The sequence below is a fragment of the Pseudomonas sp. KH_050 genome, from assembly GCF_057838875.1.
Genome location: NZ_CM174478.1, coordinates 5,929,846 through 5,986,505 on the forward strand (window position 1 = coordinate 5,929,846; position 56,660 = coordinate 5,986,505).

Annotated in this window: 51 protein-coding genes (2 of these 51 only partly in view); 23 read left to right on the plus strand and 28 right to left on the minus strand. The window is 59.9% G+C overall.

Annotated elements, in window-relative coordinates; all coding sequences use genetic code 11:
• Window positions 1-191: the final stretch of a TetR family transcriptional regulator gene (locus tag AC3IUA_RS27285; RefSeq protein WP_489357911.1), read on the plus strand. Its footprint begins 442 nt before the window's first position; the window shows 191 of its 633 coding nt (coding positions 443-633); the start codon falls outside the window, past its left edge; its stop codon occupies window positions 189-191.
• Window positions 192-235: 44 nt separating this feature from the next.
• On the opposite strand, the gene AC3IUA_RS27290 is transcribed toward AC3IUA_RS27285, so the two are convergent.
• The 4 genes from AC3IUA_RS27290 to AC3IUA_RS27305 form a co-directional block, all read right to left on the minus strand.
• Window positions 236-394, minus strand: a complete 159-nt coding sequence (locus AC3IUA_RS27290; protein WP_003228885.1) for a YqaE/Pmp3 family membrane protein — start codon at window positions 392-394, stop codon at window positions 236-238.
• Between the two features lie 141 nt (window positions 395-535).
• A complete protein-coding gene (locus tag AC3IUA_RS27295; protein WP_489357912.1) occupies window positions 536-856 on the minus strand; it encodes a helix-turn-helix domain-containing protein in 321 nt (106 codons plus the stop codon).
• Window positions 853-1,206, minus strand: coding sequence for a type II toxin-antitoxin system RelE/ParE family toxin (locus tag AC3IUA_RS27300; protein WP_489357913.1), 354 nt, complete (start codon window positions 1,204-1,206; stop codon window positions 853-855). Before AC3IUA_RS27300 ends, AC3IUA_RS27295 begins: the two co-directional genes overlap by 4 nt.
• 226 nt (window positions 1,207-1,432) lie before the next feature.
• Entirely contained in the window at window positions 1,433-2,716 is a 1,284-nt protein-coding gene (locus AC3IUA_RS27305) for an aspartate aminotransferase family protein (protein ID WP_489357914.1), read from the minus strand.
• 234 nt (window positions 2,717-2,950) lie between these two features.
• On the opposite strand from AC3IUA_RS27305, the gene AC3IUA_RS27310 reads away from it, so the two are divergent.
• Window positions 2,951-3,880, plus strand: coding sequence for a LysR family transcriptional regulator (locus tag AC3IUA_RS27310; protein ID WP_489357915.1), 930 nt, complete (start codon window positions 2,951-2,953; stop codon window positions 3,878-3,880).
• A gap of 231 nt (window positions 3,881-4,111) precedes the next feature.
• On the opposite strand, the gene AC3IUA_RS27315 is transcribed toward AC3IUA_RS27310, so the two are convergent.
• The 9 genes from AC3IUA_RS27315 to bioB all read right to left on the minus strand — a co-directional run bounded on the left by AC3IUA_RS27315 (window position 4,112) and on the right by bioB (window position 15,361).
• Entirely contained in the window at window positions 4,112-5,890 is a 1,779-nt protein-coding gene (locus AC3IUA_RS27315) for an acyl-CoA dehydrogenase C-terminal domain-containing protein (RefSeq protein ID WP_489357916.1), read from the minus strand.
• 191 nt (window positions 5,891-6,081) lie between these two features.
• Complete coding sequence (locus tag AC3IUA_RS27320) at window positions 6,082-7,878, minus strand: acyl-CoA dehydrogenase C-terminal domain-containing protein (RefSeq protein ID WP_489357917.1); 1,797 nt, start codon at window positions 7,876-7,878, stop codon at window positions 6,082-6,084.
• 323 nt (window positions 7,879-8,201) lie between these two features.
• Window positions 8,202-10,007, minus strand: a complete 1,806-nt coding sequence (locus AC3IUA_RS27325) for a phenylacyl-CoA dehydrogenase (protein ID WP_489357918.1) — start codon at window positions 10,005-10,007, stop codon at window positions 8,202-8,204.
• A gap of 369 nt (window positions 10,008-10,376) precedes the next feature.
• Window positions 10,377-10,673 carry a pyrroloquinoline quinone biosynthesis protein PqqE gene (locus AC3IUA_RS27330; protein WP_489357919.1) on the minus strand — a complete coding sequence of 99 codons (297 nt, stop codon included), beginning with the start codon at window positions 10,671-10,673 and terminating at the stop codon, window positions 10,377-10,379.
• A 107-nt stretch (window positions 10,674-10,780) separates the two neighbouring features.
• Window positions 10,781-11,461: a dethiobiotin synthase gene (gene bioD / locus AC3IUA_RS27335; protein ID WP_489357920.1), complete on the minus strand. Its 681-nt coding sequence runs from the start codon at window positions 11,459-11,461 to the stop codon at window positions 10,781-10,783.
• Window positions 11,458-12,270, minus strand: a complete 813-nt coding sequence (gene bioC / locus AC3IUA_RS27340) for a malonyl-ACP O-methyltransferase BioC (protein ID WP_489357921.1) — start codon at window positions 12,268-12,270, stop codon at window positions 11,458-11,460. Before bioC ends, bioD begins: the two co-directional genes overlap by 4 nt.
• Window positions 12,263-12,994: an alpha/beta fold hydrolase gene (locus AC3IUA_RS27345; RefSeq protein ID WP_489357922.1), complete on the minus strand. Its 732-nt coding sequence runs from the start codon at window positions 12,992-12,994 to the stop codon at window positions 12,263-12,265. Before AC3IUA_RS27345 ends, bioC begins: the two co-directional genes overlap by 8 nt.
• On the minus strand, window positions 12,987-14,165 hold the full coding sequence (gene bioF / locus AC3IUA_RS27350) for an 8-amino-7-oxononanoate synthase (protein WP_489357923.1): 1,179 nt from the start codon (window positions 14,163-14,165) through the stop codon (window positions 12,987-12,989). Before bioF ends, AC3IUA_RS27345 begins: the two co-directional genes overlap by 8 nt.
• Window positions 14,166-14,305: 140 nt before the next feature.
• Window positions 14,306-15,361 carry a biotin synthase BioB gene (gene bioB, locus AC3IUA_RS27355; protein WP_489357924.1) on the minus strand — a complete coding sequence of 352 codons (1,056 nt, stop codon included), beginning with the start codon at window positions 15,359-15,361 and terminating at the stop codon, window positions 14,306-14,308.
• A gap of 93 nt (window positions 15,362-15,454) precedes the next feature.
• Here bioB and AC3IUA_RS27360 point away from each other — a divergent pair, with 93 nt between their 5' ends.
• The 5 genes from AC3IUA_RS27360 to rarD all read left to right on the plus strand — a co-directional run bounded on the left by AC3IUA_RS27360 (window position 15,455) and on the right by rarD (window position 21,660).
• Window positions 15,455-16,195, plus strand: a complete 741-nt coding sequence (locus tag AC3IUA_RS27360; protein WP_489357925.1) for a double zinc ribbon domain-containing protein — start codon at window positions 15,455-15,457, stop codon at window positions 16,193-16,195.
• A gap of 64 nt (window positions 16,196-16,259) precedes the next feature.
• Window positions 16,260-17,024: a TOBE domain-containing protein gene (locus AC3IUA_RS27365; protein WP_489357926.1), complete on the plus strand. Its 765-nt coding sequence runs from the start codon at window positions 16,260-16,262 to the stop codon at window positions 17,022-17,024.
• A gap of 218 nt (window positions 17,025-17,242) precedes the next feature.
• The gene (locus AC3IUA_RS27370) at window positions 17,243-19,144 is read left to right on the plus strand and encodes a PhoX family protein (RefSeq protein WP_489357927.1); all 1,902 of its coding nucleotides are present in this window, start codon (window positions 17,243-17,245) and stop codon (window positions 19,142-19,144) included.
• 128 nt (window positions 19,145-19,272) lie between these two features.
• The gene (locus AC3IUA_RS27375) at window positions 19,273-20,247 is read left to right on the plus strand and encodes a serine/threonine protein kinase (protein WP_489357928.1); all 975 of its coding nucleotides are present in this window, start codon (window positions 19,273-19,275) and stop codon (window positions 20,245-20,247) included.
• Window positions 20,248-20,772: 525 nt separating this feature from the next.
• The gene (gene rarD / locus AC3IUA_RS27380) at window positions 20,773-21,660 is read left to right on the plus strand and encodes an EamA family transporter RarD (protein WP_489357929.1); all 888 of its coding nucleotides are present in this window, start codon (window positions 20,773-20,775) and stop codon (window positions 21,658-21,660) included.
• A gap of 224 nt (window positions 21,661-21,884) precedes the next feature.
• Here rarD and AC3IUA_RS27385 read toward each other — a convergent pair whose 3' ends face one another.
• Window positions 21,885-22,403, minus strand: a complete 519-nt coding sequence (locus AC3IUA_RS27385; RefSeq protein ID WP_489357930.1) for a glycine cleavage system transcriptional repressor — start codon at window positions 22,401-22,403, stop codon at window positions 21,885-21,887.
• A gap of 499 nt (window positions 22,404-22,902) precedes the next feature.
• Between AC3IUA_RS27385 and AC3IUA_RS27390 the strand changes: the two genes are divergently transcribed.
• Entirely contained in the window at window positions 22,903-25,080 is a 2,178-nt protein-coding gene (locus AC3IUA_RS27390) for a malate synthase G (protein WP_489357931.1), read from the plus strand.
• A 183-nt stretch (window positions 25,081-25,263) separates the two neighbouring features.
• Here the strand turns inward: AC3IUA_RS27390 and AC3IUA_RS27395 are convergent, their stop codons facing one another.
• Complete coding sequence (locus AC3IUA_RS27395; RefSeq protein ID WP_489357932.1) at window positions 25,264-25,710, minus strand: response regulator; 447 nt, start codon at window positions 25,708-25,710, stop codon at window positions 25,264-25,266.
• Window positions 25,711-25,965: 255 nt separating this feature from the next.
• Between AC3IUA_RS27395 and AC3IUA_RS27400 the strand changes: the two genes are divergently transcribed.
• From AC3IUA_RS27400 to AC3IUA_RS27435, 8 genes are all read left to right on the plus strand, one after another.
• Entirely contained in the window at window positions 25,966-27,900 is a 1,935-nt protein-coding gene (locus tag AC3IUA_RS27400; protein ID WP_489357933.1) for a putative nucleotidyltransferase substrate binding domain-containing protein, read from the plus strand.
• Window positions 27,897-28,604 (plus strand): 3'-5' exonuclease, encoded by a 708-nt coding sequence (locus tag AC3IUA_RS27405; RefSeq protein WP_489357934.1) that lies wholly within the window; start codon window positions 27,897-27,899, stop codon window positions 28,602-28,604. The genes AC3IUA_RS27400 and AC3IUA_RS27405 overlap by 4 nt, the downstream gene beginning before the upstream one ends.
• 266 nt (window positions 28,605-28,870) lie before the next feature.
• Window positions 28,871-29,389, plus strand: a complete 519-nt coding sequence (locus tag AC3IUA_RS27410) for an RNA polymerase sigma factor (protein WP_489357935.1) — start codon at window positions 28,871-28,873, stop codon at window positions 29,387-29,389.
• The gene (locus tag AC3IUA_RS27415) at window positions 29,386-30,366 is read left to right on the plus strand and encodes a FecR domain-containing protein (RefSeq protein ID WP_489357936.1); all 981 of its coding nucleotides are present in this window, start codon (window positions 29,386-29,388) and stop codon (window positions 30,364-30,366) included. The genes AC3IUA_RS27410 and AC3IUA_RS27415 overlap by 4 nt, the downstream gene beginning before the upstream one ends.
• 147 nt (window positions 30,367-30,513) lie before the next feature.
• On the plus strand, window positions 30,514-32,922 hold the full coding sequence (locus AC3IUA_RS27420) for a TonB-dependent siderophore receptor (protein ID WP_489357937.1): 2,409 nt from the start codon (window positions 30,514-30,516) through the stop codon (window positions 32,920-32,922).
• A gap of 69 nt (window positions 32,923-32,991) precedes the next feature.
• Window positions 32,992-34,122 (plus strand): PepSY-associated TM helix domain-containing protein, encoded by a 1,131-nt coding sequence (locus AC3IUA_RS27425; RefSeq protein WP_489357938.1) that lies wholly within the window; start codon window positions 32,992-32,994, stop codon window positions 34,120-34,122.
• Window positions 34,119-34,307 (plus strand): hypothetical protein, encoded by a 189-nt coding sequence (locus tag AC3IUA_RS27430; RefSeq protein ID WP_489357939.1) that lies wholly within the window; start codon window positions 34,119-34,121, stop codon window positions 34,305-34,307. The genes AC3IUA_RS27425 and AC3IUA_RS27430 overlap by 4 nt, the downstream gene beginning before the upstream one ends.
• 105 nt (window positions 34,308-34,412) lie before the next feature.
• A complete protein-coding gene (locus tag AC3IUA_RS27435; protein WP_489357940.1) occupies window positions 34,413-35,042 on the plus strand; it encodes a glutathione S-transferase in 630 nt (209 codons plus the stop codon).
• Window positions 35,043-35,324: 282 nt separating this feature from the next.
• Here AC3IUA_RS27435 and creD read toward each other — a convergent pair whose 3' ends face one another.
• From creD to AC3IUA_RS27460, 5 genes are all read right to left on the minus strand, one after another.
• Window positions 35,325-36,695 carry a cell envelope integrity protein CreD gene (gene creD / locus AC3IUA_RS27440; protein WP_489357941.1) on the minus strand — a complete coding sequence of 457 codons (1,371 nt, stop codon included), beginning with the start codon at window positions 36,693-36,695 and terminating at the stop codon, window positions 35,325-35,327.
• 108 nt (window positions 36,696-36,803) lie between these two features.
• Entirely contained in the window at window positions 36,804-38,222 is a 1,419-nt protein-coding gene (gene creC, locus AC3IUA_RS27445) for a two-component system sensor histidine kinase CreC (RefSeq protein WP_489357942.1), read from the minus strand.
• A complete protein-coding gene (gene creB / locus AC3IUA_RS27450) occupies window positions 38,222-38,902 on the minus strand; it encodes a two-component system response regulator CreB (RefSeq protein ID WP_489357943.1) in 681 nt (226 codons plus the stop codon). The genes creC and creB overlap by 1 nt, the downstream gene beginning before the upstream one ends.
• 59 nt (window positions 38,903-38,961) lie before the next feature.
• A complete protein-coding gene (gene rloA2 / locus AC3IUA_RS27455) occupies window positions 38,962-39,468 on the minus strand; it encodes a retropepsin-like aspartic peptidase RloA2 (protein ID WP_489357944.1) in 507 nt (168 codons plus the stop codon).
• Window positions 39,469-39,686: 218 nt separating this feature from the next.
• Window positions 39,687-40,265: a DUF2780 domain-containing protein gene (locus AC3IUA_RS27460; RefSeq protein WP_489357945.1), complete on the minus strand. Its 579-nt coding sequence runs from the start codon at window positions 40,263-40,265 to the stop codon at window positions 39,687-39,689.
• A 217-nt stretch (window positions 40,266-40,482) separates the two neighbouring features.
• On the opposite strand from AC3IUA_RS27460, the gene AC3IUA_RS27465 reads away from it, so the two are divergent.
• The 3 genes from AC3IUA_RS27465 (at window position 40,483) to AC3IUA_RS27475 (ending at window position 42,202) form a co-directional block, all read left to right on the plus strand.
• On the plus strand, window positions 40,483-41,211 hold the full coding sequence (locus AC3IUA_RS27465; protein ID WP_489357946.1) for a fasciclin domain-containing protein: 729 nt from the start codon (window positions 40,483-40,485) through the stop codon (window positions 41,209-41,211).
• 202 nt (window positions 41,212-41,413) lie between these two features.
• Window positions 41,414-41,626, plus strand: coding sequence for a hypothetical protein (locus AC3IUA_RS27470; protein ID WP_489357947.1), 213 nt, complete (start codon window positions 41,414-41,416; stop codon window positions 41,624-41,626).
• An 87-nt stretch (window positions 41,627-41,713) separates the two neighbouring features.
• Window positions 41,714-42,202: a DUF3757 domain-containing protein gene (locus tag AC3IUA_RS27475; protein ID WP_489357948.1), complete on the plus strand. Its 489-nt coding sequence runs from the start codon at window positions 41,714-41,716 to the stop codon at window positions 42,200-42,202.
• Window positions 42,203-42,287: 85 nt separating this feature from the next.
• Here the strand turns inward: AC3IUA_RS27475 and fdhA are convergent, their stop codons facing one another.
• From fdhA to AC3IUA_RS27515, 8 genes are all read right to left on the minus strand, one after another.
• Window positions 42,288-43,487 carry a formaldehyde dehydrogenase, glutathione-independent gene (gene fdhA / locus AC3IUA_RS27480; RefSeq protein WP_489357949.1) on the minus strand — a complete coding sequence of 400 codons (1,200 nt, stop codon included), beginning with the start codon at window positions 43,485-43,487 and terminating at the stop codon, window positions 42,288-42,290.
• 124 nt (window positions 43,488-43,611) lie between these two features.
• Window positions 43,612-44,469 (minus strand): formyltetrahydrofolate deformylase, encoded by an 858-nt coding sequence (purU, locus tag AC3IUA_RS27485; RefSeq protein ID WP_419119901.1) that lies wholly within the window; start codon window positions 44,467-44,469, stop codon window positions 43,612-43,614.
• A 149-nt stretch (window positions 44,470-44,618) separates the two neighbouring features.
• Complete coding sequence (locus AC3IUA_RS27490; protein WP_489357950.1) at window positions 44,619-45,251, minus strand: sarcosine oxidase subunit gamma; 633 nt, start codon at window positions 45,249-45,251, stop codon at window positions 44,619-44,621.
• Between the two features lie 140 nt (window positions 45,252-45,391).
• Window positions 45,392-48,409 (minus strand): sarcosine oxidase subunit alpha, encoded by a 3,018-nt coding sequence (locus AC3IUA_RS27495; protein ID WP_489357951.1) that lies wholly within the window; start codon window positions 48,407-48,409, stop codon window positions 45,392-45,394.
• Window positions 48,406-48,732 carry a sarcosine oxidase subunit delta gene (locus tag AC3IUA_RS27500; protein ID WP_489357952.1) on the minus strand — a complete coding sequence of 109 codons (327 nt, stop codon included), beginning with the start codon at window positions 48,730-48,732 and terminating at the stop codon, window positions 48,406-48,408. The genes AC3IUA_RS27495 and AC3IUA_RS27500 overlap by 4 nt, the downstream gene beginning before the upstream one ends.
• 14 nt (window positions 48,733-48,746) lie before the next feature.
• Window positions 48,747-49,997: a sarcosine oxidase subunit beta gene (locus AC3IUA_RS27505; RefSeq protein WP_489362507.1), complete on the minus strand. Its 1,251-nt coding sequence runs from the start codon at window positions 49,995-49,997 to the stop codon at window positions 48,747-48,749.
• A 23-nt stretch (window positions 49,998-50,020) separates the two neighbouring features.
• Window positions 50,021-51,274, minus strand: coding sequence for a serine hydroxymethyltransferase (glyA, locus tag AC3IUA_RS27510; protein WP_489357953.1), 1,254 nt, complete (start codon window positions 51,272-51,274; stop codon window positions 50,021-50,023).
• 234 nt (window positions 51,275-51,508) lie between these two features.
• Window positions 51,509-52,246, minus strand: coding sequence for a TraX family protein (locus AC3IUA_RS27515; protein WP_489357954.1), 738 nt, complete (start codon window positions 52,244-52,246; stop codon window positions 51,509-51,511).
• Window positions 52,247-52,362: 116 nt separating this feature from the next.
• On the opposite strand from AC3IUA_RS27515, the gene AC3IUA_RS27520 reads away from it, so the two are divergent.
• The 4 genes from AC3IUA_RS27520 to AC3IUA_RS27535 form a co-directional block, all read left to right on the plus strand.
• Entirely contained in the window at window positions 52,363-53,403 is a 1,041-nt protein-coding gene (locus tag AC3IUA_RS27520) for a threonine aldolase family protein (protein WP_489357955.1), read from the plus strand.
• Window positions 53,404-53,560: 157 nt separating this feature from the next.
• Window positions 53,561-54,772, plus strand: coding sequence for an MFS transporter (locus AC3IUA_RS27525; RefSeq protein ID WP_489357956.1), 1,212 nt, complete (start codon window positions 53,561-53,563; stop codon window positions 54,770-54,772).
• Between the two features lie 265 nt (window positions 54,773-55,037).
• Entirely contained in the window at window positions 55,038-55,964 is a 927-nt protein-coding gene (locus tag AC3IUA_RS27530; protein ID WP_489357957.1) for a DUF72 domain-containing protein, read from the plus strand.
• Window positions 55,961-56,660 carry the 5' portion of an endonuclease/exonuclease/phosphatase family protein gene (locus AC3IUA_RS27535; RefSeq protein ID WP_489357958.1) on the plus strand. The gene runs 98 nt beyond the window's last position, so only the first 700 of its 798 coding nucleotides appear in the window; its start codon is at window positions 55,961-55,963; the stop codon falls past the right edge of the window. Before AC3IUA_RS27530 ends, AC3IUA_RS27535 begins: the two co-directional genes overlap by 4 nt.

Consider the following 56,660-nt stretch of genomic DNA (forward strand, 5'->3'; position numbering starts at 1 on the left):
TGGATGTCGCGGGCCTGACCGTCATGGCCGACTTGATCGTCAAAAGCGTGTTCGCCACGTTGCCGGACATCATCGACCCACCGACCGCCGCGCTCCCCGAACACCTCACGCCCCAGGCAAAAATCACCCAGCAACTGCGGTTTATCTTTATCGGGCTCAAGCACTGGCAAGGGCTGGGCAGTACCGAGTAAGTGCTTATGGCCTGCTCCAGGCAAATTGGCAGAGCCGACGCACCTCAACGCTTGGCGATGATGTACACCGCATGCACGATTCCCGGGATGTAGCCGCACAAGGTCAGCAGGATATTCAGCCAGAACGCGCCGCCGAAACCCACCTGCAGGAACACCCCCAGCGGCGGCAACAGGATAGCGATGATGATGCGGATAAAGTCCATGGGTCAGCTCCTGATAAAAATCGGCCCGTGTGAGCCATACAGCTAATCGACCCGCAACCAACAGCAGGGTTCATTCGGCGGCCAGCGAGTTTGCCACTCATCTAAAATGCCTCAGTCAGAACGAGGCGGGTTGCTGCAGCTTCAAGCCAGTATTTCGATACCATGCTTCTGCACGATGCTCAGCAACTTGAGCGCCATGCCGCTCGGATGTTTGTCACCCGACTCCCACTGTTTGACGGTGGAGGCGCTGGTATTCAGATAACGCGCGAATACTGGCTGGCTGACATTGCTGCGCTCGCGCAATTGCTTGATTTGCTCCGCCGGAATATCGACAGGTACCGGTGCCAGGCACGACTCATCAAACTTGCGCATGGTGGTCTTGCTGATGGCTCCCACCGAAAACAGAGCACTGGCCGAATCATGGATCGATTCCAGCGCCTCACTCTTGAATTTCTTACTCATGGCGTTATCTCCACAAACTCCTTCATATCCAACAACTGTTGGACTTGCCTGTCACTCAGGCCCTCGTAGGCCTTGGCCAACTCCCGAAAAGCCGCCAGCTCTGCCTGACTGATGCTGCTTTGGCCCTGCTTGGCAAACAAAAACTGATAAATCCAGTAACGGCCACCCCTGGCCAATACAATCGAACGATGGCGATTTTCGTTCAAACGCTTCTTCCACACGCCACCGCCGAGGTTATCGGCCTGCCCCGCGAGCATTTCGCTGAATGCAGCAACCAAGGCGGCATCACCAATCAACGCTTTGCTGGCTTGCGTCGTAAAGCGCTTGGTCTTGAACAATCTGAACGTCATGGACATCCCTTCCCATTAACATACCACCTAGTGGTATATATTTCCAATATCATTGGCAATCCATGCCAGCCCCCGTTAAAAAGCCATTGTTCTGACAATCGCTCAAGCACGCGTTGGCGTTTCGCAAAAAGCGCAAACAAAAAAACGCCCCATGCCAAAAGAATCAGGCATGGGGCGACGCGTTATACCGCGAGACGGTTCGGGGATTAGAGAGGCTGCGGCTCGCTTACACTGCCACCCCTTTGCGGCAGTGCAGTTGCGCGGTGCGCACCCGGGAAAAAGCTCGAGCCAGTCGCAGGAGCATTTCGTCAATATTGGCTTTGCTGACGGTCAGGGCCGGGGTAAAGCGCAGGCAATCGGTTTGTGGCGCATTCACCAGCAAACCTTCGTAAAGTGCTGCCTTGACCACTGCGTCGGCCGAATCATCAGCCAGGGTCAAGCCCCAGAGCAGGCCCTGGCCGCGCAACTCACCCTGCCCATAGCGGTGAGCCAGACGAGCCAGTCCCTCGCGCAAGTATTGGCCCGTGTCCCGGACATGCTCGAGAAAGCCGTTTTCCAACAAGGTATCGAGTACCGCGATCCCGGCTGCCGTCATCAAAGCGTTACCGTGATGAGTACCCTCCAGCTCGCCAAGTTCGAAGCAACAGGCCTTGCCGCGTGCCAACAGCGCCGCCAAGGGGACGCCGCCGCCAAGGCCCTTGCCGAGGATAACGATGTCGGCGCGCACTCCGTAAAGCTGTTCGGCGAGCAGGGTGCCGCAGCGGCCGATACCGGTTTGCACTTCATCGAAGATCAGCAGTATCCCCAGCTCACGGCACAAACGTTCGACGCCCTTGAGGTAATGCTCGGTGGCGGGAATCACCCCGGCTTCGCCCTGGATCGGTTCCAGCATGATCGCTACAGTCCGGGCATCCACGGCAGCATGCAGCGCGGGCAAATCATTGAACGGAACGTGGCTGAAGCCTGGCAGTAGTGGATCGAAGCGGTTCTCGACATTCACCCCGTCGGATGCAGACATCGCCGCGAAACTGCGGCCATGGCAACCGTGGCTGGCAGTGATGATCCGGTAGGCTGCGCCGCGGTGCAGCTGACCCCACTTGCGGGCCAGTTTGATCGCCGCTTCGCAGGCTTCGCTGCCGCTGTTGAGCAAATACGCCTGATCGCTGCCAGTGCTCCGGCACAAACGCTCGGCCAAATTGAGCTGACCGCGATGATGCAGGCGATTGCCTGGATTGATCAGCGCCTGGGCCTGAGCGGCGATGGCTTTGACCAGTACCGATGGGCTGTGGCCGAGGCTATTGGCCGCACCGCCTTGATTGAAGTCCAGATACGCACGGTCTTCACTGTCCCACAGCCAAGAGCCCTGACCGCGAACAAAAATCTGTTGGGGCCGCTCGACACTGGGCATCAGGTACTCGCTGGAGAGGTTGTCGGGGCTGGAGGGCTGACGCAGCTCTGCCGTCAGGTCATCAAGGCTTAGGGAGTTTCGACGCAAGTTAAACAAGTTCATGCACGCTGCCCCTCAAGCGGCAGCCACAACCAGAACCTGTTTGCAACAGGTGCTTATCGGTATCACTGCTCAAACCCTGCCCGAGATTTTTTGCCTTACCTATGTAAACGCCATCCACGCAAACGGTATTCATCGCACTCTCTGGCCCTGTAAGCCTTGTGAATGCGGTTAGACTAGGCCTCTGAGCGGCCACGGGCCATTTCGATTTTCCAGCTTTTTCGATAAGAATTACTTATGGATTTCAAACAACTGCGTTATTTCGTCGCGGTGTATGAAGAAGGCCATGTGGGACGAGCCGCAGAGCGCCTGTCGATCTCCCAGCCGGCGCTCTCGCAACAGATTCGCCATCTGGAACAGAACCTCGATGTCAGCCTGTTCGAGCGCAGCAGCAAACGCCTGTTACCGACCCTGGCCGCCCACACGCTTTACAACCACGCCCTGCCCTTGCTCGACGGCATGCAACGGGCCCGCGAGGCGCTGGGTAACTTCAAGGGGCAGGCGCTGCGCACCTTGGCCATCGGCGTGCTGCAGACCGTCCACACCAGCCTGGTGCCACAGATGCTGGAACGGGTACGTAAGGCCCAGCCGCACCTGGTGGTACAGATCTATGAACTGACCGGGCTGGAAATCGAAAAGCGCCTGCTCAATGGTTCGCTGGACATTGGCATCAGCTATTTGCCTGCGCGTCAGCCGGGACTGCATGGGCTGCTGCTGTATGAAGATGAACTGACCCTGGTGATTCCGGCCGAGCATCCACTGCGCGAATTCAAGAAGGTTTCCATGAGCCAGGCCGCGGAGTTGCCGATGTTGTTGCTTGGCGAGGAATTCCAGGTACGACAGATCTGGCAAGCGCAACTGGCCAATCTCGGGCGACGCCCGCAGGTACAGGCGGAGTTGAACAATATGGCCGGGATCCTCGACAGCCTGCCTCACACAAAACTGGCAACCGTATTGCCCGGCCGCTCGCAGCGCGAACATGGCAACAAGGCACTGCTCTGGAAACCCTTGAGTGAACCGCGGGTGCCACTGAAAGTCGGCCTGGTGTGTCGCGATGTGCAGCGTCAACAAGCCACGCTGGAGTTACTGCGCAATCTGCTGGAAGACGTGATGAATGGCCCGCAGGGGCGATTGGCGAACCCGGCAACACTGGATATGCCGGGCTGAACAGAAACACTCGCCACAAAAAAGAAAACCCCGCCGAAGCGGGGCTTTGCAGACTGTTTCCCTGACATCCATTTCACTCCGCCGTCCTGGCAGAATCCTACGTGTCCGTGTTGTTGCTTTGCGCTTCCTGCGCGACATCCATGTGAAGTAGATTAGCTCTGGATCCAATCCTGGGCTATGGGAGAATAGCAGTACGTCACGTAAGAGAATGCTTACACGATGTTACTAGAGTCAGAACTGCTCCGCGCTCAACAGGAACAGCGATTCACTCCCGGCCTTGACCGACGCGCTCAACGAGTGAATCCGCGGCAACAGACGGGCAAAGTAGAAACGCGCAGTGCCCATTTTGCTGGCGTAGAAATCGTCCTGCGCCTCTTTACCGAAGGCCGCTTTAGCCATCAATGCCCACATGTAGGCATAAGCCACGTAGCCGAATGCGTGCAGGTACTCGACCGACGCCGCGCCGATTTCGTCGGGATTGTTTTTCGCGCGATCCAGTAACCAGGAGGTTAGCTCGTCGAGGGTATCGACGGCATCATTCAGCGGCTTGGTGAACTCGGCCAGATCAGCACTGGCGGTCGCAATGAAATGGCGAATTTCGTCGGTGAACAGTGAGTAGTAAGCACCGCCGTTACCGACGATCTTGCGACCCACCAGGTCCAGCGCCTGAATACCGTTGGTGCCTTCGTAAATCTGGGTAATACGCACGTCACGGACCAATTGCTCCTGGCCCCACTCGCGAATATAGCCGTGGCCGCCGAACACTTGCTGGCCATGAATGGTGGTTTCCAGGCCCAGATCGGTGAGGAATGCCTTGGCCACCGGGGTCAGCAAGGCAACCAGGTCTTCACCGCGTTTGCGGGTGAGCGGATCTTCGCTGAACTTGGCGGCGTCCAGCTGCATGGCCACGTAGGTGGAAAATGCCCGACCGCCTTCGTTCGAAGCTTTCATGGTCAGCAACATGCGGCGCACGTCAGGGTGAACGATGATCGGATCGGCGACTTTGTCCTTGGCTTGCGGGCCGGTTGGCGAACGGCTTTGCAGGCGGTCGCGGGCGTATTCGACGGCGTTCTGATAAGACCGCTCGCCAGACGCCAGGCCTTGAATACCGACACCCAGACGCTCGTAGTTCATCATGGTGAACATGGCCGCCAGGCCTTTGTTCGGCTCACCGACGATGTAACCGACGGCTTCGTCGAAGTTCATCACGCAAGTAGAGGACGCCTGGATCCCCATCTTGTGCTCGATCGAACCACAGTTCACCGGGTTGCGCGCGCCCAGGCTGCCGTCGGCATTGACCATGAATTTCGGCACCAGGAACAGCGAAATGCCTTTAGGTCCGGCCGGTGCGTCCGGCAATTTGGCCAACACCAGGTGGATGATGTTCTCGGTCAGGTCGTGCTCACCGCCGGTGATGAAGATCTTGGTCCCGCTGACCTTGTAGGATCCGTCCGCTTGCGGCTCGGCCTTGGTGCGAATAATCCCCAGGTCGGTCCCGGCATGGGGCTCAGTCAGGCACATGGAGCCAGCCCAGATACCGGCGTACAGGTTTGGCAGGTAAGCCGCCTTGAGCGCTTCACTGGCGTGAGCGTTGATCGACAGGCACGCCCCGGCGGTCAACATCGGGTACAGGCCAAACGACAGGCTGGAGGAGTTGACCATCTCTTCGACCTGAGCCGAAACAGCCTTGGGCATGCCCATGCCGCCATACGCCGGATCACCGCCAACGCCCACCCAGCCGCCTTCAGCGTAGGTCTGGTAAGCCTGAGGGAAACCTTGCGGCGTGGTGACGGCGCCATCGTGCCAATGGCAACCTTCTTCGTCGGCGCTACGGCTCAGCGGCGCAATGCTTTTGCTGGTGACTTTACCGGCTTCCTCGAGGATCGCCTCGACGGTTTCAGCATCGACTGTGTCAGCCAGGGCAGGCAGCTCGGCCCAGAGTTTGGCGACCTCGAAAACTTCATTGAGGACGAAGCGCATATCGCGCAGGGGCGCTTTGTAGTCAGCCATGGCAAACCTCGTAAGAACTTAACAAGTGATTCGTAAGATCGGTTTAATGCTAGACCATGAGTGTACCCGAACAACTTTTAAGACACATAGGGTCAACTAGTGACCAAAATGTAATTTTTAGTCACTGCAATTTGGCGTGAATTTCCGGTGGTTGTGCGGACGATCGCCAAGATCGCAGCCTTCGGCAGCTCCTACAGCGCGAATAACTCCGCAGGCAGTCGCATCAGGCAATCGCTCCCCGCCTCCACCGCCGCCCGATGAGCGGTCGTGCGTGGTAAAAGGCGCTTGAAGTAGAACTCGCAGGTCGCCAGTTTGGCCTGGCAATAATCCGCATCACCGCTGCCCGCCTCCAGTTGCGCCTGAGCGACCAGCGCCATGCGCAACCACAGGTAGCCGAGGATGATGTAGCCGCTGTACATCAGATAATCCAGGGCCGCTGCGCCGACTTCATCGGGGTTCTTCATCGCCGCCAGGCCGACCTTGGTGGTCAACTCGCCCCACTGCTGGTTCAGGTCGTTGAGTTGCGCCACATAGCCTTGGAGCTGTGGATGCTCGGCATTTGCCGCGCAGAGCTTGTGGACGATTTTGGTGAAGCCGCGCAGCAGCTTGCCCTGACTGCCAAGGACTTTACGCCCAAGCAAGTCCAACGCTTGAATGCCATTGGTGCCTTCGTAGATCGGCGCGATCCGACAATCCCTGACCAGTTGCTCCATGCCCCACTCGCGGATGAAGCCATGACCGCCGAACACCTGCATGCCGTGGTTGGTCACTTCCAGGCCGGTTTCCGTCATAAAGGCTTTGCAGATCGGCGTCAGGAAGGCCAGCAGCTCTTCGGCGTCTTGACGTTGAGTCGGGTCGGCGCCCAGGTGGGCGACATCGAGCAATTGCGCGGTGAAGTAAGTCAGCGCCCGGTTGCCTTCGTTGAAGGCTTTCATGGTCAGCAACATACGCCGCACATCGGGGTGGACGATGATCGGGTCAGCCACTTTATCCGGGGCTTTCGGGCCGGTCAGGGAGCGCATTTGCAAACGCTCGTTGGCGTATTTGACCGCGCCCTGGAAGCTCGCCTCGCCCAGACACAAGCCCTGCATCCCGGTACCGAGCCGCGCATGGTTCATCATGGTGAACATGCAGTTCAGGCCCTTGTTGGCTTTTCCGAGGAGAAAGCCTTTGGCGTCATCGAAGTTCAGCACGCAGGTGGCCGATGCCTTGATGCCCATCTTATGTTCGATGGAGCCGCAGCTCACGCCATTACGCGCACCGGCCTCGCCTTCGGCATCGGGCAGGAATTTGGGCACGATAAACAGCGAAATGCCCTTGGTCCCGGCCGGCGCGTCCGGCAGTTTGGCCAGCACCAGGTGAATGATGTTGTCACTCATGTCGTGCTCGCCGGCAGAGATGAAAATCTTGCTGCCGGAAATCGCATAACTGCCGTCGGCCTGCGGCACGGCGCGGGTCTTGATAATGCCAAGATCGGTGCCGCAGTGGGCTTCGGTCAGGCACATGGTGCCGGTCCACTGGCCAGCAGTCAGCTTGCTCAGGTAGATCTGCTTCTGCTCTTCGGTGCCATGGGCGTGGATCGCCGACATGGCGCCATGGGTCAGGCCTGGGTACATACCCCAGGAGGTGTTGCTGGAGCCGACCATCTCGCTGATGACCAATCCCAGCGAATGCGGCAACCCTTGTCCACCATAGGTCGGGTCCGCCGCCAGGCCGTGCCAGCCACCTTCGACGTACCGGGCGAAAGCCTGTTTGAAACCTTTCGGTGTAGTGACCACGCCATTGTCGAAATGGCAGCCTTCTTCATCGCCGGAGCGGTTCAACGGTGCCAGCACGTTTTCGCAGAATTTCGAGCCTTCTTCGAGAATCGCATTGACCATGTCCGGGCTGGCATCGGTGGCCCCCAGCGCGGCGTAGCTGGTGTGAAAGTCGAAGACATGATCGATCAGAAAGCGCATGTCGCGCAGGGGGGCTTTGTACTCGGGCATGGTGATTTTCTCCGGCAGCAGATAACCCAAACTACTGCGTAGGCCTGCCCTGAACAATCACAGTCCAGACGCTGAATGCGCCATCATCACTTAACCCATGCACACTGCACCGCGGCGGCTTTGACCGATCGCAGCCTGCGGCAGCTCCTACAAATTTTGGGTACATTCGCACATTCGCGGATGTGTCCGATCAGCGTAGATACAAGGAGCTGCCGCCAGGCGGCGATCTTTTGGGGGCGCTGCATTCCCAGAGGAATTCACCGCACACAAAAAAAGCCGCTGCTCCCGAAGGAACAGCGGCTTTTGAAGGACTGCGTTAAGGTTTAGTAACCCAGGGCGAAGTCTTCTTCTTTCATGTCCATCAGGTTACTGGCGCCCGACAGCATGGTTACAACGTGAGTGCGGGTACGCGGCAGGATGCGCTGGAAGTAGAAGCGCGCAGTCTGCAGCTTGGCGGTGTAGAACGCCTCTTCGCTGGTGCCGGCAGCCAGTTTTTCGGCAGCCAGACGCGCCATGTCAGCCCAGAAGTAAGCCAGGCAGGCATAACCGGAGTACATCAGGTAATCCACCGAAGCGGCACCGACTTCTTCGCGGTCTTTCATGGCCGCCATACCGACCTTCATGGTCAGCTCGCCCCACTCTTTGTTCAGCGCAGCCAGAGGCTCGACGAATTCTTTGACGGCTTCGTTGCCTTCGTTGGTCTGGCAGAACTTGTGAACGATCTTGGTGAAGCTTTTCAGCGCCTCGCCTTGAGTCATCAGCACTTTACGACCCAGCAGATCGAGTGCCTGGATGCCGGTGGTGCCTTCGTACAGCATGGAAATGCGGCTGTCGCGAACGTTCTGCTCCATGCCCCACTCGGCGATGAAGCCGTGACCGCCGTAGATCTGCACGCCGTGGTTGGCGGATTCGAAGCCGACTTCGGTCATGAACGCCTTGGCGATCGGAGTCATGAAAGCCAGCAGTGCATCGGCTTTCTTCTTCTCTTCTTCGTCCACACCGTACTTGACGACGTCGACCTGTTTGGCGGTGAAGTAAACCATTGCACGGTTGCCTTCGGCGAAGGCCTTCATGGTCAACAGCATGCGGCGTACATCAGGGTGCACGATGATCGGGTCAGCGGCTTTTTCCGGCGCTTTCGGGCCAGTCAGGGAGCGCATTTGCAGACGATCGCGAGCGTATTTCAGGCCGCCCTGGAAGCCGATCTCGGCGTGTGCCAGACCTTGCAGGGCAGTACCCAGACGCGCGGTGTTCATAAAGGTGAACATGCAGTTCAGGCCTTTATTCGCCGGGCCGATCAGGAAACCGGTGGCCGCATCGAAGTTCATCACGCAGGTCGCGTTACCGTGGATGCCCATCTTGTGTTCCAGGGAGCCGCAGGTCACTGCGTTGCGCGAACCGACCGAACCATCGGCGTTCGGCATGAACTTTGGAACGATGAACAGCGAAATGCCTTTGGTGCCAGCCGGTGCGTCCGGCAGGCGTGCCAGTACGATGTGGACGATGTTGTCGGCCATGTCGTGCTCACCGGCCGAGATGAAGATCTTGGTGCCAGTGACTTTGTAGGAACCGTCGGCCTGAGGTTCGGCCTTGGTGCGCAGCATGCCCAGGTCGGTGCCGCAGTGCGGCTCGGTCAGGCACATGGTGCCCGTCCATTCGCCGGAGACCAGTTTGGTCAAGTAAGCCGCTTGCTGCTCAGGCGTGCCGTGTTCGGAAATGGTGTTCATCGCGCCATGGGACAGGCCTGGGTACATGCCCCACGACCAGTTGGCTTCGCCGACCATTTCGCTGACTGCCAGACCCAGCGACTCCGGCAGGCCCTGGCCGCCGTGCTCCACGTTGTGGGCCAGGCTTGGCCAGCCGCCTTCGACGAATTGTTTGTAGGCTTCTTTGAAGCCAGTCGGAGTCTTAACGCCGGATTCACTCCAGGTGCAGCCTTCGGTGTCACCCACGCGATTCAGCGGAGCCAGCACCTGCTCACAAAACTTGGCGCCTTCCTCAAGGATAGCGTCAACCATATCCGGGGTAGCGTCCTGGCAAGCCGGAAGGCTCTGATAGTGCGCTTCGTAGCCGAGCAGTTCGTCACGAACGAAGCGAATATCACGCAAGGGGGCCTTGTAGTCAGGCATAGCGATAAACCTCTGCTGATGAATCCTGGAATGAACAACCGCGTTGATTTATCATGGCGGTCAAACAGTTGTTTGAAACATACGTTTACCATGAAATCTTGTCAAGCATCGATAAACTGCCGTTCGTCATCGACAGGCTGAATGACACGCAGGTAGAGACCTGCAGCGATCATTGGCAGCAGTGGCTGATGATGAAGAGAATAGTTGAGGTAGAGGTTCTGAGGGATGAAGCAAAATCTATTTTGACGGGGAGGATGTCTTCGCGGGCAAGTCCCGGATTTTCAGATAATCATCACATCTGTGGTGAGGGGACAAGCCCGCTCCCACACGCAAATGTGTGTTCCGCGAAAAATCAGAAGTGGCAGGACGTCAAGCGTAGGTATCGATCAACGTACCGAGCATTTCATCCGAAGCCTTGGCGATTCTGACGCCCAGCTCCGCCTGGATCTTGCCCTGAGACATCTCGACCATGCTGTTGGCCAGATCCGATTGCTGGCTGCGATCCACCGCGCGCAGACGGTCAACCTGAGCTGTGGATGACTGACTGGTGACGGATCGCTCGATGGTCGTGTTGGCGATCTGGCTGGCCGCTTGATCGACACGGTTCTGCCCCGTCTGAATAGTGCTCAAACCGGCATAGAAAGCGGTATTCCCTGAGATTTCCATGGGAGAACTCGATCCTGAAAAGGATAAACGGGATTCATTGAAGCAGACCGGCCCGTAAAAGGCCCGACAAAAACACTAATAGCAAAGTGCCTTGTCATAGGCAAACGCTAGTCAAGCAGTTCAAGCTGCAGATGTTCGGCCACGGCTTCTGCAGTGGGGGCCTTGAGCTTCGGTACTCGACCTAGGCACGGTGCAGGCAATCGCTCGGCCAGGGTCGCGAGATTCTCTTCCAGGCGTGAGGTTTTCGGGTCAATGATATTGGCCACCCAACCCGCCAGCTGCAAACCGTCCAGGGCAATCGCCTCGGCCGTCAATAACGCATGATTGATGCAACCCAGCCGCACGCCCACCACCAGTATCACCGGTAGCTGCAACGCCATCGCCAGGTCCGACAGATTGTTCTGATCGGCCAATGGCACCCGCCAACCGCCCGCGCCTTCGATCAGGGTGAAGTCCGCTTGTTTGTCCAGAAGTTGCTCCATCGGCAACAACAACGACTGAACGGTCAGCACCACCCCGGCCTCACGAGCGGCCAGATGGGGAGCGATGGCCGGTTCGAACGCCACCGGATTGACTTCGGCGTAGCTTAGCGGCAAGGAACATTCAGCCAGCAACGCCAGCGCATCGGCGTTGCGCAAGCCCTTGGGCGTCACTTCGCAGCCGGAGGCCACCGGTTTGCCTGCCGCCGTGCTCATCCCGGCTGACCGTGCGGCATGCAGTAAACCCGCGGCGATGGTGGTCTTGCCGACATCGGTATCGGTGCCAGTGATGAAATAGGCTGAGCTCATAGCGGTTTCTCCAATATGCCGTAGACCACCTGATAAGTCGCAGGCAGCCCTTGTCCCTGACGAAACTGTTCATAGGCCTGGATCAACCCTAGTATCCGCGCGCGGCCCGTCAAACCACCGGGTCGGCCGGGGTTCAGATTGTGCGCGCCCAAGGCTTTGAGCTCGTGGGTCAGGCTACGCACATCCGGAAAATGTAGAACATGTGGACGGGTTGTCAGGCTGACCACCCGCAAGCCACTGGCAGCGCACAGCTGTTGATAAGTGCTGAAGGGGCGGAAGCGATTGACGTGAACCATACCGTCGACCTGACTCCAGCTATCGCGCAATTCATACAAAGTACCCACACACAGGCTGGCAAACGCGAACACGCCGCCAGGCTTCAGCACGCGCTGCGCCTCGCTCAACACCGAGGCGAAGTCCGCGCACCACTGTACCGCCAGGCTGGAGAAGATCAGCTCGCAGCTGTTTGCCTGTAGCGGCAAGTGCTCGGCATCGCCGGCAATGAAGTGTGTTGCTCCGCCCAAGGGCCGGGCGTGGTTGAGCATCCCTTCGGCGATGTCCAGCGCCAGCCCTTCGCCCTCGGGGAAGGACCGACCCAGCACACGACTGAAGTACCCCGTGCCGCAGCCCAGGTCCAGCCAACGGTCAGGGGAGAAATCGCCGGGTAAACGACTCAGTAATTCGCTACCGACTTCCCGTTGCAATTCAGCCACGCTGTCATAGCTGGCCGCCGCGCGGGAAAAGGACGCCGCGACTTGACGCTTGTCCGGCAAGCCACCGGGCAGTTTGGGAAAGGATAAATCAGTCATCACCGGACTCATGCAAAAAGGCCTGGATCGCCCCCGCCACGCCATGGGGGTCTTCCAGAAGAAACGCGTGGCTGGCCTGTTCAATCAGACCAATTTCGACATCCGGCAACAACACCAACAAGTCGCCTGCCGCTTCTGCCGGAACCAGGCCATCGAGCCCGGCAAACAGATGCAGTTGCGGGCCGCGGAAGGACTGCAAGGCTTGGCGGGTATCCAACTGTGCCAGCAACTCCAGTCCGCTCATCAAGACTGCAGGCGCTGTATGCGGTGCACCACCCACGAGTAAACGGGCCATGCCACGCGGGTCCGCAGCACCCTGGGCGCAGAGCAACGCAAAGCGCTTGAGGGTCCCTCGCGGGTCAGCGTTGCAGCCGGCAAGGAAGGCATCGAAGGTCTCCCCGGGCATCGCGCTCGGCCACTCGGCATGGGCGACAAAACACGGGTTACTGGCCAGGGTCAGCAGACCGCAGCATCGGTCGCCACGGCGGGCGGCCAGTTCCCCGGCAAGCATGCCGCCCAGTGACCAGCCACCCAGCCAGGTGTCGTCGGGCACGCTCGCATCGAGTTCGTCGAGCCACTCATCGAGGTTACTCGAGTGCAGTTCCGGCAACGGTTCGATCTCGACCCGCAGGCGCTCGTCCAGGCCCTGCAAGGCCGCCGCCAGCGGCTCCAGCGGCGAAATGCCGAGCCCCCAACCGGGCAGCAGAATCAGTCGATCACGCATGGCTTGGCTCCGGTCCCAATTCGTTAAAACAATCGGCCAGTGCATTTAACAATAGCTGGACCTGCGCCTCGCTGTGGGCAGCAGACAAGGTCACGCGCAACCGCGCACTGCCGGCCGGCACGGTCGGCGGGCGGATCGCCGTCACCATCAAACCGCGCTCGCGCAGCATCTGCGACAGGCGAACGGCACGGCCGGCATCGCCAATCATGATCGGCTGGATCGGTGTGAAGCTGTCCATCAGTTGCAGGCCAATCTGCTCGGCACCCCGGCGGAACTGGCGGATCAACAGATTCAGATGATCGCGCCGCCAATGCTCGCTGCGCAGCAACTCCAGGCTCTTGAGCGTTGCACAGGCCAGGGCCGGCGGTTGGCTGGTGGTGTAGATATACGGACGGGCAAACTGGATCAGGCTCTCGATCAGCTCTTCACTGCCGGCGACAAACGCCCCGGCCGTGCCGAAGGCTTTACCCAGCGTGCCGACCAGCACCGGCACATCCTCCTGGCTCAAGCCAAAGTGCTCGACGATCCCGCCACCGTTGGCGCCCAACGGACCGAAGCCATGGGCGTCATCGACCATCAACCAGGCACCTTTGGCCTTGGTCTCGCGAGCCAGTGCAGGCAGGTCGGCAAGATCTCCGTCCATGCTGAATACGCCATCGGTGACCACCAGGGTATTGCCTGTGGCTTTTTCCAGACGCTTGGCCAGGCTGACCGCATCGTTATGCAGATAGCGATTGAAGCGCGCGCCGGACAACAGCCCGGCATCCAGCAACGAGGCGTGATTGAGGCGATCTTCCAGCACCGTATCGCCCTGCCCGACCAGCGCCGTGACCGCGCCGAGGTTGGCCATGTAACCGGTGGTGAACAACAGCGCTCGCGGGCGGCCGGTCAGATCGGCCAAGGCTTCTTCCAACGCATGGTGCGGGCCGCTGTGGCCGATCACCAGATGCGAAGCGCCGCCGCCCACGCCCCAACGGGTCGCCCCGGCGCGCCAGGCTTCGATCACCTGCGGGTGATTGGCCAGGCCGAGGTAATCGTTGTTGCAGAACGCCAGCAACGGCTGACCGTCGACCACCACTTCCGGCCCCTGGGGGCTTTCGAGCAGAGGCCGATGGCGATAAAGGTTTTCGGCACGACGGGCAGCGAGACGCGCGGCGAGATCAAATGACATGCAGGCCTCACGAACAAATAAGAAACATGCCCCCGCGTAGGAGCTGCCGCAGGCTGCGATCTTTTGATCTTGCCCTTATTAGCGTCGACCCGGAAAAGATCGCAGCCTTCGGCAGCTCCTAAAAAGGAACGTGGTCGTGGTTAAACAGCCGCGTTGTAGAACTGCTCGCTGCTCTTCTGCTCAACCAGCGCTTGCTCGATGGCCGCCTGATGCACTTCGTCAGCGTGCTCTTCGCGGGCTTCCGGCAGGATGCCCAGGCGCGAGAACAGTTGCATGTCCTTGTCCGCCTGCGGATTGGCGGTGGTCAGCAGTTTTTCGCCGTAGAAAATCGAGTTGGCACCGGCAAAGAAGGCCAAGGCCTGCATTTGCTCATTCATCGCTTCGCGGCCGGCGGACAGCCGCACGTGGGATTGCGGCATCAGGATCCGCGCGACCGCGAGCATGCGGATGAAGTCGAACGGGTCGATTTCTTCGGCATTTTCCAGCGGCGTGCCGGCGACTTTCACCAACATGTTGATCGGCACCGATTCCGGATGCTCCGGCAGATTGGCCAGCTGGATCAGCAGATTGGCACGGTCATCAAGCGACTCACCCATGCCGAGAATGCCACCGGAGCAGATCTTCATCCCGGAATCACGCACGTAAGCCAGGGTCTGCAGGCGCTCGGCGTAGGTACGGGTGGTGATGATGCTGCCGTAGAACTCAGGCGAGGTATCGAGGTTGTGGTTGTAGTAGTCCAGGCCGGCCTGGGCCAGGGCTTCGGTCTGGTCCTGATCGAGGCGCCCCAGGGTCATGCAGGTTTCCAGACCCATGGCTTTCACGCCTTTGACCATTTCCAGCACGTAGGGCATGTCTTTGGCCGATGGATGTTTCCAGGCCGCGCCCATGCAGAAACGGGTCGACCCGATGGCCTTGGCGCGAGCGGCCTCTTCGAGGACCTTCTGCACTTCCATCAGTTTTTCTTTTTCCAGCCCGGTGTTGTAGTGACCGGACTGCGGACAATATTTGCAATCTTCCGGGCAGGCACCGGTCTTGATCGATAGCAGTGTCGAAACTTGAACCCGGTTGGCGTCGAAATGCGCGCGGTGCACCGTCTGCGCCTGGAACAACAGGTCATTGAAGGGCTGAACGAACAGCGCCTTGACTTCGGCTAACGACCAATCGTGACGCAATTTGGCGGTGGTACTGGCGCTCATCGGCTGATTCCCTTGTTTTATGCTTGGCAAGCGACTGCGGTCAGTAATACCCACAGGCGCGACACGGATGTTCGGCATATTTAAGGAAGAGTCATGCGCTGTCAACCACGATACATCGGACCGGTTTACATCTGGTTAAAAAACAACCAACGCTGTTTACTCTGCGACGAATCCACCGATACCCCTCACCCGATCTGCACCCCCTGTGAAAGCGAGCTGCCCTGGCTCGGTGATCAGTGCCAGGTTTGCGCCCTGCCCTTGCCCATGGCGGGGTTGACCTGCGGCCAATGCTTGAAAAAGCCGCCGGCCTTTGCGCAGGTCGTGGCGCCTTGGACCTACGGCTTTCCGATCGACAGTTTGATCACCCGCTTCAAGCATCGCGCACAGTGGCCGTTTGGTCGCTTGCTGGCCGAACTTCTCGGCCAATCGCTGCATCATCGCTTCGATGAAGACCTTACTCGGCCCGATGCGCTGGTCCCGGTGCCCTTATCGAACAAGCGTCTGCGCGAGCGCGGCTACAACCAGGCGGCGATGCTCGCCCATTGGCTCAGCGACAGTTTGACGATTCCCTGCGAGGAACAGGTATTGCTGCGCACTCAAGACACCACCGCGCAACAGGAACTGAATGCCGAGGCGCGCCGGCGCAACCTGCGAACGGCCTTTGCCCTGGCGCCTGATGCGCAGATTGAAGGCCGGCACCTGGCGCTGGTCGACGATGTGCTGACCACCGGCGCCACTGCCGAATACCTGGCCCGCTTGTTGATAAACGGCGGAGCCCGACAGGTCGACGTCTACTGCCTGGCAAGAACCCCAAAACCTGGCGATCAGGCCTGACTTGACTCTCAAGCGCCAAGCCGCCAACGTCCGATCCCATCATCACAGCTCGTAGCGCGCCGCCATGTCCTTGCCCACGCTTTTGACCCAACACATCGTCCGTCGCCCGCAGCGCATTGCCCTGCTGCAACACATCGCCGAGCAGGGCTCGATTACCCGCGCCGCGAAAAGCGCAGGTTTGAGCTACAAGGCCGCCTGGGACGCGATCGATGAGTTGAACAACCTGGCGCAGAAACCGTTGGTCGAGCGCAGCGTCGGCGGCAAGGGCGGCGGTGGAGCCAGGTTGACCCGCGAAGGCGAACGGGTGCTGCGGCTTTATCAACGATTGCAGGCGTTGCAGGCACAAGTGCTGGAAGCCGCCGAAGACGCCAGCGATCTGGACCTGCTCGGCCGCTTGATGCTCAGAACCAGCGCCCGCAACCAGTTGCATGGCAAGGTGGTGGCCATCGATAGCCAGGGACGCAATGACCTGATCAGCCTGGAACTGGCCGAAGGGCTGAGGATCCAGGCGCAGATCACCCATGACAGTACGTTGCGACTGGAACTCGAACCCGGCATCGAGGTGGTCGCGCTGATCAAGGCCGGCTGGCTGGAGGTGCTGGCCATCGATCAAGCCGCAACCGCAGGGCACAATTGCCTGAGCGGCAGCATCGAAGAGATTCTCGAGGCCGAAGATGGGCCCAGCGAAGTGCGCATCGCATTGCCCAATGGGCAGACATTGTGTGCATTGGCCGAGCCGTTGCAGCTGAAGCCTCTGGCGCTGGCGGCTGGGAAAGCAGTCCTGGTGCAGTTCGCACCTTCCAACGTGTTGCTCGGTATCCCGCTGTAATCGGGCAACCACGCTTTTCGTAGCAGCTGGCGAAGCCTGCGTCCGTACGCGTAGCGGTCGCAGTTCAGCTAACCCGGTAAAAAGACAGAATTGCGGTGGCCGGTTTTTACGGCTGCTACGCAACCGGACGCAGCCTTCGGCAGCTGCTACAACCCGCTGCAACATTTCCGTCATCAGCACTCTTTAAGGTGGCTGCAAAAACCTGCAGGGAGCCTGATGTGACATTACTAGAAGAAAACCAGCCCACCGACCTCGAAAAAATCACCGGCCTCAGCCGCCGCGGCTTCATCAGTGCCGGCGCCCTGTGCGGCGCGGCGATGTTTCTCGGTGGGAACCTGCTGAGCCGAAGCGTACTGGCCGCGAGCGTCAGCGCCGGCTCCAGCAAGCTGCTGGGTTTCGATAGCATTGCCGCCGCTACCAGCGACACCATCAGCTTGCCACCAGGTTATAAATCCTCGGTGCTGATCAGCTGGGGGCAACCTCTGCAAAAGGACGGCCCGGCCTTCGACCCCAGCGGCAATGGCACGGCCCAGGCCCAGGAAGTCCAGTTCGGCGACAACACCGACGGCATGAGCCTGTTCGCCTTGCCCGGCGACCACGACCGCGCGCTGATGGCAATCAACAATGAATCCACCAACTACCGCTACCTTTATCCCCACGGTGGTATGCCGCAGTCGGCGGCGGATGTGCACAAGGCGCTGGCCTGCGAAGGTGTGTCTGTCATCGAGGTGCAACGCAAGAACGGCCACTGGCAATTCGTCCAGGGCTCAAGCTATAACCGCCGCATCCACGGCAACTCGCCCTTGCGCGTGAGCGGTCCGGCCGCCGGGCATGAGCTGCTGAAAACCAGTGCCGACCCGCAGGGCAATACAGTCCTCGGCACCTTCCAGAACTGCGCCAACGGCAAGACCCCGTGGGGCACTTATCTGACCTGTGAAGAGAACTTCACCGACTGCTTTGGCAGCAGCAATCCCGAGCAGAAATTCGACGCGGCGCAAAAACGCTACGGCGTGGTGGCGGCCAGCAAGGAGATCAACTGGCACCAACACGACCCGCGCTTCGACCTGGCGAAAACGCCCAACGAGCTCAACCGCCACGGCTGGATCGTCGAGATCGACCCGTTCGACCCGCAATCGACCCCGGTCAAGCGCACGGCCCTGGGCCGCTTCAAACATGAAAACGCCGAACTGGCCGAGACCGGCGACGGACGCGCAGTGGTCTACATGGGCGACGATGAGCGCGGTGAGTTCATCTACAAATTCATCAGCCGCGACAAGATCAATCATCAGGATCCGCAAGCCAACCGCGACCTGCTGGATCACGGCACCCTCTACGTCGCACGTTTTGACGCCGGTGACAGTAACCCCGACCATCCAAAAGGCCAGGGCCAATGGATCGAATTGACCCATGGTAAAAACGGCATCGACGCCAGCAGTGGTTTTGCCAATCAGGCCGAGATATTGATCCACGCCCGACTCGCTGCCAGCGTGGTCAACGCCACGCGCATGGACCGCCCGGAATGGATAGTCGTCAGCCCGAAAGACGGTCAGGTCTACTGCACCCTCACCAACAACGCCAAGCGCGGCGAAGAGGGTCAACCGCTCGGCGGCCCTAACCCACGGGAGAAGAACGTCTACGGGCAGATCCTGCGCTGGCAGGAAAACAGTGACGACCATGGGGCGATGAGTTTTTCCTGGGATCTGTTTGTGGTCGCGGGTAATCCTGCAGTGCATGCCGGCACCCCGAAAGGCGGCTCGTCGAACATCACCCCGCAGAACATGTTCAACAGCCCGGACGGCCTGGGTTTCGACGACGCTGGCCGGCTGTGGATCCTCACCGATGGCGACGCCAGCAACAGCGGCGATTTCGCCGGGATGGGCAACAACCAGATGCTCTGCGCCGATCCGCTCAGCGGTGAAATTCGTCGGTTCATGGTCGGGCCGGTGGGTTGCGAGGTGACCGGCATCAGTTTCTCGCCGGATCAGAAAACCTTGTTCGTCGGCATTCAGCACCCGGGCGAGAACGGCGGCTCGACCTTCCCCGAGCATTTGCCGAATGGCAAGCCGAGATCGTCGGTGATGGCGATCACCCGTGAAGATGGCGGGATCGTCGGCGCCTGACTTCTACGGTGGCGAGGGAGCAAGCTCCCTCGCCACAGGTAATGCGCTTAGCCACAACGATCAATTCAGACTGCTTTGCGCTACCATGTCTGGCCGGACGCGGCAGCCTGCTGCGCGCAGGAGTCAGCATGGCCCATCCGTTTGAAACCCTTACCCCCGATCTGGTACTCGATGCTGTTGAAAGCATCGGGTTCCTCAGTGACGCCCGCATTCTGGCGCTGAACAGCTACGAGAACCGCGTCTATCAGGTTGGCATCGACGACTCCGAGCCGCTGATCGCCAAGTTCTACCGTCCACAGCGCTGGACCAACGAAGCGATTCTCGAAGAGCACCGCTTTACCTTCGAACTCGCCGAGTGCGATGTTCCAGTGGTTGCGCCGATGATCCACAACGGCGAAAGCCTGTTCGAACACGCCGGTTTTCGTTTCACCCTGTTTCCTCGCCGTGGCGGCCGTGCGCCAGAGCCCGGTAATCTGGATCAGCTGTATCGCCTCGGGCAATTGCTCGGACGCTTGCACGCGGTCGGCGCCACCCGCCCGTTCGAACACCGCGAAGCCCTCGGCGTGAAGAACTTCGGCCATGATTCCCTGAACACCTTGCTCGAAGGTGATTTCGTGCCTCGCAGCTTGCTTCCGGCCTACGAGTCGGTCGCCCGGGATCTGCTCAAGCGAGTGGAAGAGGTCTACCAGGCTACGCCCCATCAGAACATTCGCATGCACGGTGACTGCCATCCCGGCAACATGATGTGCCGCGATGAAATGTTCCACATCGTCGACCTCGACGACTGCCGCATGGGCCCGGCAGTGCAGGATCTTTGGATGATGCTCGCCGGTGACCGTCACGAATGCCTGGGCCAGCTGTCGGAGCTGATGGATGGCTACCGCGAGTTCCATGACTTCGACCCGCGTGAACTGGCACTTATCGAACCATTGCGCGCTCTGCGGCTGATGCACTACAGCGCCTGGCTGGCCCGCCGCTGGGATGATCCGGCGTTCCCGCGCAGCTTCCCGTGGTTTGGTACCGAGCGCTATTGGGGCGATCAGGTGCTGGCGTTGCGTGAGCAGCTGTCTGCATTAAACGAAGAACCTTTGAAATTGTTCTGATTCAAGGTCAAAAGATCGCAGCCTGCGGCAGCTCCTACGGGGGGTTGTGTGCACCCACCCCATTGCAGGGGTGCCCGGTCGGCGCGTAGGAGCTGCCGCCAGGCTGCGATCTTTTCGGGGGCGCCGCAAAAGCAGGATCAAAAGATCGCAGCCTCCGGCAGCTCCTACGGGGGTTTGTGTACACCGCCCCATTGCGGGGGTACCCGGTCGGCGCGTAGGAGCTGCCGCCAGGCTGCGATCTTTTCGGCGGCGCCGCAAAGGCAGGAGCAAAAGATCGCAGCCTGCGGCAGCTCCTACAGGGGTTTGTGTATACCCACCCCATTGCAGGGGTACCCGGTCGGCGCGTAGGAGCTGCCGCCAGGCTGCGATCTTTTCGGGGGCGCCGCAAAAGCAGGATCAAAAGATCGCAGCCTGCGGCAGGTTCGGGCCGCGTTCGGACGATCTTTGCTTTCAGGCACGACACATCTTATACAACCTCCTTACAATGGCCGCTCTGACCGTTAGCTGCCTAAGCAAGGACTCTGCATGCAAGCCGCCAACCCGCGTCGCGGGTACATTCTGGGCCTGACCGCCTACATCATCTGGGGCCTGTTCCCGCTCTACTTCAAAGCCATCGCCAACGTGCCCGCGGTAGAGATCATCATCCACCGGGTGCTCTGGTCCGCGCTGTTCGGCGGTTTGCTGTTGTTGGTCTGGAAACATCCGGGCTGGTGGCGCGAACTGCGGGAGAACCCGCGGCGGCTGGCGATCCTGGCCTTGAGCGGCACACTGATCGCAGCCAACTGGCTGACCTATGTCTGGTCGGTGAACAACGGTCGGATGCTCGAAGCCAGCCTCGGCTATTACATCAACCCCTTGGTAAACGTGCTGCTGGGCATGCTGTTGCTCGGCGAACGGCTGCGGCGCATGCAGTGGTTGGCGGTGGGGCTGGCTGCGGTCGGTGTGGCTCAGCAAGTCTGGCAAGTGGGCAGCCTGCCGTGGGTCTCGCTGGTGCTGGCGATGACCTTTGGTTTCTACGGGTTGATCCGCAAGCAGGCACCGGTCAAGGCTTTGCCCGGATTGGTGGTGGAAACCTGGATGCTGGTGCCGATTGCCCTCGGCTGGCTTTTGCTCAACCCCAGCGCAAGCAGTGCGCAGGCCGAGTTCTGGACCACCTCCGAAGCCTGGTGGCTGGTAGCCGCCGGTCCGATCACGCTGGTACCGCTGGTGTGTTTCAACGCCGCCGCGCGGCACTTGCCCTACACCACCCTGGGTTTCCTCCAGTACCTGGCGCCAACCCTGGTGCTGTTGCAGGCTGTGCTGCTGTTTGGCGAGCACTTATCCTCAAGCACCCTGGTTGCATTCATGTTTATCTGGGCGGGACTGGCGATTTACAGCGTGGATGCCTGGATCAGCCTGCGCCGGCGCGCCTGATCAAAAAACGCACAAAGCTATGCAGGCCATGATTCACATGGCCTGCAAGCATCCGTCCCAAGGTTATCCACAGCGTGATCCCCGCCGTTTGTGCACAAGCCATTGAAACTGTTCGTTTTTTGCTCAACTCTTGAAGAGCCCCGGCCAGCCTGGGCTGGCGGCGCATCTCTACAGGTTATCCACAGGCAGGTGCAGGTTTTACTTGGATAACTGTTACTTCAGGTTTACACCTCGCTGCGCAACACCAACTCGACCATCAAATCGTCCGCCAGGGTTTCCAGGCGCGCCTGTAAAACGTCGAGGGACAAAGTCAGCGGTACTGCCAGAATTGCCTCGGCATGGAACAGCGGCTCGCTGCTCATGGGGGCTGGGCGCACGTCAGTGACCAATCGCTCGAGGTTTACCCCCTGCTCGCTCAATAAGCGTGTGATGTCGCGGACAATCCCCGGTCGGTCGTTACCCACCAGCTCCATTGCGATCGGCTTCCAGGTGCAGGATTGCTCAATGCCGCTTTCGGCAATCAGCACGCGGATACCCTGCGCCGACAACCCTTGCAGGGCATCCACCAGTTCGTCATAGGCCTCGGCCGGCACGCCGACCCGCAAGATTCCGGCAAATTGCCCGGCCATGCGCGACATGCGACTTTCCAGCCAGTTGCCGCCGTGCTCGGCAATGCATTGGGCAATGCGCTCGACCTGGCCGGGTTTATCCGGGGCGATCACGGTAAGTACGAGATGGTCCATGGCATAGCCCTCTTGTCATGACTTTTGTAATAGAAGGGCAAGTATAGGCAAGCCTCACCGAGACGCGGTCCAACCTCCTTGCCCCTTACCAGAAAGCGGGTTTACCGCACCGCGGCATTTCACCGGCCGAAAAACAAATAGTGTACTGTTTTTAGATTTATCTGGAACAATCCAATAGTTTTTTGAGAACATCCCGTTCCCCGGCGTGACCATGCACCCGGCTCAAGTCGCTAAACGACGTATTTAGTCTAATTTTCACAACCGCTATTCATCATGTAGTATGCCGCAGCGCGCACTACATAATGTTGGATCGATGTCTGCCCAGGCGCCATCGCAACCCCGAAAAGCCCCGTCAGCAAGGCTCTGCCGTTGATTGGAACCACCCAGCCGCCAGCAATGGCATGTACTGGTGCAAAGGGTTGTGGTTTAAATGGCCAGAGGCTTCATTGTTAAATTGAAGAGCTGAAAAGCGAAATAGCTGAGCAGAGTGAGGCAAGCAATGACTGAACACGTTCAAGTCGGTGGCCTGCAGGTCGCCAAAGTCCTGTTCGACTTCGTGAACAACGAAGCCATTCCCGGTACCGGTCTCACCGCCGATAAGTTCTGGGGCGGAGCCGACAAGGTCATTCATGACCTGGCACCGAAGAACAAAGCCCTACTCGCCAAACGCGACGAATTCCAGGCGCGAATCGATGCCTGGCACCAGTCCCGTGCCGGTCAGGCGCATGACGCCGTGGCCTACAAAGCCTTTCTGCAAGACATTGGTTATCTGCTGCCAGAAGCGGCCGATTTCCAGGCAACGACGCAAAACGTCGACGACGAAATCGCCCGCATGGCCGGTCCACAACTGGTCGTCCCGGTGATGAATGCCCGTTTCGCCCTCAACGCCTCGAACGCCCGTTGGGGTTCGCTGTACGATGCGTTGTACGGCACTGACGCCATCAGCGAAGCTGACGGCGCAGAAAAAGGCAAAGGCTACAACAAGGTCCGTGGCGACAAGGTCATCGCCTTCGCCCGCGCCTTCCTCGACGAAGCGGTGCCATTGGCGGCCGGCTCACACGTCGACTCCACTGGCTACAAGATTGTCGATGGCAAACTGGTGGTCAGCCTTAAGGGCGGCAGCAACACTGGCCTGGGCAACGACGCACAGCTGATCGCCTTCCACGGCGACGCCGCTGCACCGACCGCGATCCTGCTGAAAAACAACGGCCTGCACTTCGAAATCCAGATCGACGCCAGCACGCCGGTCGGCCAGACCGACCCTGCCGGCATCAAAGACCTGCTGATGGAAGCGGCGCTGACCACCATCATGGACTGCGAAGACTCTGTCGCTGCAGTCGATGCCGATGACAAAGTGGTGATCTACCGCAACTGGCTCGGCCTGATGAAGGGCGACCTGTCGGAGGAAGTGTCCAAGGGCGGCAAGACCTTTACCCGCACCATGAACGCCGACCGCCGCTATACCGCGCTCGACGGCAGCGAACTGAGCCTGCATGGCCGTTCCCTGTTGTTCGTGCGTAACGTTGGCCATTTGATGACCATCGACGCGATTCTCGACAAAGACGGCAACGAAGTGCCGGAAGGGATTCTCGACGGCCTGGTCACCAGCCTTGCGGCGATTCACAGCCTCAACGGCAACAACTCGCGCAAAAACAGCCGTACCGGTTCGGTCTACATCGTTAAACCGAAAATGCACGGCCCTGAAGAAGCAGCGTTCACCAACGAGCTGTTCGGTCGCATCGAAGAAGTCCTCGAGTTGCCGCGCAACACCCTCAAAGTCGGCATCATGGACGAAGAGCGGCGTACCACGGTCAATCTCAAGGCCTGCATCAAGGCCGCCAGCGAGCGTGTGGTGTTCATCAACACCGGTTTCCTCGACCGCACGGGCGATGAAATCCACACCTCTATGGAAGCTGGCGCGATGGTGCGCAAGGCGGACATGAAGGCTGAGAAATGGATCGGCGCCTACGAGAACTGGAACGTCGATATCGGCTTGAGCACTGGCCTGCAAGGTCGCGCCCAGATCGGTAAAGGCATGTGGGCCATGCCCGATCTGATGGCCGCCATGCTCGAACAGAAAATCGCTCACCCGCTGGCTGGCGCCAACACCGCCTGGGTTCCTTCGCCGACCGCCGCGGCGCTGCACGCGCTGCACTACCACAAGGTCGACGTGTTCGCCCGTCAGGCCGAACTGACCAAGCGCGGTCGCGCCTCGGTCGACGATATCCTGACCATCCCGTTGGCGAGCAACACCAATTGGTCGGCCGAAGAAGTCCGGAACGAACTGGACAACAACGCCCAGGGCATCCTCGGTTACGTGGTGCGCTGGATCGATCAGGGCGTGGGTTGTTCGAAGGTACCGGACATCAACGACGTCGGCCTGATGGAAGACCGTGCCACGCTGCGTATTTCCAGCCAGCACATCGCCAACTGGTTGCGCCACGGCATCGTCAATGAAGCCCAGGTGCTAGAAAGCCTCAAGCGCATGGCACCAGTGGTCGACCGGCAGAACGCCAACGACCCGCTGTACCGTCCGCTGGCTCCTGACTTCGACAGCAACATCGCCTTCCAGGCGGCCGTCGAACTGGTGGTCGAAGGCACCAAACAGCCGAACGGTTACACCGAGCCGGTCCTGCACCGTCGCCGTCGCGAGTTCAAGGCCAAAAATGGTCTGTGAATAAGCGCTAGCAGCGGATAAGAAAAAGCCCTGATCGGAAACGGTCAGGGCTTTTTTGTATTTGCTGGAAGCAAGATCAAAAGATCGCAGCCTATCGGCAGCTCCTACGGGGTCCGGGTACACCCGTGAATTCGAGCTGCCGGAGGTTGCGATCTTTTAACGGTTTAACGGGGGGTTGAGAAATTACGGCGCCACACCCAACTCATGCTTGACCAACGCCAACAATTTGCCGGTATCGATCGGTTTGAGCAGGAAGTCCACCACGTTTAAATGCATCGCGGCAATGGCGTCGCGGACATCGGCGTCCCCGGAAATGATGATGATCGGCAGCGCCGCGCGTTCCGACTCGCGCACCTGGCGTATCAGATCCAGACCATCGCAGGGAGCCATGCGCAGGTCAGTGATGAGCAGGCCAATCGATTTATTCGAGCTCAACAGTTCGAGGGCCGCTTTGCCATTGGCGGCAGTCATGCAGCGAATGCCATCCAGGCCAAGGATCTCCGATAACAACTCCCGTGCGTCCCGATCATCATCGGCGATCAACACGCGCTGCGGCGGCAGATCCGGCTCCAGCATGACGGCGCTGAGCGCCTCACGCTCGGCATCGCTCAAAATATCGTGGTCGACCATACGTTTCTCTGGGTTTTCAAATCAATCCCCTGGCAAAGGCTCAGACATCACCAAGCAGACCTTGAATGTGCACTTCGTCGGATAACTCAAAATAGAGCTTATGACAGTTTACGCATCCGCTCTGTAGGGTTTTTCCGAAACTTCAATTAACTCGCTGGCTACCTAGACTTACGTCCAATGGGCACCCGACGCAGAGGGGTCGAGGATGACTGATGACTCGACAACAACACATCCAGAAAAACTGCGGTATTGGTTATGAATAAAGCGGATGCCTTCACCCAGGCAGGGAAAACCGCGGTGTTGCAGAACATCCACGGCACCATGCAGTTCCTGCAACGGTTCCCGCCTTTCAATCAGATGGAAAATGCTCACCTGGCTTACCTGGTCGAGCAATGCCAACTGCGCTTCTACGCACCGGGCGACAGCATCATCAAGCCCGCCGATGGTACGGTTGAGCACTTCTATATCGTCAAACAAGGGCGAGTAGTCGGTGAGCGCCCGCATACCGCCAAGGGTGGCACCGAAACCACCTTTGAAATCACCACGGGCGAGTGTTTCCCGCTCGCCGCGCTGCTCGGCGAACGCGCGACCCGCACCGAACACCTGGCGGCCGATGACACATTTTGCCTGCAACTGAACAAGCTGGCCTTTATCAAACTGTTCGCGCTGTCCAGCGAGTTTCGTGACTTCGCCCTGCGCGGGGTCAGCAGCCTGCTGGATCAAGTCAACCAGCAGGTTCAGCAAAAAGCCGTGGAAACCCTCGGCACCCAGTATTCGCTTAATACCCGTCTGGGTGAATTGGCCATGCGCCATCCAGTGTCCTGCAGCCCGACAACACCGCTGCGTGAAGCCGTGACCCTGATGCACGAGCAACAGGTCGGCAGCATTGTGGTGATCGACGAGCACAAGGCCCCGGTTGGTATTTTCACCCTGCGCGACCTGCGCCAGGTGGTCGCTGATGGCACCGGTGATTTCAACCAGGGCATCGAACGGCACATGACCCAGGCGCCGTTTTCCCTGACGCCCGATCACAGCGCGTTCGATGCGGCCATTGCCATGACCGAGCGGCATATCGCCCATGTCTGCCTGGTCAAGGATCATCGCCTGTGCGGCGTGGTCTCGGAGCGCGATCTGTTTTCCCTGCAACGGGTCGACCTGGTACACCTGGCGCGAACCATCCGCAACGCGCCCCGGGTGGACAACCTGGTGGCGATTCGCGGCGAGATCGGCCAGCTGGTGGAGCGCATGCTCGCCCATGGCGCGTCCTCGACCCAGATCACCCACATCATCACCCTGCTCAACGACCATACCGTGTGCCGGGTCATCGAACTGACCCTGGCCGAGAAAGGCGACCCCGGCGTGCCGTTCAGCTGGCTGTGTTTCGGCAGCGAAGGGCGTCGCGAGCAGACCCTGCATACCGATCAGGACAATGGCATCCTCTTCGACGCCAGAGACGCCGCTCACGCCGCCGAGATCCGCGGCAAGTTGCTGCCGTTGGCGCAGCAGATCAATCAGAGCCTGGCGCTCTGCGGTTTCACCCTGTGCAAGGGCAACATCATGGCCGGCAACCCCGAGCTGTGCCTGTCCCGCGCCGAATGGGCCCGGCGTTTTGCGGCATTTATTCGTGAAGCGACGCCGGAGAACCTGCTGAGTTCAACCATCTACTTCGACTTGCGAGTGGTCTGGGGCGATGAACAAGGCTGCGAGCAATTGCGCCGAAAGATTCTCGACCAGGTGGCCGACAACCGCCTGTTTCAGCGCATGATGGCCGAGAATGCCTTGCGTCAGCGTCCGCCGGTGGGGCGTTTCCGCGACTTTGTATTGACCCGCAAAGGTAACGAGAAAGCCACCCTGGATCTGAAAGTGCAGGGCCTCACCCCTTTCGTCGACGGCGCCCGACTATTAGCCTTGGCCAATGGCATCGAAGCCAACAACACCCTGGAGCGCTTGCAGCAACTGGTGGCCCGTGAAGTCATCGAACGGCTGGACGGTGCGGCGTACGAGGAGGCCTACCACTTCATTCAGCAGACCCGCATGCAGCAGCATCAACTGCAAACCCGCGAGAACCTGCCCTACTCCAACCGGGTCGACCCCGACAGCCTCAATCACCTGGATCGACGAATCCTGCGCGAGTCCCTGCGTCAGGCCCAGCGTCTGCAAAGCAGCCTGGCGCTGCGGTATCAGCTATGAGCCTGTTCTCCTGGCTACGGCCTGCCGGCCCGAAACTGACCCTCGAGCAGCAACAGCGATTGGAGCGTTTGACCGTCGCCCCGAATCTAAGCGAATGCAGCCTGCGCGAGCAGCGCTGGGTGGTGATGGATCTGGAAACCACCGGGCTTAACTTGCACAAGGACCAGGTGCTGTCCATCGGCGCGGTAGTGATCGAAGACGGGGCGATCGACTTCAGCCAGCAATTCGAAAGAACCTTGCAGCGCGACGACCACAAGCTCAGCCCTGCTGTATTGATCCACGGACTGGGCCCCAGTGCGATTGCCGCCGGGAGCGATCCGGCCGAAGCCTTGCTGGACTTCATGGGGTTCATCGGCGACAGCCCGCTGCTGGCCTTTCATGCACCGTTCGATCAGCACATGCTCGGACGAGCCTTGAAGGACAGCCTGGGTTATCGCTTGCAGCACCCGTTTCTCGATGTCGCGGACATGGCGCCTTTACTCTGCCCCCAAGCACATATCGGCCACGCCGGGCTGGATCAATGGATCGACTACTTCAAACTGCAAGTCGGTGAACGCCATCACGCCAGCGCCGACGCCCTGGCCACAGCCGAGCTGGCATTGATCCTGTTCAGCCGCGCGCGGCGGCAGCAGATTCACAGCCCGTTGAATCTGCAACAGCGGTTGAGCCAGTGGAAGCGTCGCAAGCAGGCACATTCGTTTTAAGGACGCCGCGAACTCTCGTAGCAGCTGCCGAGCCTGCGAGGCTGCGTTCGGCTGCGCAGCAGTCGCAAATGGCTCAATGCGGTTTGCCTGGAAAACCGCGGTGTCTGGATTGCGACCGCTTCGCGATCGAACGCAGGCTTCGCCAGCTGCTACGGGGGTGTCACCAGCCATATCATCCCGACCAGCGCCAATTGCGCACATCCCCCGCCTCTGACACAATCGCGAATAATTCTCGTTAGTTTAAACTTCTCGATTGGTGATATCCCGTGTCGTCAGCCCAAAGTCCTCACAGTGAGCTTGTCGGCGCGTTGTATCGCGACCATCGCGGCTGGCTGCTGGCCTGGCTGCGGCGCAATGTAGCCTGCCCGCAACGGGCCGAAGATCTGAGTCAGGACACCTTCGTCCGCCTGTTGGGCCGCGATGAACTGAAAACCCCGCGCGAACCTCGAGCGTTTCTGGTGGCCATCGCCAAAGGCCTGTTGTTCGACTACTTCCGCCGCGCCGCGCTGGAACAGGCCTACCTCACCGAACTGATGCTGATTCCGGAGGGTGAACAACCCTCTGTGGAAGAACAGCAACTGATCCTCGAAGATCTCAAGGCCATCGACCGCCTGCTTGGCCAACTCTCGAGCAAGGCCCGCGCGGCCTTCCTTTTTAACCGTATCGATGGTCTGGGCCACGCCGAAATCGCCGAGCGTCTCGGGGTGTCCGTGCCTCGAGTGCGACAGTATCTGGCTCAGGGCATTCGTCAGTGCTACATCGCCCTGTACGGTGAGCCGGCATGAGCCAGCTCAGCTCCAAACCAGTCTCGGCCCGAGTCCTGGATGCCGCCATCGCCTGGCAACTGTCGCTGGACTCCGGCAACGGCAGCGCTGTAGAGCGCGAGGAGTTCGCCAAATGGCACGCCGCCACCGAGGAGCACGCTCGCGCCTGGCGGCAGCTGGGCATGCTCGATCAACGCTTCAGTGTCGCCAGCGGCCCGGCCCGCTCGGCCTTGTTGCAATCGCGTGAAAGCATTCGGCGGCGGGTTCGCAAGCTCGGTAGCGGCCTGGCCAGCGTGATACTGGTCTGCGGTCTGGCGCTGTTTGCCGGTGAACGTTATCTGCCGCTCGACTACTGGCTGGCCGACCAACGCACCGCCACCGGCGAGCAACGCACCCTGCGGCTGGCCGACGGCACGTTGATCAACCTCAATACCCACAGCGCGCTGGATGTGCGCTTCGATGAGAAACAGCGGCGAATCGTTCTGCTGGAAGGTGAAATTCTCATCGAAACCGGTCACAACGATGCCCGGCCGTTTATCGTCGAAACCCGCGAAGGAAAAATGCGCGCGCTGGGTACGCGGTTCCTGGTCAGGCTCGAAGAGCAAGGGACGCGGCTGAGCGTGTTGCAATCGGCCGTGGCCGCGCATCCGCAATCCAGTGTGGACGAACAGATTCTGCGTGAAGGCCAGCAAGTGCTGATGCGCCGCGACGGCCTTGGTCCGCTGCTGGCGCTGAACCCGGGAGCCGACGCCTGGACCCGCGGCATGCTGGTGGTGGATAACGCCCGGCTGGAGGATCTGGTCAACGAACTCGGGCGTTATCGCCGCGGCCATCTGGGGGTCGCACCGCAGGTGGCAAACCTGCGAATCACTGGCAGCTTCCCGCTGCACGACACCGACCTGGCGCTGACCGCACTGCTGCCGACCCTACCGGTGCAAATCGAACAGCACACGCCATGGTGGGTGACGGTGGTGGCCAGATCCGAAACAATACCCTAAGACTCTGTGGCGAGGGGTGATCGACACTCCATCCATTTATACCCGCCCATTTCCTGAATCGAAATTATTTTCAATCAGCCCTATCACTTTTTGCATCTCGTCCGGCACATAGGCAATTGAGAAATATTTCCATTCAGGAGCCGCTGTATGTCCCGCTCGCTAGACACCTTGTTGCGCCCCAGCCTGTTGGCCGTTGCTATTGCCTTCTGCGTCCCGTTGGCCAGTACCCAAGTGGTTGCCGCCGAACAGGCGTCCAGCGTTCGCGCCTACAACCTGCCGGCCGCGCCATTGGCGAGCACCCTGAACCAGATCGCCAGCCAGGCCGGTCTGGCGTTGAGTCTGAATCCGTCGCTGGCCTCGGGTAAGACCTCGGCCCCGGTCAAAGGCCAATTCGACGCTGCCGGCGCCCTGCGTGAAGCCTTGTGCGGCACCGGCCTGCAATTGGAACAAAGCAGCGCCGGTACCTTCAGCCTGGTGGCGATTCCGGACGGTGTCGTCGCCCTGCCGGAAACCAGCATCACTGGCCAGGAAAGCTACGAAAGTGCCTGGGGCCCGGTAGAGGGTTACGTTGCAACCCGCACTGCTGCCGGAACCAAGACCGATACACCGATCGTCGAAGTGCCACGCTCGATTTCGGTGATCACTCGCGAGCAGATGGACGATCGCTCAGTCCTCAACCTCAATGACGCACTGCGTTATACCGCTGGAGTCGTCAGTAGTGGTTATGGCTCCGACTCCCGCGCCGACTGGCTGAGAATTCGCGGCTTCGAGCCCACCCAGTTCCTCGACGGCCTGCCACTGCCCAAAGGCTCGTTCTCCAATCCCAAGGTCGAGCCCTGGAACCTGGAGCGCATCGCGGTACTGCGCGGCCCGGCTTCTTCGGTGTACGGCCAGACCCCGCCCGGCGGCATGCTGGACATGGTCAGCCGTCGTCCGGAGGAGCAGAGCAGCCATCAAGTCGAGCTGCAAGCCGGCAGCAACGAACACAAACAGATCAACTTCGACAGCACCGGCAAGATCGATGACGAAGGTCAGTTTCTCTATCGGGTCAGCGGCACCGTGCGCGACAGCAATGCACCGGTCGACCACATTCCAGACAAGCGCTACAACATCGCCCCCAGCCTGACCTGGAACATCAACGACGACACCCACCTGACCTTCATCTCGCAGTACACCCGCGACGACACCGGTATTACCGGGCAGTTTCTACCCCTGCAAGGCACCAAGCTGCCCTCGGCGGCCGGCAAGATTTCGCACCACAAGAACCTCGGTGATCCGGACTGGGAATTCTACGACCGCACTTACTACGCGCTGGGGTACGCCTTTGATCATCGCCTGGACGATGTCTGGCAATTCCGTCAGAACCTGCGCTACACCAAGAGCGATTTGTCGTTCCAGGGCATCAACGCCGCCACGTTCAACACGGTACAGGCCGACGGTACCCTTAACCGTGAAACCGGCATCGTCAATGAGGACATCAGCCAGTTCGCGGTGGATAACAATTTCCAGGCCGATTTCCAGACCGGTGAACTGAGCCACACCCTGCTGCTGGGCCTGGATCATCAACGGTCGAACACCAACTACCAATGGCTTTACGGCTTTGCGGGCGTGCCGCCGACCAATGTGAACAAGCCGGTGTATGGCCAGGACTTCTCCAACGTCACTTATTTTGCGATGAATGACTTTGCGCAAAAGACCCGGCAAACCGGCCTCTATGTTCAAGACCAGATCGCCTTGGACAAATGGCGCCTGACCCTCGGCGGTCGTGAGGACTGGGTACACACCGGTACTACCTTCAACCAGACCGACGCCACCAACACCCAGCGTGACAAGGCCTTCAGCGGCAATGCCGGCCTGAGTTATGTGTTCGACAGCGGCCTGACGCCTTACCTCTCCTACACCGAGTCGTTCCAGCCCTCCACCGGTGCCTCGGCCAGTGCCGAGCAGTCGTTCAAACCGACAGAAGGCCGACAGTACGAAGCGGGGCTCAAGTATCAGCCTCCGGGGAGCAAGATGCTGCTCACCGCCGCCGTGTTCGACCTGCGCCAGAAGAATGTGAAAGTCACTGAAGGCAATGTCACCAGCCAGACCGGTGAGGTCCAGCTTCGCGGCCTCGAACTGGAAGCCACCGCTGATGTGACCAACAACCTGAAGGTAATAGGTTCTTACAGCTACACCGACAGTGAAGTCCTGGAAGGCGCCGGCAAAGGCAACCGCATGCAGCAGATTCCACGCAACCAGGCGACCTTGTGGGGCGACTACACCTGGCATAACGGCGTGCTCGACGGCTTTGGCGTCGGCGCCGGCGTGCGCTACGTCGGCGACACGTACGGCGATGTGGCCAACACCGACCTGGGCCATGTCGGCTCCAACACCATCTACGATGCGTCGGTTCACTATGACCTGGGCCGCCTGAGCAACAGCCTCAAAGGCGCGTCGCTCGCGGTGGATGCCAAGAACATTTTCAATAAGGACTACTTGTCGACCTGTGACGGCTACTGGTGCTACTACGGCGACGAACGCAACGTCGTCGCCAGCGTGAGTTACAAGTGGTAATCCGCTAGCCCCACCGCAGTAAAACAAGGGTCACGGAATAACCGTGGCCCTTTTGCATCTGGATGATTCATGAAAAGCAAAACCATCCGCCGCTGGTCCTTTATCCACACCTGGACCAGCCTGATCTGCACCGTCTTCCTGCTGATGCTGGCGTTGACCGGCTTGCCGTTGATTTTTCATCACGAGATCGATCACCTGCTGGGTGATGCACCGGAACTCAAACAGCTGCCGGCCGATACCCCACAGCTGGATTTACAGCAGCTGGTGCTTGCCGCCGAGGCCCATCGGCCGGGCGAAGTGATGCAGTATTTCGGCTGGGATGAAGAAGACCCCAACGGGGTGATCGCGATCATGGCGCCCACCGCGGGCACCGAGCCGAACTCGTCCCACACCTTCATGCTCGACGCCCGCACCGGTGAAGCCCTGGAAGTCCCCTCGGCCAATGGCGGGCTGATGATGGTCATACTGCGGCTGCACGTGGACATGTTTGCCGGTCTGCCGGGCAAGCTGCTGCTGGCGTTCATGGGGATTGTGTTCGTGCTGGCAATCATCTCCGGCACGGTGCTGTACCTGCCGTTCATGCGCCGGCTGAAATTCGCCACCGTGCGTCAGGATAAATCCACCCGCCTGCGCTGGCTCGACCTGCACAACCTGATCGGTGTGGTCACCCTGACCTGGGCCTTGGTGGTCGGTGTGACCGGGGTGATCAGCGCCTGCGCCGACCTGCTGATCGCCGCCTGGCGCAACGACACGCTCAGCGCAATGATCGAACCCTATCGTGGTGCCCCGCCGTTGACCCACCTGGCGCCGGCCAGCCGCCTGCTCAAGATCGCCGAAAGCGTCGCGCCGGGCATGCAGCCGGACTTCATTGCCTTCCCCGGCACGCGATTTTCCAGCGAGCATCACTACGCGGTATTCATGAAGGGCAGCACCCACCTGACCTCGCACCTGCTGACCCCGGTACTGATCGACGCCAGCACATTGCAGATCACCGCCGTTGCTGAACGGCCGTGGTACATGGACGCCATGGGTATGTCGCAACCGCTGCACTTCGGCGACTACGGTGGCATGCCCATGAAGATCCTCTGGGCGGCGCTGGATCTGCTGACCATCATCGTTCTGGGCAGTGGCGTGTATCTGTGGGCCGTGCGGCGCAAGGCGGTACAACCGGTGATCGCTAACGTGGAAACTGCGTCATGAAGCCTCGACAATCGAACTTCTGGAAAGTCTTCGGTACACCCATGGTCCTTGGTCTGCTGACTGCCGCCGGACTGTTCGCGGCGCTGCTCGGTGATGGTGTGTGGGATGGATTGAGCTGGATTGGCCTGGGAGTGCCGGCAGTGATTGGGTTGCAGGGGCTGTTCAAAGGACGTGCTCGGGCCTGAAATCCTTGGTGCCTGTGGGGCCGAATCATTTCCGGATTCAAACCCCTCGCCAGCCACCACGGAACTTAATAGGCTAACCCCCTGCCCATCCTGTGAGAAAAGCCCATGTCCGCCCCCACCATGACGTTGTTCCACAACCCTGCCTCGCCCTACGTTCGCAAAGTGATGGTGCTGCTCCACGAAACCGGCCAATTGAACCGCGTAACGCTGCAATCCAGCCAACTCAGCCCGGTGAGTCCGGATGCGGCACTGAACCGGGACAATCCGCTGGGCAAGATCCCGGCCCTGCGCCTGGCCGACGGCAATGTGCTGCACGACAGCCGGGTAATCCTCGATTACCTCGACCACCAACACGTCGGCAACCCGTTGATTCCCCGCGACGGCTCGGCCCGCTGGCGGCGCATGACCTTGGCCTCGACCGCCGACGGCATCATGGACGCCTCGGTGCTGGTCCGTTATGAGTTGGCGCTGCGCGCCCCGGAAAAGCACTGGGACGAATGGCTCGAGGCCCAACGCGAGAAAATCCGCCGTGCCCTGGCCGTGCTGGAGCGCGAGGCGATCGCCGAACTCACCAGCCACTTCGACGTTGCCGCCATCAGCGTGGCCTGCGCCCTCGGTTACCTGGACTTTCGCCATCCGGACTTGAACTGGCGCGTAGCCAATCCGAAACTCGCCGGCTGGTATGCCGAAGTCAGTCTGCGGCCGTCGATGATCGAGACTCAGCCGCCGGTTTAACCCTTGATTCATGGCTGGGCATACCGGTCTCAAAAGATCGCAGCCTGTAGGAGCTGCCGCAGGCTGCGATCTTTTGATCTTGCATTTGCGGCGCCCCCGAAAAGATCGCAGCCTATCGGCAGCTCCTACGCCGACCGGGTACACCCGCAATGTGGTGGGTCACACAATCCCCAAGGAGCTGGCGCAGGCTGCGATCTTTCGACTTCAAGGGAAACAACCCGGCGATCCGCGTCGCCAACATCGCTCCAACCAGCTGATCCTCACGCAACCCCAACGAGCGGCTCATTCCACCGCTCCCAACTCGAACTCCAGCGGATTGGGCGCTTTTTGTCCGATCCCATACCAGTCCAGCTTGCGGGTCAGCACCATGAAGACTCCGAGCAAACCGAACAGCAGCAACGACCCCATCAACAGCGCGTAATCCTCGGCACTCAATAGCCCATAGAGCACGCCATACAAGGCTGCCAACCCGGCCGCGAAACTCAAGCCGTGACCCAGGCTGCGCAGCACATGGCTGACATAAAAACCGATCAACACTACGCAGGCACCGGCTGACAACAGGTACGCCAAGGCAAAGCCGATGTGCTCGGACAGCGACAACAGCAACAGATAGAAGAACGCCAGTGCCACACCCACCAAGGCGTACTGGATCGGATGCACCGCCAGGCGCTTGAGCACTTCGAACAGGAAGAACCCGGCGAAGGTCAGGGCAATGAACAGCAGCGCGTATTTGATCGCCCGGTCGCTTTTCAGGTACTGATCCACCGGATCGATGAAGCTCACACCGAAGCGGCGGCTATTGAACTCATCACAACGGTTGGTGGACAGGCAATTGCTCATCGCCTCTTCGAGATTGGTCGAGAAAAAGCTGGTTTGCCAATGGGCCGAGAATCCCTCTTCGGTCACCTCACGCTGCACGGGGAGGTAGTTGCCGATAAAACTCGGATGAGGCCAGTTGGCCGTCAACTGTACCTTGCTGGTTTTGCCGACCGGCGTGATCTGCAACTGGCCGGTACCTTGCAGGCTCAGGTCGAAGGCGAACGCCAGTTCCGTGGCCTGCCTGGCGTCCCGCGCCGGCAACGGCACATGCACACCCTCGCCCAGCCAGCTCACTTGTGTGCCCGGAACAAAGTCCAGGTCCTGGCCATTGAGTTCCAGCTTCAGGGCATTCTCGATCCCTCGAATATCGCTGATACCGACCGCTAGAAATGCCTGGTCGAACTGATAGTCGGCAAAATCTTCCTTGATCCCCAACTGCTCGGGAATTGCGAAATGGCCGTTGATGCGGTTGTCGGCATGGAACAGCCGCGCCTGATAAATCCCCCGCGCCCGCAATTCGGTCTGAACCTTGCCGTCGAGCTCAAAACGCTCCGGCAGGAAATACAGCCGACCGCGTTCTTCGCCGATTTCCTGGTAGCGCTTGCTGGTTTTCTCATTGGTCTTCCAGGTGCGTACCACCTTGCGATACGGCACCACCATGATCGGCCCGCTCAGTTGCTGGCTGTCGCTGGAGCTGCGGGCGATGTCTTCGAGGACCGCGTCGCGCAGTTGCTGACGGTCATTGATGATCCCGTCGATCATCAGTAGCGGAATCAGCAACAGCAAAATCAAAAGGGCAATCGCCCCCAGTTTTAAAGTCAGGCTGCGGTTCATGGGTCTCTCCCTGTCTGGATGGGGAGAGTCTGTGCTGACTGTGTGGGGGTTTTATGCGGGGAATGTGGAGAGTGTGTGGAGATCTGTGAACCGTTAGCCTGTGCAGTATCAGGGCAGACGCAATGTCACCTCGACCCCGCCCGGTACATTGCCGATGTGCAACTCGCCATCGTGCAACTGCAGCACTTCTTCCACGAAGTTCAGCCCCAACCCGGTGCTTTTGCGCCCGCTGTCCGGGCGCGGCAAGGAGTAGAAGCGCTCGTTCAAGCGCGACAAGGCGTAATCGGGAATCGGGTCGGCCTGGTTGAACAGTTTGAGTTCGACCTGTTCACCCACCTGCTCGGCCGTGAACCTCAAGACGCCATGGGACGGTGTGAAATCCAGTGCATTCTCCAGCAAATTACCCAGCGCCTGACGTAACAGAAATGGCTCGCCCAACAGGCTCAATTTCGACGCTACCTGTTGCTCTACCTGAATATGCTTACGCTCGATCCGCGCGCTCCGGGCGCTCAGCAACTCCTCCAGCAACGGCACCAACGGTACGGCGACTCGCTCCTCCAGACCCTGGCGCTGCTCAACCAGTGCGAGGTTCAACAGTCGTTCGATCAAATGCTGCATGCGTGCACTTTCGCTATCGATGTTGCTGACGAAACGCTGCCGTTGCGCCAGCGGCATTTCGTCCTGCAGCAATTCGGCGGCGCCGCGAATCGCCGCCAGCGGGCTCTTCAGCTCATGGGTCAGCGTGTGGACATAACGTTCGACGTAAGCCTTGCCTTCAAGCTGGGTGCGCATGTGCTCGACCGCTGTGGCCAATTGCTGCAGTTCGCCGCCGCGATAATGCGGCACCTCGGCACGGCGGCTCTCGCTGACGGCCTGGGCATAGGCAGTCAGGCGCCGCAGCGCTGCGCTGAGCCACCACGACAGCACGGCGCCGAACAGCAAACCGAGGCCAATCAATCCCGCGCCGTACCACAACAGGCGCCGCTCGGTGCGGTCGACGTAGGGCTGCAACGAGCTGTTGGGCTTGGCCACGGTGACCACGCCGATGATCTGGCCGCCGTCGCGGATCGGCGCGCCGACATGCATCACCGATGAGTCTGGATCGGCAGGGTCGCTACGGGTCGAACGGGCGCCGTACTCGCCGCGCAGGGTCAGGTACACGTCGTTCCAGCGCGAATAATCCTCTCCCACTGCCACGCCGCTGGAGTCCAGCAAAACGATGCCCTTGGCGTCGGTGACATAGATTCGGTGATTGACCTGATTCTTTGGCAAGCCCCAGATGGTCGCCGCCGGCTGCCGTTCGCCGTAGGCCTTGAGCAATTCCGGCCAGCGGCTTTGGGCAGGCGTCCCGGACTTGACGTCATCGCGCAGGACCTCGGCCATCAGGTTGGCGGTATCCACCAGGGTTTCTTCGGTGGACTGGCGCACGCCAGGGCGAATTTCTTGCATCACCGTGCTGAGCACAAAATAACCGGTGAAGCTGATAAACAGCACATACACCAGAAAAATCCGGATCCCCAGCGGCATCAGCTGTGCCCCGGGCGGTAGCTATAACCGAGACCGCGATGGGTCTGGATCGGCTCGGCGTCGGCCACTACCAGGCGCAATTTCGCGCGCAGGCTTTTGATATGGCTGTCGATGCTGCGCTCATAACCGGCATCGGCGGCGACACCCAGCGCATCCAGCAACTGCTCCCGGCTGAAGACCCGTTCGGGTTGCTCCAGCAAGCATTGCAACAGACGGAATTCATGACGGGTCAGACTCAGCAGTTGGCTGCGATAGCTGATCTGCACGCGCTCGCGGTCTACCTGAAACACCCCGGCGGCCACAGCAGTGGTGGCTAGCGGCAGGACACGCTTGAGAATCGCCCGTACCCGTGCCGCGACCTCGCGAGGGCTGAATGGCTTGACGACATAATCGTCCGCACCAATTTCCAGCCCCACCACCCGGTCGATCTCACCGTCGCGGGCGCTGAGGAACATGACCGGGACTTCGCTGAAACGCCGCAACTGCTTGCAGGTTTCAAAGCCGCTGATATCCGGCAGGCCGATGTCGAGAATGATCAAGTCGGCCGGGTGGCTGCGCTGATGCTCAAGCGCCGCTTGCCCAAGGCCCAGCCAGGAGGTGGTAAAGCCCTCGCCCTGCAAGGCGAATATCAGGGTATCGGCAATCGCGGCTTCGTCTTCGACAATCAGGATATGGGGCATGGCATCCGAGCACAGAGATTTCGTTGGCGAAAGGTGCCGGATGCCGGATTCGCCGTCAATCAGCAGTCAGGTTTATCGGCGGTGAAACGCCGCGCCGGATTCACGGCGGCACCAAACTCACGCAAGGCTTTGGCGCCGATCAGCAGCGGGTAGTTGAAGCTGCTGCGGTCAGTCAGGTTGACCTCGACGGTGCGCTTGACGTTGCCCAGGCACAGCTCCAGATCGACCACCGGGCGTTTGGTGGGTGCGATCGTTTCGTCGTCATCCTCGTCTTCTTCAGAACGGGTTTTGATTTTGCTGATGCGCGCGACCTTATGCTCGTAGACCTTGTTGCTCGCGCCTTTGGTGGCCAGGCGGAAACGCACCCAGTCTTCACCATCACGGGTAAAGGTTTCGATGTCCTTGGCCGACAGCGAGGCGGTCAGCGCGCCGGTGTCCATTTTGGCCTTGAGGGTTTCACCGCCGATTTCCGGCAATTGAATGTATTCGTAGCGCCCGTAAAGGGTCGGCTCGGCGGCCATGACTGGCAGGGCCAGGAGGGATAACAGTGCAAGGACGGATTTCACGTGGGAGGGTTCCTTGTGGGGATGGGGCAATAACGCTGAATTCTAGACCGCAAAAAACCGGGTAAGTTGGAAAGATAACCCGAGCCCGGCACAAACCCCGTGGCGAGGGAGCTTGCTCCCGCTGGGGCGCGTAGCGGGCCCAAGATCTGTAACCGCGATTTATCAGGTAGATCGCTTTAAGCAGGTTTACGACGCCTTGCGCGCCGAGCGCCGTTGAATCAGCTACCGATGCCAGTGCCCCAGATGCCGCCCAGGCTTTGCAGCAGCGAGCTGCCAACGCCCTGCTGACCGAGGTACTGCAGAATCACCGGAGCAAACAGGCCGATCATGCCGCTGTCCATGCCCAGGGCGCTGAAGGTGTTGTTCAGGTCGTTGGTGTCTTTGACGTTGCCCAACAAACCGTCCAGCGCCGACGACTCACCGGACTTGCCGAGCAACCCACCCAAGCCGCCTAAGGCACCCAAAGCGCCCAGCGCGCCATTGCCCGAAATCTGATCGAGACCCGGCACGCTTTTACTCAGCTGCGAATAGTCGGTGGAGCTCAGCTGATTCTTCGCCAACCCAAGCATGGCACCGGCACCGCCGATCGCCTGCTCTGGGGTGATGTCGAGCTGCGACCCCAGTGTATTGAGCAACCCGGCCGCTTTCGGGGCAGCCTCCACAATCGCGTCACCGCTGTTATTGCCTTGTGCGCCGGAAACTGCATTGGCCACATCACCCAGGTTGAAAGCCGCGAAGGCCGGGCTTGCCGCCAGGGTCATAAGCGAAGCCAGTGCAAAACCGCGTGAAATCTTCATCGAGACAACCTCTTGGGCCATGAATACCACTGCGCAATGAGTGGCGCAAAACAGTCAGTTGGACTAGCCGCAATGAGGTTTGTTCCCAGTGTCCAGTGCGCTGCCTCAGCTAGCAGAAAAATATTTCCCGCGCACTGCATCCAGTATTCGACCCCCTGCGTATATCAAGCACGGACAGACACTCCTGGCCGATTTTCCCTCCACGAGGATCATCACCATGAAACGCATTTCGATTAAAGCCCCATTGATCGCCAGCCTGCTGACCCTGGCCCTTTCCAGCGCCTTGGCGAGGACCGGCGCACAAGCCGCGGACTGGAGCCGCGACAGCGTGATCGTCGGCGGCCAGAGCATGATGCAGAGCAAAGACATCATCGATAACGCTTTCAACTCCGCCGACCACACCACCCTGGTCGCCGCCGTGAAAGCCGCCGGGCTGGTCGCCCCCCTCAAAGGCCCGTTCACCGTGTTCGCACCGGTCAACTCGGCGTTCGCCGCCCTGCCCGCCGGCACTGTCGACGCCCTGCTCAAACCGCAAAACAAAACCACCCTGCCCCACATCCTCACCTACCACGTAGTGCCCGGTAAGCTCGACATGACGGAGCTGAGCAAGCGCATCAAGGCCGGCGGCGGCAAGCTGTGGGTCATGATGAACGGCCCGCACAACATCGTGCTCAAGGATGAAAAAGGCATCATCTACAACCGCGACGACGCCCGTTACAGCGCAACCCTGCTCAGTGCCACCAAACAACCTGCGTTGCGGATCAAGGCCCATGACGACTACCTGCAAGTCGAGCCGCTGACCCTCGCTGCCGCCAATCCGGGCCGTAGGTGGCGAGGGGCAAGCCCATCACCGGAATCGACAACGACTTCCACTCGCTACTCATCGACACCCAAGCCCCACTCGAGGTTCTGCACGACACCGCCACCTACCGTATCCTCGCCGTGACCCAATTGCTGGAAAACCTCGCTCCCAACTATTTTTGCGACAGACAACCGTCTATCCGAAACCCCTGACGTAATAATGCAACCTGTAATTTATGACAGTAGACGGAACACCATCCGAAACTTATAACTTTATCGAAAGGCTTCGTGCCCCCTCAGAGTGACGTTTTCCAGTTTTTTTGCTTGATCAATATAAGGACATAACAATGACTATCTATGATTACACCGCCTATGCGCAAGACGACCTGCACAACACTCAATATGGCGAAGTAGAAGCCAATACGTTCAAAGAAGCAGAAGAGAAAGTCAAAAATATATTCACCTACCCAGTAAGAACCGAGCTATCCATGCTCCTCGACTCTGGATCTGAAACATTTTCTGATTTTATAAGCATGGAAAACCTTTCCGAATTGGCATAAATAACTGTCAGATTTGACAGTAGGCATGTCCAGGCATAACCGCGAGCATGGATACTCAAATTACGTAACGGAGTACACATAATGCGGATGAGCATTATTGCCAGCGTATTCACCGCCATGGCCATCACGGGGGTGAGTAACGTCTATGCAGCAACAACAACCTGCCCTGAAGTCGCCGATATAAAGCAACTCGAGGATGAGAGCGAAGGTGGTTATTTGTACAGCGCGCCTGGACCGGAAAAACGTGTATGGGTTGGCTCAAACCCCTATGCCAAGGAGGGCGATCTAAAGACTTTCAAATTCACAGGTGCGTTGTATCGAGACATCAGTTCGGAAGGTAATAGCTTCGTAGTCTCCTGTGATTATGAAGGGGAAGAGTGGAACGCATTCGCAAGGCTGACGCTGTATTCATTCAAAGACTGGAAGCCAGCTCCGGATACAGGTTGGACAGTCGCTGGGAAGAACCCTCCAATTGCTTACAGGAAAGCCAGGCAAGTACAAAGGTGCGAATCAGACACCCAACAGAAATGTGCATATGATTACTCTTCACTGACACCCGTCCGCGATGCCAAATAAGCAACAAATGCGTTGTTGAACGATCCTGAGCACTGCCCATGAAAAACGGCGACCCTAAGGTCGCCGTTCTGTTTTGCGTGAAGCCTTACGCCGCACTAAACAACTTATGCGGATCAATCACAAACTTCTTCGGCACACCGGCATCGAACTCGCCATAACCGCGTGGCGCGTCGTCGAGGCTGATGACTTCGACACCGACGATGTCGGCAATATGAATGCGGTCCCACATGATGGCCTGCATCAGTTGGCGGTTGTACTTCATGACTGGGGTCTGGCCGGTGTGGAAGCTGTGGGATTTCGCCCAGCCCAGACCGAAGCGGATGCTCAGGCTGCCCATTTTCGCGGCAGCGTCGACTGCTCCCGGATCTTCGGTGACGTAGAGGCCAGGGATGCCGATTTTGCCGGCTACGCGAACCACGCCCATCAGCGAGTTGAGTACGGTGGCCGGAGCCTCGTGCTTCACGCCGGCATGGCCGTGACCGCGAGCTTCGAAGCCTACGGCGTCAACAGCGCAATCCACTTCCGGTTCGCCCAACAGCGCGGCGATTTGTTCGTGCAGTGGAGTGTCTGTCGACAGGTCGGCGATTTCAAAGCCCTGGGCCTTGGCATGAGCCAGGCGGATCGGGTTGACGTCACCGATGATTACCACCGCGGCGCCCAGCAGGCGAGCGGACGCGGCAGCAGCCAGGCCGACCGGGCCGGCGCCAGCGATGTATACGGTGCTGCCTGGACCAACGCCCGCAGTCACTGCACCGTGGTAACCGGTGGGCAGGATGTCGGAGAGGCAGGTCAGGTCACGGATTTTCTCCATGGCCTTGTCGCGATCCGGGAGTTTCAGCAGGTTGAAGTCGGCATACGGCACCATCGCGTATTCGGCCTGGCCACCGGTCCAGTCGCCCATGTCGACATAACCGTAAGCACCGCCCGGACGCGCCGGGTTGACGCTCAGGCAGACACCGGTGTGCATCTCTTTGCAGGAACGGCAGCGCCCGCACGCAACGTTGAACGGCACCGACACCAGGTCACCGATTTTCAGGTTCTCGACGTCGCTACCCTTCTCGATCACTTCACCGGTGATCTCGTGGCCCAGCACCAGACCGGTCTGGGCAGTGGTGCGACCGCGCACCATGTGCTGATCGGAGCCACAGATGTTGGTGGAAACTACGCGCAGGATGACACCGTGTTCGATCTTCCTGCCGCGCGGGTCCTGCATTTTGGGATAGTCGATTTTCTGTACTTCGACCTGGCCATTGCCGAGATACACGACACCACGATTTCCAGACATGCTTTCACCTCGCTGTTGTTTTTATGTAGCGGTCGCGTTGCCATGGAGCGGCAGCGCGTTGAATGCTCGGGTTATTGCCTGTGTGTTTTTGTGTTGTTTGGGAGGGCCTGCTTGCGATAGCGATCTAAAGAACGACCGTGCGATTGGCGTTGAGGAATACCCTTCGCTCAATGTGATATCCAACCGCCCGCGCCAACGTCAGCCCTTCGATATCCCGCCCTTTGGCGATCAGATCTTCGGGGTAATGACTGTGGTCCACGGCCTCCACGCCCTGGGCGATAATCGGACCTTCATCCAGGTCGTTGTTGATGTAGTGCGCGGTGGCGCCGACCAGTTTCACGCCCTTGTTGTAGGCCTGGTGGTAGGGCTTGGCGCCTTTGAAACCGGGCAGCAGGGAGTGGTGGATGTTGATCGCCTTGCCGTCGAGCTTGCGGCACAGCTCCGGCGACAGCACTTGCATGTAGCGCGCCAGGACCACCAGTTCGGCGCCGGACTCTTCGATGACTTGCCAGACCTGACGCTCTTGCGATGGCTTGTCGTTCGGGTCCAGCGGGAAATGGTAGTAGGGAATCTGATGCCAATCTGCAAGCGGCTTGAGGTCCGGGTGGTTAGAGACCACCGCGACCACGTCCATGGACAATTGGCCGATGCGCTGGCGGTAGAGCAAGTCGTTGAGGCAGTGATCGGCCTTGGAGACCATGATCACCACTTTTGGCCGGTGGTGCGGCGGTGTCAGCTCGAAGATCATGCCGAAAGCATCGGTCCGCTCGGCCAGACCGGCGCGGAATGCCTGTTCGTCAAAGCCGTCGGGTTGACGGAATTCCACGCGAATGAAGAAGCGGCCGGAAAGCCGATCATCGAAGGAATGGTGCTCGGTGACGTAGCAACCCTGTTCGAACAGAAAACGGGTCACCGCATCCACGGTGCCCAATACGCTTGGGCAATCAGCAGTCAAAATCCATGTATCTGGGGCGCGGCTCATAGTGCGGTGACTCCTTGTGGCGAGGGAGCTTGCTCCCGCTCGGCTGCGTAGCAGTCGTAAACCTACAGATGCGGTCTCACTGGCGGAACGCTATAAATGGCTTTGGGGCTGCTGCGCAGCCCAGCGGGAGCAAGCTCCCTCGCCACAGGTCAGGCCTGAACGCTCAACCCATACTCAGCCGAAGCATCCTGCAACCACAGCCACCAGTAATCGGAGAAACTGCGGCGGATCAGCAGTTCCCAGGTGTCTTCGGCGGTGTGGCGGATCACCAGTTGCGACTTGGCGAACACGGTGCCGACGGCTTTGCCCACCGGGAAGTTGTTGGGGTGTACGTCGTAGCTGGTGGACTTCATCAGCACTTCGCGGACTTTCGGGCCGCTCAGTTCGAGAAGCTGTTGGCCGCCGCTGACGTTGACGATGGAGATGTGCAGGCTACCCAGCGCTTCACGCAGTTTTTTCTCGGCAGCGAATTCTTCGCCAGTCGGCACGATCAGCAGCCATTCATCCGGCCCCATCCATTGCAGGCTGGTTTGGCCCTTGGCGACGACGGTCAGGGCCACAGGCAGTTCCAGGCCCAGCGCCTTGTGCACGCCGGCGGCGAACGCAGGGTCATGGCCGTCGCCACGAATAGTCAGATGACCGAGGAGCTTCTTCTCACGCACGGTCACGCCGGCGTTTTTGCGGCCCTTGCCCACCAGGCTGGCGAGGTCGGCGTGATGCAACGACGACTCGGCCTTGGCCCCGGTGGTTGGGCGTTGTTGGTAAACATTGGCTGCGGTCATAAAGCACCTGTCTTGAATTCTGTTGGTTCCGGCCCTTGTGGTGGCTGTGCCGCCTTCGCGAGCAAGCCCGCTCCCACAAGGGTTACGCGATCTCCTGTGGGAGCGAGCTTGCTCGCGACGCCCCACAGGACCCGAGGCCATTAAATATTCTGGCGATCACCCTTCGGATCGAAGAACACCGAAGAAACGATTTCCGCCTCGATCACGCTGCCGTCGGCCAGCGGTGCGAACACGCGCTCACCGATACGCTTCAAGCCGCCCTTCACCACGCCCATGGCAAACGAATAGCCCAAGGAGTTGTGCAAGTAGCTCGAGGTGACGTGACCGACCATGGTCATCGGGATCGCTTGCTTCGCATTCAGCACAAGCTGCGCGCCTTCTGGCAGCCATTTGGTCGAGTCGATCGGTTTCAGGCCAACCAACTGTTTGCGTTGATCACGCACGCAGTCTTCACGGTTCATGCCGCGCCAGCCGATCCACGAGAACGGTTTGGTGCGGCCAACGCACCAGCCCATGTTCAGGTCGTCCGGGGTCATCGAGCTGTCGGTGTCCTGGCCGACGATGATGAAGCCCTTCTCAGCCCGCAGTACGTGCATGGTTTCGGTGCCGTACGGAGTCAGGTTGTACTTTTTGCCGGCTTCGACGATTTTCTCGAGCACGCCCATGGCGTAGTCGGCCTGCACGTTGACTTCGTACGACAGTTCACCGGTAAACGAAATCCGGAACACCCGTGCCGGCACACCGCCGACCAGGCCTTCTTTCCAGGTCATGAACGGGAAGCCGTCCCTGTCCAGGTCAATGTCGGTGACTTCGCTGAGCAGCTTGCGGCTGTTCGGCCCGGACAGGGTCATAGTCGCCCAGTGGTCGGTGACCGAGGTGAAGTACACCTTGAGGTCTGGCCATTCGGTCTGTTGATAGATTTCCAGCCATTGCAGCACGCGCGCAGCGCCGCCGGTAGTGGTGGTCATCACGAAGTGGTTGTCCGCCAGGCAGGCCGTTACGCCGTCGTCGAAGACCATTCCGTCTTCTTTGCACATCAGGCCATAACGGGCCTTGCCCACATCGAGCTTGGTCCAGGCGTTGGTGTAGATGCGGTTGAGGAACTCACGCGCATCCGGGCCCTGGATATCGATCTTGCCCAGGGTCGATGCATCGAGCAGGCCGACGCTGTCGCGCACGGCTTTGCATTCGCGTTTGACAGCGGTGTGCAGGTCTTCACCGTTTTTCGGGAAGTACCATGGACGCTTCCACTGACCGACGTCTTCGAACTCGGCGCCGTTCTTCACATGCCAGGCTTGCAAGGCGGTGTAACGTACCGGCTCGAAGATATGACCACAGTGACGACCGGCTACTGCGCCGAAGGTTACCGGCGTGTAGTTCGGGCGGAACATGGTGGTGCCCATCTGCGGGATGGTCACGTTCAGGGAACGGGCGGCGATGGCCAGGCCGTTGACGTTGCCCAGTTTGCCCTGGTCGGTACCGAAGCCCAGTGCGGTGTAGCGTTTGACGTGTTCGACCGATTCGAAACCTTCGCGGGTTGCCAGTTCGATGGCGGCGGCGGTGACGTCGTTCTGCAGGTCGACGAATTGCTTCGGCGCCCGTGCGGTGGCTTTTTCGTGGGGTACCTGGAACAGCGCCAGAGTCGGCTCTTCCAGACGGGTCAGGGCTTTTGGCAAGACACCTTCGACCGTTTTGAAGCCGGCTTCGCTGGCAGCGCGCACGCCCCCTTCAAAACCGTCAGCCAAGGTGTCGCCGAGGCTGTACACGCCATTCACGCCGCCGACGCACACGCGTTTCTGCGGTGCTTCACCCGGCACGAAACCGAGGATATCTTCACGCCAGATCGGCTTGCCACCCAGGTGCGAAGCCAGGTGAACCACCGGGCTGTAGCCGCCGGAGCTGGCCACCAGGTCGCAGTCCAGCCATTCGCCAGGACTGGTCACGGTGTGGGCTTTGACATCGATGGCGGCAACCCGGGCTGCGGTCACGTGCTTGGTGCCGCGCGCTTCGACCACTGCGCTGCCAGTCAGGATACGGATGCCTTTGGCTCGTGCTTCTTCTACCAGCGCGCCGCGAGGATTGCTCCGTGCGTCGGCGATGGCCACCACTTGCAGGCTGGCGTCGAGCCAGTCCAGCGCCACGCGGTAGGCGTGATCGTTGTTGGTGGAGAGCACGAGTTTTTTGCCCGGTGCCACGCCGTAACGACGGACGTAAGTCGAGACTGCGCCAGCGAGCATGTTGCCCGGCACGTCATTGTTGCCGTAGACCAGTGGACGCTCGTGAGCGCCGGTAGCCAGCACCACACGCTTGGCGCGAACCCGGTGGATGCGCTGACGGACTTGACCGATCGGTGCGCGGTCGCCGAGGTGATCGGTGAGGCGCTCGTGAATGGTCAGGAAGTTATGGTCGTGGTAGCCGTTGACCGTGGCGCGCGGCAACAGCACCACGTCCGGCAGGGATTTGAGCTCAGCGATAACGCTGGCGACCCATTCGGTGGCCGGTTTGCCGTCGAGGCTTTCGCGGGAGTCGAGCAGGCTGCCGCCGAACTCTTCCTGTTCGTCCGCCAGAATCACCCGGGCACCGCTGCGTGCCGCCGCCAAAGCAGCCGCCAGGCCAGCAGGGCCGCCGCCGACGATCAGCACGTCGCAGTGACGGTTCATGTAGTCGTAGGTGTCCGGATCGTTCTCGGTCGGCGAACGACCAAGACCTGCGGCCTTGCGAATGTACTTCTCGTAGGTCATCCAGAACGATTGCGGGTACATGAAGGTTTTGTAGTAGAAGCCCGGCGGCATCAGCTTGCCACCGACCTTGCCGAGAATCCCCATCATGTCGTTGTTGACACTCGGCCAGCCGTTGGTGCTGGTGGCGACCAGGCCCTGGTACAGCGCTTGTTGAGTCGCGCGCACGTTAGGGATTTGCGTGGCTTCGGTGGCGCCGATCTGCAGCACCGCGTTCGGCTCTTCGGCACCGGCGGCGAAGATGCCGCGCGGGCGGGAGTATTTGAAGCTGCGACCGATGATGTCGACACCGTTGGCCAGCAAGGCTGCGGCCAGGGTGTCACCTTCGAAGCCTTTGTAGATCTGGCCGTTGAAGGTGAAGCTCAAGACTTTGTTGCGGTCGATCCGGCCGCCGTTGGACAGACGATTGATCTGGCTCATACCTTCTCTCCCAGGCCAGTGGCGACTTTCGCCGTCTCTGTCTTGCCGGTGAATTGCGGCTTGGCGCCGATCTTGTAGGTTTCGAGAATCTCGTAGGTCACGGTGTCTCGGGTAGCGTTGAAGTACTGGCGGCAACCGGCGACGTGATCCCACAGTTCGTGGTGCAACCCGCGTGGGTTGTCACGGAAGAACATGTAGTCGCCCCACTCCTCGTCGGTGCAGGCGTTCGGGTCCAGTGGGCGCGGGATGTGCGCCTGGCCGGATGCATGGAATTCCTCTTCGGAGCGCAGTTCGCCGCAGTGAGGACAGAAGATGTGCAACATAGGGATTTCTCCTGTTAGTGGGCGACAGCTGCAGCGCCGTGTTCATCGATCAACGCACCGCTGTGGAAGCGGTCGATGGAGAAGGGTGCGGCCAACGGGTGCATTTCACCCTTGGCAAGGCTTGCGGCAAACACGTTGCCCGAGCCAGGTGTCGCTTTGAAGCCACCGGTGCCCCAACCGCAGTTGAAGAACATGTTTGGAACCGGGGTTTTCGAGATGATCGGGCAAGCATCCGGAGTGGTGTCGACGATGCCGCCCCACTGACGGTTCATGCGTACGCGCGACAGCACCGGGAACATCTCGACGATGGCCTGAACGGTGTGCTCGATCACCGGGTACGAACCACGCTGGCCGTAGCCGTTGTAGCCGTCGATACCGGCGCCGATCACCAGGTCGCCCTTGTCGGACTGGCTGATGTAACCGTGCACGGCGTTGGACATGATCACGCTGTCGATAATCGGCTTGATCGGCTCGGACACCAGCGCTTGCAGCGGGTGGGATTCGATCGGCAGACGGAAGCCGGCGAGTTTGGCCATGTGCCCGGAGTTACCGGCCGTGACCACGCCGACGCGCTTGGCGCCGATGAAACCTTTGTTGGTTTCCACACCGATGCACACGCCGTTTTCCTTGCGGAAGCCGATCACTTCGGTCTGTTGAATCAGGTCCACGCCCAAGGCATCGGCGGCACGGGCAAAGCCCCAGGCCACGGCATCGTGACGGGCCACGCCGCCGCGACGCTGGACGGTTGCGCCCATCACCGGGTAGCGAGTGTTTTTCGAGCAGTCGAGGTACGGGATCTCATCAGCGACTTGCTTGGCATCAAGCAATTCACCGTCCACGCCGTTGAGGCGGTTGGCGCTGACCCGACGCTCGGAATCACGAATGTCCTGCAGGGTGTGGCACAGGTTGTAGACGCCACGCTGAGAGAACATCACGTTGTAGTTCAGATCCTGGGACAGGCCTTCCCACAGTTTCATTGCGTGTTCGTACAGGTGCGCCGACTCGTCCCACAGGTAGTTGGAGCGAACGATGGTGGTATTGCGCGCGGTGTTACCGCCGCCCAGCCAGCCTTTTTCGACCACGGCCACGTTGGTGATGCCGTGTTCCTTGGCCAGGTAGTAGGCGGTCGCCAGACCATGCCCGCCACCGCCGACAATGACCACGTCATAGACCTTTTTCGGGGTCGGCGTGCGCCACATCTTCTGCCAGTTTTCATGGTGGCTGAGGGAGTGCTTGAAGAGGCCGAAGCCCGAGTAGCGTTGCATAGTCATTTACTCCAAAACTGCTCTCAGCGGTAAACCGGGAAGTCCGCGCACAGGGCTGCCACATTCTTCGCCACATCGGCCTCGACATCGGCATCGCCGAGGTTGTCGAGAATGTCGCAGATCCAGCCGGCCAGCTCGACACACTGAGCGACCTTGAAGCCGCGGGTGGTGACCGCCGGGGTGCCGATGCGCAGGCCCGAGGTGACGAACGGCGACTGCGGATCGTTGGGTACGGCGTTCTTGTTCACGGTGATGTGCGCACGACCCAACGCGGCGTCGGCTTCTTTACCGGTGAGGCCCTGACGGATCAGGCTGACCAGGAACAGGTGGTTGTCGGTGCCGCCGGACACTACATCGTAGCCGCGTTTGATAAATACGCTGGCCATCGCTTGGGCGTTGTCGATCACTTGCTGCTGATAAACCTTGAAGCCAGGCTCCAGCGCTTCCTTGAAGCACACCGCTTTAGCGGCGATCACGTGCATCAGCGGGCCGCCCTGACCACCAGGGAATACGGCAGCGTTGAGTTTCTTTTCCAGCTCTTCGTTGGCCTTGGCCAGGATCAGCCCGCCACGTGGACCACGCAGGGTTTTGTGAGTGGTGGTGGTAACCACATCGGCATACGGCAGCGGGTTCGGGTACAGACCGGCAGCCACCAGACCGGCGACGTGGGCCATGTCGACGAACAGGTAAGCGCCAACTTTGTCCGCGATCTGACGGAAGCGTGGGAAATCCAGGGTTTTCGAGTAGGCCGAGAAACCGGCGATGATCATTTTCGGCTTGTGCTCGACCGCCATGCGCTCGACTTCGTCGTAATCGATCAGCCCGGTGACGGTGTCGATGCCGTACTGCACGGCGTTATAAAGCTTGCCGGAGAAGCTGACCTTGGCGCCGTGGGTCAGGTGACCACCGTGGGCCAGGCTCATGCCCAGTACGGTGTCGCCGGCCTGCAACAGGGCGAGGAACACCGCGGCGTTAGCCTGGCTGCCGGAGTGCGGCTGGACGTTGGCGTAGTCGGCACCGAACAGCTGCTTGGCGCGCTCGATGGCCAGGGCCTCGACCTTGTCGACGTGCTCGCAACCACCGTAGTAGCGCTTGCCCGGATAGCCTTCGGCGTATTTGTTGGTCAGGCCGCTACCTTGCGCTTCCATGACGCGTTTGCTGGTGTAGTTTTCCGACGCGATCAGCTCGATGTGATCTTCCTGACGTTGCTCCTCGGCATCCATCGCTGCCAACAGTGCATCGTCATAACCCTGGATTTGGTCTTGCTTGCTGAACATCGCGTCTCTCCCAGCGGCGGCGGTGCGCCATTCGTCTCGGTGAGGCCTCTGCCCTAAGGCAGTGCCCTTTGGATGCGATGGTATGGCCGGCGCAGACAGGCCAAATGCCTATGGACGCCACGCAAAGGTGCGTTTACGACATGCACTTTGTAGGAGCTGCCGCAGGCTGAGATCTTTTGATCCTTTAAGAGCAAAGTCAAAAGATCGCAGCCTGCGGCAGCTCCTACGCAGGTGTCAGGCGATGAGTTGTCGTAAAGCCAGCAGCGCGAGGAAATGCACCGGATACAGCGCATACGCCCAACGACGCATCGGGGGTGGCGCCCAATGGCCCATATGCCGCAACAGCAGCAGGCCGATCAACGGTGCGACCAGACAAACGGCGATACCGAGAATCGCCACGCTATTGCCATCAGCGACGCCGGGCCATAGCGTTTTCCACTGATTGGCCGCCAGGCACACCAGCCCCGGCAACAGGCTGAAATACCAGGGCCGTCGCAACACCAGCAGGGTGGCCAGCGGCAGCAAGACCCCGAAGAAACCGAACATCAAGCGCTCGGGGAACAGCGCGGCCAACAGCAGCGCCCCTATCGCCAGCAGCTGCGCCTGAGCCGTTCGATGCAGCCAGCCTCGCGCAACCAGCAAGCCCAGCATCAGGCTGGGCAGCACGTTAAGGGTGTCCGGGTGGGGAATGAACAGCCGATAAGGCATCTCGCTCACTACGCTAAACAGCAGGAGCCAGCCCAGGTAACGCCATTGCCCATCGGCGCCCGGCCGGCCAGTCCGGGCCAGATTGCACGCGATCGCCAGGCAGAACCAGGGAAACGCCAGGCGTCCGGGCACATACAGCACATCGAGGCTCAAGGCGACGTATCGCAGGTGATCGAGCAGCATGCTCAACAGCGCCAGCCATTTGAGCAGATCCAGCGCACCGTCGCGGGCAGGTGTTGCAGGCTTCATGGAAGAGTCGCGCATAATCCCTCAAGCAGTTTGCATTTTTCCTACGGAAACTGGGCGTGTGCTACCCCGCCAATCTTGGGTAAAGTGCGCACCATCATCGACCACGCTGCTCTCAACCACGGAAGACGGCCATGACCGACAAGAGCCAACAATTCGCCAGCGACAATTATTCCGGCATCTGCCCTGAAGCCTGGGCCGCCATGGAGCAGGCCAATCATGGCCACCAACGCGCTTATGGCGACGATGAGTGGACCGCCCGCGCCGCCGATCATTTCCGCAAACTGTTTGAAACCGACTGTGAAGTGTTCTTCGCCTTCAACGGCACCGCGGCCAACTCCCTGGCACTGTCTTCGTTGTGCCAGAGTTACCACAGCGTGATCTGCTCGGAAACCGCCCACGTCGAAACCGACGAATGTGGCGCCCCGGAGTTTTTCTCCAACGGTTCCAAGCTGCTGACCGCCCGCACTGAAAACGGCAAGCTGACCCCCGAATCGATCCGCGAGATCGCCCTCAAGCGCCAGGACATCCACTACCCGAAACCACGCGTAGTGACCCTGACCCAGGCGACCGAAGTCGGCAGCGTCTATCGCCCGGAAGAAATCCGCGCCATCAGCGCCACCTGCAAGGAGCTGGGCCTGAACCTGCACATGGACGGCGCGCGTTTCTCCAACGCCTGTGCGTTCCTCGACTGCTCGCCGGCAGACCTGACCTGGAAGGCCGGGGTCGACGTGCTGTGTTTCGGCGGGACGAAAAACGGTATGGCGGTGGGTGAGGCGATTCTGTTCTTCAACCATAAACTGGCCGAAGACTTCGACTACCGCTGCAAACAGGCCGGGCAGCTGGCGTCGAAAATGCGCTTTCTCTCCGCGCCCTGGGTCGGCATCCTGGAACACGATGCCTGGCTCAAACACGCGCATCACGCCAACCACTGCGCACAACTGCTGAGCAGTCTGGTCGAGGACATTCCTGGCGTCGAATTGATGTTTCCGGTGGAAGCCAACGGGGTGTTCCTGCAACTCTCGGAACCGGCCATCGCCGCCCTGACGGCTAAGGGCTGGCGCTTCTACACTTTCATCGGCAATGGCGGCGCGCGCTTCATGTGCTCGTGGGACACCGAAGAGGCACGGGTGCGAGAACTGGCGGCCGATATTCGCGAAGTGATGTCGCACTAAATCCGCAACGGGGCCGAGCTGCAAAGCCCCCCCGCAAGGTTTGCCCACGGGCAAACCTTTGACTTTCAGTCAAATATCTTATGCCGATAAGGCTATTTTTCTGCACGAGTCGAACATCGACACTGCGCTCCTGATTCAAATCACTGGAGTTGCAGCCATGCCCATTGCCTTGCTCGCGCTGACCCTAAGCGCATTCGCCATCGGGACGACCGAGTTCGTCATCGTTGGTCTGTTACCCACCATTGGCGCCGACCTTGGGGTCGACCTGCCATCCGCCGGCCTGCTGGTCAGCCTTTACGCACTGGGCGTGGCCGTAGGCGCACCGGTGCTCACCGCGCTGACCGGTAAAGTGCCGCGCAAACTCTTGCTGTTGTCACTGATGGTGTTGTTCACCCTCGGCAACCTGCTGGCCTGGAAAGCGCCGAGCTACGAATCGCTGGTCATTGCGCGAATCGTCACCGGACTCGCCCATGGGGTGTTCTTCTCTATCGGCTCGATCATCGCCACCAGCCTGGTGCCAAAGGAAAAAGCCGCCAGCGCGATTGCGATCATGTTTACCGGCCTGACCGTGGCCCTGGTCACTGGCGTGCCGCTGGGTACGTTCATTGGTCAGCACTTCGGCTGGCGGGAAACCTTCCTCGCAGTCTCGGCCCTGGGTCTGATCGCCTTTATCGGTAGCCTGCTCTACGTGCCGAAAAACATCGCCCACAGCAAACCCGCTTCATTGTTGCAGCAGCTGCAAGTGCTGAAACAACCGCGACTGTTGCTGGTGTACGCCATGACCGCGATCGGCTATGGCGGTTCGTTCATCGCCTTTACCTACCTGGCACCCATTCTGCAGGACATCTCCGGCTTTAGCGCTGGCACTGTCAGCCTGGTGCTGCTGGTCTACGGGATCTCGGTGGCTATCGGTAACATCTGGGGCGGTAAACTGGCCGACAAACGCGGCCCGATCAGTGCCCTGAAAATAGTCTTCGCCCTGCTCGCCGCCGTGCTCTTCGTATTGACCTTCACCGCCGGCAACCCTTGGCTGGCACTGGCCACTGTGTTGGTCTGGGGCGCGGTGGCCTTCGGCAACGTACCGGGTCTGCAGGTCTATGTAGTGCGTCAGGCCGAACACCACACGCCGAATGCGGTGGACGTGGCTTCCGGCCTCAATATCGCCGCCTTCAACCTCGGCATTGCCGGTGGTGCCTGGGGTGGCGGCCTGATCGTCACCCACATGGGGCTGATTCATACCGCATGGATCGGCGGCCTGGTGGTGCTGGTCGCCCTGGCATTGACCTCCTTGAGTGGTCGCCTCGATCGCTTGGGGCCGGTGTACGCAGAACCTGCCGAAGGTATGGCGCGGGTAGTAGGCAGTCATTGAGCCGCAGCCGTTTTTGTTTGTGCCCTGGAGCTTGCTTGTAGCAGCTGGCGCAGCCTGCGTTCGACTGCGAAGCAGTCGCAATACGGCTGAGGTGTTCTGCCGGAAGAAACACGATTGCAGGTTTTACGACTGCTGCGCAGCCGAACGCAGGCTGCGCCAGCTGCTACGGGTAACTCACCGTCTGTAAACCCGTCGAAACTTTCCCGCCAGAAACACAGTCATCAAAAGAACGGAGGTGATTCGGCGAGACACGACGGGAGGACACATGGCGGTAATTCATATCGGTATTTCCGGCTGGCGCTACAAACCTTGGCGAGGTGATTTCTACCCCGAAGGACTGACCCAGAACCGTGAGTTGCAGTTCGCTTCGCGGGCGGTCAACAGCATCGAAATCAACGGATCGTTCTATGCGCTGCAAACGCCTCAGCGCTATGCCGACTGGTACGCCGATACCCCGAAAGGCTTCGTCTTCAGCGTCAAGGCGCCCCGCTACATCACCCATATCCTGCGTCTGCGGGACGTCCACAAACCCTTGGCCAATTTTTTCGCTTCCGGGGTGCTGGAGCTGAAGGAAAAACTTGGGCCAATCCTCTGGCAATTCCCGCCGAGCTTCAAGTTCAACCCCGAATTGTTCGAAGCCTTTCTCGCCCAGATCCCGACGAATACCCAACAGGCAGCGGACCTCGCCCGACAACACGAAGCCCGCCTGAACGGCAAAGCCAGTATGAAGGCCCACGGAAAAAAGCCGCTGCGGCACGCCGTGGAAATCCGCCACGACAGCTTTGCGGTCCCGGAGTTTGTCACCTTGCTCAAGCGTTATAGCGCCGCACTGGTCATCGCCGATACGGCCGGCAAGTGGCCCTACCGTGAAGACCTGACCAGCGATTTTGTGTATATGCGCCTGCATGGCGACAAACAGCTCTACGCCAGCGGCTACACAACCGAGGCGCTAAAACGCTGGGGCGATCGAATCGACACCTGGAGCCACGGCAAACAACCGGCCGATGCGCAGTTGATCGACCACCAGCAAAAGCCCAAAGCGCGAAAAACCCGCGAGGTGTTTTGTTACTTCGACAATGACCTCAAGGTCCACGCGCCCTTCGATGCCCGTCGCCTGATACAGCACCTGGGTCTGGATGCCGCACTGGCGACCGAGCCGGGCAAGTCGCCGGAACCCGGGGTATTGCCATGAGCCTGCGGGAGCCGACAAGCGAACATTGCGATATCACACCAGGCACCACGGCGGTCTGCCGCTTTACCGTGCTGACCGTCAATATCCACATGGGTTTCACCGCCCTCAACCGACGTTTTATCTTGCCGGAACTGCGCGAAGCGGTGCGTAGCGTGGCCGCCGACGTGGTGTTTCTCCAAGAGGTGCACGGCATCCACGAGCCTCATTCACGGCGCTTCAGCAACTGGCCGACGATGCCGCAGTACGAATACCTCGCCGACACTATCTGGCCACAGTTCGCCTATGGGCGTAACGCGGTGTATCCCTCGGGCGACCATGGCAATGCACTGTTGTCGAAATTCCAGATCATTCGCCATGACAATCTCGACGTATCGATCTCCGGGCGGGAAAACCGCGGGCTGTTGCATTGCGTATTACGCTTACCCGGTGACGGCCGTGAAGTACACGCGATTTGCGTCCACCTTGGGTTGCTCGAATCCCATCGCCGCCAGCAGTTGCAACTCTTGGCGCACCGTTTGGGAGAGCTACCTGCAGATGCACCGGTGATTGTCGCTGGCGATTTCAACGATTGGCGCCAGCGGGCCGATGCGCTACTCAAACCCTGCGGCTTGCGCGAAGTGTTCGCCGAACACTATGGCAAACCGGCGCGCAGTTTCCCGGCGCGACTGCCTGCATTGCGTCTGGACCGGATTTACG

What these genes read in the sequence shown, in the direction of transcription:
- AC3IUA_RS27290 (WP_003228885.1), bottom strand. Translation starts at nt 394, where the DNA reads ATGGACTTTATCCGCATCATCATCGCTATCCTGTTGCCGCCGCTGGGG.
- AC3IUA_RS27295 (WP_489357912.1), bottom strand. Translation starts at nt 856, where the DNA reads ATGAGTAAGAAATTCAAGAGTGAGGCGCTGGAATCGATCCATGATTCG.
- AC3IUA_RS27300 (WP_489357913.1), bottom strand. Translation starts at nt 1,206, where the DNA reads ATGACGTTCAGATTGTTCAAGACCAAGCGCTTTACGACGCAAGCCAGC.
- AC3IUA_RS27305 (WP_489357914.1), bottom strand. Translation starts at nt 2,716, where the DNA reads ATGAACTTGTTTAACTTGCGTCGAAACTCCCTAAGCCTTGATGACCTG.
- AC3IUA_RS27310 (WP_489357915.1), top strand. Translation starts at nt 2,951, where the DNA reads ATGGATTTCAAACAACTGCGTTATTTCGTCGCGGTGTATGAAGAAGGC.
- AC3IUA_RS27315 (WP_489357916.1), bottom strand. Translation starts at nt 5,890, where the DNA reads ATGGCTGACTACAAAGCGCCCCTGCGCGATATGCGCTTCGTCCTCAAT.
- AC3IUA_RS27320 (WP_489357917.1), bottom strand. Translation starts at nt 7,878, where the DNA reads ATGCCCGAGTACAAAGCCCCCCTGCGCGACATGCGCTTTCTGATCGAT.
- AC3IUA_RS27325 (WP_489357918.1), bottom strand. Translation starts at nt 10,007, where the DNA reads ATGCCTGACTACAAGGCCCCCTTGCGTGATATTCGCTTCGTTCGTGAC.
- AC3IUA_RS27330 (WP_489357919.1), bottom strand. Translation starts at nt 10,673, where the DNA reads ATGGAAATCTCAGGGAATACCGCTTTCTATGCCGGTTTGAGCACTATT.
- bioD (WP_489357920.1), bottom strand. Translation starts at nt 11,461, where the DNA reads ATGAGCTCAGCCTATTTCATCACTGGCACCGATACCGATGTCGGCAAG.
- bioC (WP_489357921.1), bottom strand. Translation starts at nt 12,270, where the DNA reads ATGACTGATTTATCCTTTCCCAAACTGCCCGGTGGCTTGCCGGACAAG.
- AC3IUA_RS27345 (WP_489357922.1), bottom strand. Translation starts at nt 12,994, where the DNA reads ATGCGTGATCGACTGATTCTGCTGCCCGGTTGGGGGCTCGGCATTTCG.
- bioF (WP_489357923.1), bottom strand. Translation starts at nt 14,165, where the DNA reads ATGTCATTTGATCTCGCCGCGCGTCTCGCTGCCCGTCGTGCCGAAAAC.
- bioB (WP_489357924.1), bottom strand. Translation starts at nt 15,361, where the DNA reads ATGAGCGCCAGTACCACCGCCAAATTGCGTCACGATTGGTCGTTAGCC.
- AC3IUA_RS27360 (WP_489357925.1), top strand. Translation starts at nt 15,455, where the DNA reads ATGCGCTGTCAACCACGATACATCGGACCGGTTTACATCTGGTTAAAA.
- AC3IUA_RS27365 (WP_489357926.1), top strand. Translation starts at nt 16,260, where the DNA reads ATGTCCTTGCCCACGCTTTTGACCCAACACATCGTCCGTCGCCCGCAG.
- AC3IUA_RS27375 (WP_489357928.1), top strand. Translation starts at nt 19,273, where the DNA reads ATGGCCCATCCGTTTGAAACCCTTACCCCCGATCTGGTACTCGATGCT.
- rarD (WP_489357929.1), top strand. Translation starts at nt 20,773, where the DNA reads ATGCAAGCCGCCAACCCGCGTCGCGGGTACATTCTGGGCCTGACCGCC.
- AC3IUA_RS27385 (WP_489357930.1), bottom strand. Translation starts at nt 22,403, where the DNA reads ATGGACCATCTCGTACTTACCGTGATCGCCCCGGATAAACCCGGCCAG.
- AC3IUA_RS27390 (WP_489357931.1), top strand. Translation starts at nt 22,903, where the DNA reads ATGACTGAACACGTTCAAGTCGGTGGCCTGCAGGTCGCCAAAGTCCTG.
- AC3IUA_RS27395 (WP_489357932.1), bottom strand. Translation starts at nt 25,710, where the DNA reads ATGGTCGACCACGATATTTTGAGCGATGCCGAGCGTGAGGCGCTCAGC.
- AC3IUA_RS27400 (WP_489357933.1), top strand. Translation starts at nt 25,966, where the DNA reads ATGAATAAAGCGGATGCCTTCACCCAGGCAGGGAAAACCGCGGTGTTG.
- AC3IUA_RS27405 (WP_489357934.1), top strand. Translation starts at nt 27,897, where the DNA reads ATGAGCCTGTTCTCCTGGCTACGGCCTGCCGGCCCGAAACTGACCCTC.
- AC3IUA_RS27415 (WP_489357936.1), top strand. Translation starts at nt 29,386, where the DNA reads ATGAGCCAGCTCAGCTCCAAACCAGTCTCGGCCCGAGTCCTGGATGCC.
- AC3IUA_RS27420 (WP_489357937.1), top strand. Translation starts at nt 30,514, where the DNA reads ATGTCCCGCTCGCTAGACACCTTGTTGCGCCCCAGCCTGTTGGCCGTT.
- AC3IUA_RS27425 (WP_489357938.1), top strand. Translation starts at nt 32,992, where the DNA reads ATGAAAAGCAAAACCATCCGCCGCTGGTCCTTTATCCACACCTGGACC.
- AC3IUA_RS27430 (WP_489357939.1), top strand. Translation starts at nt 34,119, where the DNA reads ATGAAGCCTCGACAATCGAACTTCTGGAAAGTCTTCGGTACACCCATG.
- AC3IUA_RS27435 (WP_489357940.1), top strand. Translation starts at nt 34,413, where the DNA reads ATGTCCGCCCCCACCATGACGTTGTTCCACAACCCTGCCTCGCCCTAC.
- creD (WP_489357941.1), bottom strand. Translation starts at nt 36,695, where the DNA reads ATGAACCGCAGCCTGACTTTAAAACTGGGGGCGATTGCCCTTTTGATT.
- creC (WP_489357942.1), bottom strand. Translation starts at nt 38,222, where the DNA reads ATGCCGCTGGGGATCCGGATTTTTCTGGTGTATGTGCTGTTTATCAGC.
- creB (WP_489357943.1), bottom strand. Translation starts at nt 38,902, where the DNA reads ATGCCCCATATCCTGATTGTCGAAGACGAAGCCGCGATTGCCGATACC.
- AC3IUA_RS27460 (WP_489357945.1), bottom strand. Translation starts at nt 40,265, where the DNA reads ATGAAGATTTCACGCGGTTTTGCACTGGCTTCGCTTATGACCCTGGCG.
- AC3IUA_RS27465 (WP_489357946.1), top strand. Translation starts at nt 40,483, where the DNA reads ATGAAACGCATTTCGATTAAAGCCCCATTGATCGCCAGCCTGCTGACC.
- AC3IUA_RS27470 (WP_489357947.1), top strand. Translation starts at nt 41,414, where the DNA reads ATGACTATCTATGATTACACCGCCTATGCGCAAGACGACCTGCACAAC.
- AC3IUA_RS27475 (WP_489357948.1), top strand. Translation starts at nt 41,714, where the DNA reads ATGAGCATTATTGCCAGCGTATTCACCGCCATGGCCATCACGGGGGTG.
- fdhA (WP_489357949.1), bottom strand. Translation starts at nt 43,487, where the DNA reads ATGTCTGGAAATCGTGGTGTCGTGTATCTCGGCAATGGCCAGGTCGAA.
- purU (WP_419119901.1), bottom strand. Translation starts at nt 44,469, where the DNA reads ATGAGCCGCGCCCCAGATACATGGATTTTGACTGCTGATTGCCCAAGC.
- AC3IUA_RS27490 (WP_489357950.1), bottom strand. Translation starts at nt 45,251, where the DNA reads ATGACCGCAGCCAATGTTTACCAACAACGCCCAACCACCGGGGCCAAG.
- AC3IUA_RS27495 (WP_489357951.1), bottom strand. Translation starts at nt 48,409, where the DNA reads ATGAGCCAGATCAATCGTCTGTCCAACGGCGGCCGGATCGACCGCAAC.
- AC3IUA_RS27500 (WP_489357952.1), bottom strand. Translation starts at nt 48,732, where the DNA reads ATGTTGCACATCTTCTGTCCTCACTGCGGCGAACTGCGCTCCGAAGAG.
- AC3IUA_RS27505 (WP_489362507.1), bottom strand. Translation starts at nt 49,997, where the DNA reads ATGCAACGCTACTCGGGCTTCGGCCTCTTCAAGCACTCCCTCAGCCAC.
- glyA (WP_489357953.1), bottom strand. Translation starts at nt 51,274, where the DNA reads ATGTTCAGCAAGCAAGACCAAATCCAGGGTTATGACGATGCACTGTTG.
- AC3IUA_RS27515 (WP_489357954.1), bottom strand. Translation starts at nt 52,246, where the DNA reads ATGCGCGACTCTTCCATGAAGCCTGCAACACCTGCCCGCGACGGTGCG.
- AC3IUA_RS27520 (WP_489357955.1), top strand. Translation starts at nt 52,363, where the DNA reads ATGACCGACAAGAGCCAACAATTCGCCAGCGACAATTATTCCGGCATC.
- AC3IUA_RS27525 (WP_489357956.1), top strand. Translation starts at nt 53,561, where the DNA reads ATGCCCATTGCCTTGCTCGCGCTGACCCTAAGCGCATTCGCCATCGGG.
- AC3IUA_RS27530 (WP_489357957.1), top strand. Translation starts at nt 55,038, where the DNA reads ATGGCGGTAATTCATATCGGTATTTCCGGCTGGCGCTACAAACCTTGG.